General features: G+C 49.0%; 36 protein-coding genes and 2 pseudogenes. 16 read left to right on the top strand and 22 right to left on the bottom strand.

Annotation, left to right across the window (positions count from 1 at the left end):
- Positions 1-231 precede the first annotated feature (231 nt).
- Positions 232-1,220, top strand: a pseudogene (locus ACE1BR_RS02430) (integrase core domain-containing protein).
- Between the two features lie 250 nt (positions 1,221-1,470).
- Here ACE1BR_RS02430 and ACE1BR_RS02425 read toward each other — a convergent pair.
- Positions 1,471-1,848: a transcriptional regulator gene (locus ACE1BR_RS02425; RefSeq protein WP_374867302.1), complete on the bottom strand. Its 378-nt coding sequence runs from the start codon at positions 1,846-1,848 to the stop codon at positions 1,471-1,473.
- 957 nt (positions 1,849-2,805) lie between these two features.
- Between ACE1BR_RS02425 and ACE1BR_RS02420 the strand changes: the two genes are divergently transcribed.
- Positions 2,806-3,522: a transcriptional regulator gene (locus tag ACE1BR_RS02420; RefSeq protein ID WP_374867300.1), complete on the top strand. Its 717-nt coding sequence runs from the start codon at positions 2,806-2,808 to the stop codon at positions 3,520-3,522.
- Positions 3,523-3,607: 85 nt separating this feature from the next.
- Entirely contained in the window at positions 3,608-3,919 is a 312-nt protein-coding gene (locus ACE1BR_RS02415) for a hypothetical protein (RefSeq protein ID WP_374867298.1), read from the top strand.
- Positions 3,920-3,943: 24 nt separating this feature from the next.
- On the opposite strand, the gene ACE1BR_RS02410 is transcribed toward ACE1BR_RS02415, so the two are convergent.
- From ACE1BR_RS02410 to ACE1BR_RS02390, 5 genes are all read right to left on the bottom strand, one after another.
- The gene (locus tag ACE1BR_RS02410) at positions 3,944-6,160 is read right to left on the bottom strand and encodes an EAL domain-containing protein (protein WP_374867296.1); all 2,217 of its coding nucleotides are present in this window, start codon (positions 6,158-6,160) and stop codon (positions 3,944-3,946) included.
- A complete protein-coding gene (locus tag ACE1BR_RS02405) occupies positions 6,157-6,906 on the bottom strand; it encodes a hypothetical protein (RefSeq protein ID WP_374867294.1) in 750 nt (249 codons plus the stop codon). Before ACE1BR_RS02405 ends, ACE1BR_RS02410 begins: the two co-directional genes overlap by 4 nt.
- 496 nt (positions 6,907-7,402) lie before the next feature.
- A complete protein-coding gene (locus tag ACE1BR_RS02400; protein ID WP_374867292.1) occupies positions 7,403-9,070 on the bottom strand; it encodes an Ig-like domain-containing protein in 1,668 nt (555 codons plus the stop codon).
- A gap of 243 nt (positions 9,071-9,313) precedes the next feature.
- Positions 9,314-10,021, bottom strand: coding sequence for a ZirU family protein (locus ACE1BR_RS02395; protein WP_374867290.1), 708 nt, complete (start codon positions 10,019-10,021; stop codon positions 9,314-9,316).
- A 155-nt stretch (positions 10,022-10,176) separates the two neighbouring features.
- Positions 10,177-12,933, bottom strand: coding sequence for an inverse autotransporter beta domain-containing protein (locus tag ACE1BR_RS02390; RefSeq protein WP_374867288.1), 2,757 nt, complete (start codon positions 12,931-12,933; stop codon positions 10,177-10,179).
- A 499-nt stretch (positions 12,934-13,432) separates the two neighbouring features.
- Here ACE1BR_RS02390 and ACE1BR_RS02385 point away from each other — a divergent pair.
- Positions 13,433-14,351, top strand: a pseudogene (locus tag ACE1BR_RS02385) (IS5 family transposase).
- Positions 14,352-14,593: 242 nt separating this feature from the next.
- On the opposite strand, the gene ACE1BR_RS02380 reads toward ACE1BR_RS02385, so the two are convergent.
- Together ACE1BR_RS02380 and ACE1BR_RS02375 are read right to left on the bottom strand one after the other, a co-directional pair.
- Positions 14,594-16,276 (bottom strand): ArnT family glycosyltransferase, encoded by a 1,683-nt coding sequence (locus ACE1BR_RS02380; RefSeq protein WP_374867286.1) that lies wholly within the window; start codon positions 16,274-16,276, stop codon positions 14,594-14,596.
- Complete coding sequence (locus ACE1BR_RS02375) at positions 16,263-17,630, bottom strand: UDP-glucose dehydrogenase family protein (protein WP_374867285.1); 1,368 nt, start codon at positions 17,628-17,630, stop codon at positions 16,263-16,265. Before ACE1BR_RS02375 ends, ACE1BR_RS02380 begins: the two co-directional genes overlap by 14 nt.
- Before the next feature lie 402 nt (positions 17,631-18,032).
- Between ACE1BR_RS02375 and arnB the strand changes: the two genes are divergently transcribed.
- From arnB to arnF, 7 genes are all read left to right on the top strand, one after another.
- Entirely contained in the window at positions 18,033-19,169 is a 1,137-nt protein-coding gene (gene arnB, locus ACE1BR_RS02370; protein ID WP_374867283.1) for a UDP-4-amino-4-deoxy-L-arabinose aminotransferase, read from the top strand.
- A gap of 6 nt (positions 19,170-19,175) precedes the next feature.
- Positions 19,176-20,156 carry an undecaprenyl-phosphate 4-deoxy-4-formamido-L-arabinose transferase gene (gene arnC / locus ACE1BR_RS02365; protein WP_374867281.1) on the top strand — a complete coding sequence of 327 codons (981 nt, stop codon included), beginning with the start codon at positions 19,176-19,178 and terminating at the stop codon, positions 20,154-20,156.
- Positions 20,153-22,144 (top strand): bifunctional UDP-4-amino-4-deoxy-L-arabinose formyltransferase/UDP-glucuronic acid oxidase ArnA, encoded by a 1,992-nt coding sequence (gene arnA / locus ACE1BR_RS02360; protein ID WP_374867279.1) that lies wholly within the window; start codon positions 20,153-20,155, stop codon positions 22,142-22,144. Before arnC ends, arnA begins: the two co-directional genes overlap by 4 nt.
- A complete protein-coding gene (gene arnD, locus ACE1BR_RS02355; RefSeq protein ID WP_374867277.1) occupies positions 22,137-23,036 on the top strand; it encodes a 4-deoxy-4-formamido-L-arabinose-phosphoundecaprenol deformylase in 900 nt (299 codons plus the stop codon). The genes arnA and arnD overlap by 8 nt, the downstream gene beginning before the upstream one ends.
- A gap of 72 nt (positions 23,037-23,108) precedes the next feature.
- Positions 23,109-24,752, top strand: coding sequence for a lipid IV(A) 4-amino-4-deoxy-L-arabinosyltransferase (arnT, locus tag ACE1BR_RS02350; RefSeq protein ID WP_374867275.1), 1,644 nt, complete (start codon positions 23,109-23,111; stop codon positions 24,750-24,752).
- Complete coding sequence (gene arnE / locus ACE1BR_RS02345) at positions 24,752-25,096, top strand: 4-amino-4-deoxy-L-arabinose-phosphoundecaprenol flippase subunit ArnE (RefSeq protein ID WP_374867274.1); 345 nt, start codon at positions 24,752-24,754, stop codon at positions 25,094-25,096. Before arnT ends, arnE begins: the two co-directional genes overlap by 1 nt.
- Positions 25,093-25,512 carry a 4-amino-4-deoxy-L-arabinose-phosphoundecaprenol flippase subunit ArnF gene (gene arnF / locus ACE1BR_RS02340; RefSeq protein WP_374867272.1) on the top strand — a complete coding sequence of 140 codons (420 nt, stop codon included), beginning with the start codon at positions 25,093-25,095 and terminating at the stop codon, positions 25,510-25,512. The genes arnE and arnF overlap by 4 nt, the downstream gene beginning before the upstream one ends.
- Before the next feature lie 443 nt (positions 25,513-25,955).
- Here arnF and ACE1BR_RS02335 read toward each other — a convergent pair whose 3' ends face one another.
- The 4 genes from ACE1BR_RS02335 to mprF form a co-directional block, all read right to left on the bottom strand.
- Complete coding sequence (locus tag ACE1BR_RS02335) at positions 25,956-26,492, bottom strand: phosphatase PAP2 family protein (protein WP_374867270.1); 537 nt, start codon at positions 26,490-26,492, stop codon at positions 25,956-25,958.
- A 294-nt stretch (positions 26,493-26,786) separates the two neighbouring features.
- Positions 26,787-26,975 (bottom strand): hypothetical protein, encoded by a 189-nt coding sequence (locus ACE1BR_RS02330; protein WP_374867268.1) that lies wholly within the window; start codon positions 26,973-26,975, stop codon positions 26,787-26,789.
- Between the two features lie 126 nt (positions 26,976-27,101).
- Entirely contained in the window at positions 27,102-27,791 is a 690-nt protein-coding gene (locus ACE1BR_RS02325) for an AcvB/VirJ family lysyl-phosphatidylglycerol hydrolase (RefSeq protein WP_374867266.1), read from the bottom strand.
- A 12-nt stretch (positions 27,792-27,803) separates the two neighbouring features.
- The gene (gene mprF, locus ACE1BR_RS02320) at positions 27,804-30,359 is read right to left on the bottom strand and encodes a bifunctional lysylphosphatidylglycerol flippase/synthetase MprF (protein ID WP_374867264.1); all 2,556 of its coding nucleotides are present in this window, start codon (positions 30,357-30,359) and stop codon (positions 27,804-27,806) included.
- 404 nt (positions 30,360-30,763) lie between these two features.
- Here mprF and ACE1BR_RS02315 point away from each other — a divergent pair, with 404 nt between their 5' ends.
- The gene (locus ACE1BR_RS02315; protein WP_374867262.1) at positions 30,764-31,021 is read left to right on the top strand and encodes a hypothetical protein; all 258 of its coding nucleotides are present in this window, start codon (positions 30,764-30,766) and stop codon (positions 31,019-31,021) included.
- 145 nt (positions 31,022-31,166) lie between these two features.
- Here ACE1BR_RS02315 and ACE1BR_RS02310 read toward each other — a convergent pair whose 3' ends face one another.
- From ACE1BR_RS02310 to ACE1BR_RS02295, 4 genes are all read right to left on the bottom strand, one after another.
- Positions 31,167-31,730 (bottom strand): hypothetical protein, encoded by a 564-nt coding sequence (locus ACE1BR_RS02310; RefSeq protein ID WP_374867260.1) that lies wholly within the window; start codon positions 31,728-31,730, stop codon positions 31,167-31,169.
- Positions 31,731-31,863: 133 nt separating this feature from the next.
- Entirely contained in the window at positions 31,864-32,052 is a 189-nt protein-coding gene (locus tag ACE1BR_RS02305; protein WP_374867258.1) for a hypothetical protein, read from the bottom strand.
- A 282-nt stretch (positions 32,053-32,334) separates the two neighbouring features.
- A complete protein-coding gene (locus ACE1BR_RS02300; protein WP_042872170.1) occupies positions 32,335-32,520 on the bottom strand; it encodes a hypothetical protein in 186 nt (61 codons plus the stop codon).
- A gap of 125 nt (positions 32,521-32,645) precedes the next feature.
- The gene (locus ACE1BR_RS02295; protein WP_374867256.1) at positions 32,646-33,407 is read right to left on the bottom strand and encodes a hypothetical protein; all 762 of its coding nucleotides are present in this window, start codon (positions 33,405-33,407) and stop codon (positions 32,646-32,648) included.
- 110 nt (positions 33,408-33,517) lie between these two features.
- On the opposite strand from ACE1BR_RS02295, the gene ACE1BR_RS02290 reads away from it, so the two are divergent.
- Positions 33,518-33,952 carry an EamA family transporter gene (locus tag ACE1BR_RS02290; RefSeq protein WP_374867306.1) on the top strand — a complete coding sequence of 145 codons (435 nt, stop codon included), beginning with the start codon at positions 33,518-33,520 and terminating at the stop codon, positions 33,950-33,952.
- A gap of 194 nt (positions 33,953-34,146) precedes the next feature.
- On the top strand, positions 34,147-34,788 hold the full coding sequence (locus tag ACE1BR_RS02285; protein ID WP_374867255.1) for a phosphoethanolamine transferase domain-containing protein: 642 nt from the start codon (positions 34,147-34,149) through the stop codon (positions 34,786-34,788).
- 451 nt (positions 34,789-35,239) lie between these two features.
- Here the strand turns inward: ACE1BR_RS02285 and ACE1BR_RS02280 are convergent, their stop codons facing one another.
- The 6 genes from ACE1BR_RS02280 to ACE1BR_RS02255 all read right to left on the bottom strand — a co-directional run bounded on the left by ACE1BR_RS02280 (position 35,240) and on the right by ACE1BR_RS02255 (position 39,483).
- Entirely contained in the window at positions 35,240-35,554 is a 315-nt protein-coding gene (locus ACE1BR_RS02280) for a phosphatase PAP2 family protein (protein ID WP_374867304.1), read from the bottom strand.
- Entirely contained in the window at positions 35,555-35,872 is a 318-nt protein-coding gene (locus ACE1BR_RS02275) for a hypothetical protein (protein WP_374867254.1), read from the bottom strand. It abuts the gene before it with no gap.
- 249 nt (positions 35,873-36,121) lie between these two features.
- On the bottom strand, positions 36,122-36,523 hold the full coding sequence (locus ACE1BR_RS02270) for an H-NS family nucleoid-associated regulatory protein (RefSeq protein WP_374867253.1): 402 nt from the start codon (positions 36,521-36,523) through the stop codon (positions 36,122-36,124).
- Positions 36,524-36,594: 71 nt separating this feature from the next.
- On the bottom strand, positions 36,595-37,266 hold the full coding sequence (locus ACE1BR_RS02265) for an inovirus Gp2 family protein (RefSeq protein ID WP_374867251.1): 672 nt from the start codon (positions 37,264-37,266) through the stop codon (positions 36,595-36,597).
- A gap of 352 nt (positions 37,267-37,618) precedes the next feature.
- Positions 37,619-39,187 (bottom strand): YfjI family protein, encoded by a 1,569-nt coding sequence (locus ACE1BR_RS02260; RefSeq protein WP_374867249.1) that lies wholly within the window; start codon positions 39,185-39,187, stop codon positions 37,619-37,621.
- Between the two features lie 74 nt (positions 39,188-39,261).
- On the bottom strand, positions 39,262-39,483 hold the full coding sequence (locus tag ACE1BR_RS02255) for an AlpA family transcriptional regulator (protein WP_005359937.1): 222 nt from the start codon (positions 39,481-39,483) through the stop codon (positions 39,262-39,264).
- A gap of 172 nt (positions 39,484-39,655) precedes the next feature.
- Here ACE1BR_RS02255 and ACE1BR_RS02250 point away from each other — a divergent pair, with 172 nt between their 5' ends.
- Positions 39,656-42,292, top strand: coding sequence for a hypothetical protein (locus ACE1BR_RS02250; protein WP_374867247.1), 2,637 nt, complete (start codon positions 39,656-39,658; stop codon positions 42,290-42,292).
- A gap of 58 nt (positions 42,293-42,350) precedes the next feature.
- The coding region (locus tag ACE1BR_RS02245) for an IS5 family transposase (protein WP_374867245.1) at positions 42,351-43,105 on the top strand (755 nt) is incomplete at its 3' end.

Below are 43,105 nucleotides of genomic sequence, written 5' to 3'. Positions count from 1 at the left end.
GGAGAAGTCATGGCGTATGTTAGCGCCATAAACAAGCTGAATACCCTTGGTCTACCTGTCAGAAAGCCCCGAGTGTAGCGGTAACCAGGAGCTGGGGAAGTCATGACTTGCTCGTTGGTTTGGGCAACAACGCCGGTATTCACCTGACAGTTGCCCACAAAAGGGAGTGGTCATACGGCTTCAAACCGGATAACAAAACGGTACCCCTACCATGTTATCTGGAGTCACCGTATGACCACCAACGAGAAAGTCGCTCGTCGCAAACTCAGCCTGCTAGAGCTCGCCAAAGAGCTCAATAACGTCAGCAAAGCCTGCAAGCTCATCGGCTACAGCCGTCAGCAGTTCTACGAAATTCACCGTAATTGCCAGACCTATGGCGCCAAGGGCTTGCTCGACAAATTGCCCGGCTGTAAAGGGGCTCATCCCAACCGGATTGCCCCCGAGATTGAACAGGCCATCCTCGATTACTCCCTCACCAGACCAACTCATGACCCGCTGCGGCACGCACAAGAACTGGCCCTGCAAGGTATCAACGTCAGTGCCGGTGGAGTGCGTGGCGTGTGGCAACGCCACGATTTGCTCTCTAAACACGACCGCTTGTTGCGCCTTGAGAAAACCCACCGGGAGCAGACCATTGAGCTCAATGACGAGCAAATTCGCCTGTTAGAACGCTTCAGCCCCGAGTTTCGCGAACGCCAGATTGAGGTCCACTACACCGGAGAACTGGTGGCGGTCGACACCGTCTTCGTCGGCGCGCTCAAGAGAGTTAGCAAGGTGTATCTGCAAACCGTGCTGGACTGCTACAGTCGCCACGCCTGGGGCGGCTCTACACCAGCTTCGAAGCTCATGAGGCCCGGGTCTATACCATCCTGTCGGATAACGGGCGTGAGTTCTGCGGACGCCCTGACCATCATCCCTACGAGCTGTTCCTGCAACTGGAGGGCATTGAGCACCGGACCACCAAGGTGCGCAGGCCGCAGAGCAACGGCTTTATCGAGCGACTGCATCGCACACTGCTGGATGAACACTTCCGTATCAAGGGGAGGACAACCTAGTATGAGTCGGTAAAGCAGATGCAGACAGACCTAGATAGCTACCTGGAGCACTACAACACCCAGCGGCCACATCAGGGCAGGATGATGGAGGATCAGACCCCCTACAGCATGTTCAAGAAGGGTCTGAAATTGATACCGAAGGAAGTGCGCACTAAAGTAGAGTAAACAAGACACCGGTTTGAGGCCGGTGTCAGGTGATAACTAGATCTGTACATATTGTCATTGATTTCAGCATTTACTACCTCACTTAGCTCCTATATTAACATTTCACTTTTTATCATGGTATATCGGCGTCCCTCTTCATCGTACAATAAAATAAAAACATCATCGTAATTCCCCTCAAAGCTTTGTTATCATAGTAAAATTGTACAATATGGCTTTCACTAGGCTCTTAGAAAACATCACCAATTACACCTTACACAACAAGATCCTTAACTTTATGTCCCTTCTCTAATTTAAAACCCGATTTAGCTGGGTTAAAAATATAACCAGAACCAGATACATTCGTTAAACACGAACAATCCTCATCTGCTTTTTTTAAAAACTTACGGATATTTGATAATGCAACTGAAACGGTATTCTCACATACAATTCGATTAGCCCAGACATGATGTAGAATCTCATCTTTAGAGATCAGTCGCCCAACATTATTTATCAAGTACATCAATACATCCCTGTCTTTTTTGCCTAGTCTAGACTGCACAATCACCCCCCCTAAAGCTTTATACTCGACAATGCCATGTTGAAGATCAAAGACAACCCCCTTGTCTCTATTAAGCATTTTTAAATACATACCACGTCACCTCAATACATAAAGATTTATTTTTACGATAACTAACGCAGCAATAATCTTATTTTTTAATCAAAATGTAGTGATACTAAAATAATAAATTTATAAAATAAAAAAACCATTTAACATCAATGGGTTGCAAGAGCGCGCATCTCTGTTGAGATGGCAATTTCATTGTTTCTTCATTGTTCTCACAACTAAAAAACGATCGGAAATGACGGGTATAAAACTTATCGTGCCACCTAACGTAATAACCATATTTGATAAGTTTCATCTAGCCCAGGCCAATCTCTTTCAGAGAAAGATTTACTATTACAGAGCGTAAATTTTTCTTAAAAAAATACTTTAATTTATAATGGACGGCATAATCCTGTTTCGCATTCAACCTTAAATTTATAACTCGCCTATTGATAGTATCAGGAGATGGCTACACTATGGCTAAATCGAAACACCATAAATTAACCACATGTATAAATCATTCCTTTGGTCATCCTATAAAATCCACTCTGAATGGCAATTCGCTACACTAATAAATTATCATTCCGAATATCAAATTGCACCTGAAATATATTTCACAAACTATATTTAGTTGTATTTAGCGAGATCATGTGCATCTATTTTAATAGCACATACCAAATGAGCATGACCTAATACTCTATACACTCATACAAACACGAAAATTAGAAACTTAGTGATTGATTTCATAAATGGTTTTAATAAAGAGTGATTTAATCCTTTGAAGACAAGATATTGTAAGCACGCATACTGTCGACAATAGCCTATAATAGATATATCTGCGAGCACTAAGTAATGTAGTAATAATGAATAGAATACTAAGGTCATGCTATTGCAACTATACCAAAGACACATATAGAATATCTAATAAGGTAGGGCTATCGCAGAAGACGAGTAGCTCTCAATGAGAAACAAATATTTAACTTAATCGTTGGTGGTTTTAGAATGCTAAACTACAACGCCGTCTCAGGTGACGTCACATGGAACTCAGAAGTGATTGCTCGATTAAGCAAAAGCGAGACGCTCATCTTTGCAGCTTTACTAAAAAAATTAAATCAGTTTTCCAGTAAAGAGGAGTTGATTGAAGAAGGGTGGCCTAACAAGTTCGTCTCTCCCAACTCACTGGCTGTTGCTATAAAAAACATCAGAAAAGTACTACAAGAGACTGATAGTGTATTTAATATAGAAACCGTTCACCGGAGAGGTTATATATTGCATGGAGAAGCAGACAAGATCCAATTTAACATGATTGCTCAGCAACCTCCTTATGACTCGTCAAAAAATAAAAATGAGATAAATACAGAGAGTAAAACAACCGAATCATGTTCAGATGAAGTAAATGAGGCCATTGTTAACATGGCAAAGGTTAATGCAAAGAGCATTGTGCAAGAAAGACATGGCAACTATTTTAAAAAAATATTCATAAAAATATTGTTCTCGCTGTATTGCGTAGCGCTCCTGTCATTAAGTATCATTTATTATTTTTCTTCAGGTGAGCTTTATTGCTATCAGTTAAACGGAAAAATAAAAATTTGTGGTGTTTTCGAGCTAAATAAAAGCAAGCAACAATCAATAGCTGAAAATATACAAAAAAAATATGGACTTTATCTTTACGGGTATGACAATAATGATCAGAACATTAAAGTTTATAGTGTTAATTAGTTTTATAATCCTCCATGTTTATATTATCACACCAATTATCAATGGTATGGGATGCAATTATAACTCTGAGACAAATGATGTAAAAATGAAATATATAAGTACATGCCGATTCGGCATTGTAGAAACCATCGCATGGAACAAGATCAGTGGAGAAAAAAAACTTTTTAAAGGGATCTTGGCAAAAAAGAACGATGACTTGTTTTTTTTTGTAGTTTATTCAAAAGAACTATCCAAACCTTTATTCGATTTTGACGATGGTTTAAATGTAAGATTTACCGATGCTCATATATACTCAGCGAAGCAAATTCATGCTGGGCAATACGATTGGGTTCTTCTAAGGAACCCATCGTATCGTATTTACAGGGTGAATATGGCTGGTAGGTTGGGCTTTTGGTAATGCTATTCCTGCTATCCACTAATCTTAAGTAGCGTAGCTATTAAGTTTATATATATTGATGCTATCCTCATTGGTGTCGTGCCAACTTTTGATATAGCTTAACATGACATCTTCTTTATTTGGTTTTGAGAAATAGTACCCTTGTACATATTTCACCCCCAAATTTTTTAATACCAAAAGCTCGTCTTCTTCCTCAACCCCCTCAGCTATTACGTACATACCTGCTTCGTTCGCATAAGTTAATATGGAATTTAAAAGGCGCTGCATTGATAGTGATTTATTAATGCCAGAAACTAGATTTCTATCAATCTTGATTGCATCAAATGCCCTCATACTTAATGTAGAGAAAAAGGCATAACCAGTACCAAAGTCATCAAGGTAAACCTCTACTCCTAGCTTTTTTATTTCGCTAATTGCATCAATGAAAACCGACTGTTCAACGATTGGCACCGACTCAGTAACTTCTAAATTTAATGTATTACGTGGCAATTTATATTCTGTGATTACTTTTTCCATAAAGTCTCTAATCATCATACCATTGAAGATGATCTGAGATGGAGATATGTTAACTGTAACGGGATAACCTGACTTTAGAAAAAAATTTGCTGCACATTGCACCATAAATTCAAATAATGCATTCATATGGCAATAATCTTCTGCCCACTGAATTATATCAACCGTGCTTAAATTAGGATGTCGCAGTAATGCTTCAAATGACTTAACGCCCCCCTTCTGAATATCATGTAGCGGCTGGAATACTGCATAGCATTCACCCAACATCGAGTCTATATTAAATGTTCTTTGCAAATGAAATGTCTCATGACTTTTTCGGGAGTCCATTTTGTCTTCAAAATACACAGGTACACGTTCATGGGAGTATTTGGCTACATACATAGCCATATCAGCTTTATCAAGCAACTCTTCTACTGCAGTTGCTTGATGGGGATAAGAACTAACGCCAATAGAAATACCGATTGAAAATGTGCGTTCCCCCAGTACGATTGGCTGCGTTATTTTTTCGATCAGTTCCTGACAGTGCAATAGGGCTACACTTTTCTCACCATGGATAACAAAGGCAAACTCATCACCTCCAAGGCGTGCGACAGGACTATTCATACCTAAAATTGATGACATCCTTGCTGAAGATATTTTTAATACAAGATCACCAGCAGCGTGTCCCATAAAATCATTAATCTCTTTAAATTTATCAAGATCTGCATATGCAACCAAAAATTCTTTATTGGAATTACACTTTTCACTTAATACATTCTTGAATCCCTCTCTATTAAGTAAACCGGTCAAAGGATCTATTAGTTTACTTTTTCTAAGCTCATCTACCGTTTTCTGCAACGTATGTATAATATGTGTTTCTTTCTTCCGCATTATCAAGATAATGCTAGTGCTGATGCATATACTGTAAAATAGAATAAAATCATAAAAAGATAAATCCAAAGCTACATTTACAGCAGCGAATAAAGCTGAAACTAAGGCAGCGATAACAATTCTTACATATGGGCTGGTTTTAATAAAAAGACAAATAAATGATGCCATCAAAATTAGCGCAAATGTTTCTTTTGATAAAGTATGGAAAAAATCATTCACTATATAAAAAACGATTGAGGACAGTGATACCAATAGACTAAAATTCATCATCTTAATGTTTTTGTTGTCAGGAATGAATTGCTCTGACAAAAAAAGATATGATGTAAAAAAGGTAAATGCCATAAGATTTGCTGCAAGTAGCTGATATACCAGCTTTTCTGATGAACTAGGAAAAACAAGAACAGATACACTTGCAATAAGAGTACATAAGGCACCACCAAAATGGAGCCATAAAAATGATAGCACTTCATTACCTTTTGACAAAAAAGACGTTGAGGATTGCCAAAAATTTAACACAAATAAAAACCCAATGATAAATACAGTGTTATTAACAGCATACATTGTCAGAGATGACCAATAAGACCCCATTCCTATTGGATAATTTTGGCTACTAAAATATAGTAAGTTGAACCCTATTATTGTCATAAAAACTGATATCAATAAGATTGACTTACGTATATAGCGACCAAATGCCCATAGAAAGAAAACTAGGTAGGCATTAGGAGCCCAAATAATACTGTACTCAGAATGGTGATGCCCATCATTTGTCAATGCATGGAATACGTATTGATAAATAATATTACAGAGTGTTAATGCACACAATGCAATGACAAGTGTAGTATTCTTAATTGCACTCATAACATGACCTTATAGGAGATATCCTCCATGCTTTTTGCTAAATAAGCAGTTGAGATATAATCTCCCATCAATGCAAAAAATGGTGTCCGGCATACTATATCAAGATCTGTCTGGCTTTGAATTCTATCTAATATAAGTTGAGCTGACATTTTTTCTTTAATATAAAAGCAGGTGTCAATAAAGTGATTAACTTCAGCTAGGTTGGATGGAGGGGGCCCTAATCTGACATATTTAAATAGTTCATTAACCATGTGAAAGCTATTGGATTCATTATCTTTCCAGTTATAACCACCTAGACAAACCATATGGCCACCATCTGCAATTTTAAAAAGTGAGCGTTGCCATTCTTTATCATTGCTTATATGCCGTGGCAAATTCAAATCAAGAGTCAATTCAATATTCTGAGAGTGCATATTATCCATTAATGCTATCAGCTGACCGGACATATGGGATAATAGTCTTGCCTCTACTTTAAAAAATAATTGACATGGCCGACGACCAGCTTGATTATATGTTTTGCAAAATTCGTCAAGAAGTGACATTTGTACCTTGGTGTTCATCAACAACAAGTTAAAATCACAAGACTTATAGAATGAAGTAGCCTCCATGCTGATTGGTCTGAAATATAATCCAGCCATTCTCTTTTTGGGATTTTTGCTATAAATCCCCTGAACAAACAATCTAGTGTAGCTGTTCCACCACTCAACATCATTCTCATCCATGTTCCAGCTGTCATCTTGTTTCATTACGCCCTCGACCTTACCGCACCATGATGCTTTAAATCAGATTGGTTGATATTTTAAGTTAAACCATCACAATGCCGACGATTAATAAAGTAATAAAACCCCTAAGGTGATTTTTACATAACCCATCAATCTCTCACGGTTACTCCATGTATTGTAATATTCAGAAGTATGGAGAGCTGATGACAATCAGATATCGTATCTCCTTCCCTCTTTCCATCTGCAATGATACATTGTTGAGTTTGCCTTTTAGATAAAGGGAACAAAACTCTACTCCTAAAATAACATTAACATTTATATTCCTATATGAGACTGGGGATAGATCACTACTCCGAGCTCTACAGTTTGTGGCACATGGCGAAAATTCTTGTTGTGCAGTAGTTATGGCATTAAGTCTCTTGCCCATAGTGCCAGAATTGAAGGTGATAGTGGTGATCACATCACCACTATCACCATTAGTTCCATTCAACCTGCATCGACTTAAGGAGAAAAGGCTCCCTTAACGACGTATACATACCACTTGGCTGGGAGCACTATCCGGAAACTCCCCAGTGATGCCAATGTGCATGTAAACTGCCCGGTGTTTATTAGACATAGATAACTCGCTCGTCCAGTAGTCATCGTAGGTACCACCACACTTGCCAGCCATTGGCCATCCATGAACATTGCACAATTCATAATTCTCACCAAAGGAAGGAGATACCTCGACAAACAATGCCCTCAATTCAGCTACCGTCGGTAAACGGCGCCCGATGTTATTGCAGTAGTTGTCGGCATCCAGCCAATTCATAGTGGCCGGATCCGGCTTGAGGAATCTAGATATCATCAGTTCTGTAAAGCTGACCGATGCCATTTTTTGCACAGCACTGCTGTTGGTCGCATATAGCGTCACCTCAACATCCTCAACCACGCTGTTACGCAGTGACACGATCACCTCACCTGCGTCATTGGTAGTGGTCGTCCATGGCGACTCGTTATCGAACGTGACGGTGCTCTTGTCAGCATTGAACTCCACAGTGATCGGCACATTTGCCAGAACCGCCCCATCAAGGTCTTTGAATGTGGCCACTATTGTGTTCAAGGCCTTATCATTGGCGGGCTGATAATTGGCCCCCACGGCTAATGTATCGAGCACCGGATAGAGTGCGAAGTTGGCATCACTGGTCATGCCCAGGTCAGCGGAATTGGCTTCAGCCCTTGCCGTCACGGCGACTGTCTCAGCCCGGGTGTTGATGAGGTTCATCGTTGCCAGACCATTACTATCGGTCACGCTTGTCGCTGCACCCAAGGTTGCCGTGGTGCTGCCATGCGACCATACCACGCTAACGCCCAGCATGGGGTTCCCTTCAATATCATGCACAGTCGCTGTCAGCAGGTCAGCACTGACGTTATCCGCAGGCTGATTGTCAGTCGTGGTTACCAGTTGGGCCACTTTCGCGGTGGCTGGGTTGGCAGCCAGGGTCACCTGCAGTGATTGAGGGAGAGTGGTCAAGGGAGTGCCATCCAGCTGTGGCGTCAGGGTAACAACGCCAGACTTGGTCCCCGTCAGGATGTACTCATAGATGCCATTGCCCAGGTCGTTTTCAGTCAGGGAGATAACATCTGTATCCACACCGCTGTAGCCTAGCGCAACCCGATCACTGATGCCGGTTACCGGTGTTTGATTGTCGTCTTTGAGGGTCAGCGTCAGAACTGCGTTATCAACCCCATCTGCCACTATGGTGGACTTGTCGACACTGAAGGTGGATTTGGCGGGGTCTGGCCGCCCCTGCACCACAGCAGAGAGAGAACTGCTTACCTCTACCCCCTCATGCGGATCAGTCACCGCCGGATTGGTGGCCGGGGTAACAGCAAAGCGAAGCTGTTTGCCACGTTCGGCATCGGTCAATAGATAGCGCTCACCTCTGGCGAGTTCGATGTCACTATTATTTAGCCAGCGCAACACACTGCCCTGTTCCTCGTCAGTATCATGGTCATTAAAGGTATATGTTCCCAGCAGGGTATCCCCCACCAATGGCGCCGCCGGGCCAGTCAGTGTCACGCTAGATGCCACTGGCGCACGCCCCTGCACCGACAGGGTGTTGGCACTTTCGGCCATTGCTCCTGTCGTTTGCCACAGCACCATCCACAGTGCCAGATATGACAAATAACGAGATATCACCTTCATTCAAACACTCTCCGGTTTACGACAGCACCATCACCTGCTGTAACTAGCCAGCTTCGCCATCTTTACAGTCCAGGCTGGTTAAAATGGTGGGCGCCTTCGGGCGCCCTGTATTGCTGATTGATATGCCCACCTCGCCTTCCCTGGCAAGGCAGGACAACCCGTTATCTATCCGATAACCATCAACCTCTTGCTGCTGGCGATGGTCCGGATATCATGCCCAGCCAGTCGGGGCTGGTGATGACTTTACTTCTTGGTGACATCCACCTGCAGCTTGCGCTTCTGATCATCCTTGCCCGGGGTATAAGTTTCGCTGGTGGCGCCAGCAATCGGACTGTAAGTACCTGCTCCGACAGAGTCTTCAATCATCCACTGATAGGTATACTCAGTCGCCGTACCTATATTCCCGGCGCTGGTAGTGACCTTGGCCCTGAGTTCGGTCGAGACAATCGGATTGCCAGCAAGCGCAGCGTCAGTGGCCGCAATGACGATCTCGACGGCATCCACCTCATTGGGATCAACCACATCAACAGAGTCATCGCCATCAGGAGCCCCCCCCACTGCCACCAGAGTTCCCTGATACGGGTCGGTTGTTGTCGAGTCTGTTTGCGGAATGACACTTGCAGTAATTTTTGTACCAAGGTCTGCCGCAACCAGGGTGTAGCTGTTGCCCGTCGCACCAACAATCGGTGTCCCATCGCGATACCACTTGTATTCACTAGTTACTGGTGCATCCCCATCCAAGTCACCAAAACCGGTTTCGACAATTTGCAAGGTATCATTCACATCCACCCGACCATTGCCATTAGCATCGGTATAGGTAAAAGATGCACTATCCAACGTTGGGGCTCTCCCCTTAACAGTATCGGTTGGAGCCGACGTCAGCGCACTGGCGCCACTGGCTACCCCCCACATTACCATTGCTATCGATAGTGCGATTTTTTGCTTTCTCATCACTTGCTCTCTTCTTTTTGGCTACAAAAAAGACTTACCTTGAGTCGATAAACGCCATACCGGATGCTCCCAGCACCATGGCGACTCTTGTATACCTGTGAACCAAGACACTCTGCGTCCCAGACGCCACTTGATCCCACGCTTTTGGGCGGCACTCACAGCTCCGCAACAATGACGCGCACCCGTTTCTTCTGATCCTCTCTCACAGGTAAATAGGCCACGCTGGTCACCCCAGCGATATCCACAAAACGTCCAGTACCGGCCTCCTCTTCGATCTGCCACTGCCAGGTCAGCCCTGTGCGGCAGGCGCTCAAGCCGCAGTCAGGCACGGCTGTCAGTACAGAGCCCACCTGAGGGAAGCCGTTAACCAGCCCGGTAATCGTCAGCCCCATCAAGCTCGCGAGGTAATTCACACTGCTAGCTGGCCCCGTGTTGCCGCTCTTGTCGGTAGCCGTGGCGGTAATGGTGCCACTCCCCTGCACCGTTGGGGCTTCCAGGGTGTAGTTGCCATCCACGTCCGCAGTCGTTGTACTGGTCGAGCCATCCGGCCAGGTAATGGTCACCGTGCTGTCCGGTTCAGCCTTGCCACTGACCTCCGGCTTGTTGTCGCTATTGCGATCCGTCGCAACCAACGTCGGAGCTCTAGGCGCCGTTGAGTCGGTGTAGTTCACACTGGTAGCCGGCCCCGTGTTACCGCGCTTGTCTGTAGCCGTGGCGGTGATGGTGCCACTCCCCTGCGCCGTCGGGGCTTCCAAGCTGTAGTTGCCATCCTCATCTGCAGTCGTGGTGCTGGTCGTGCCATCCGGCCAGGTAATGGTCACCGTACATTCAGGTTCCGCTTTACCAGTGGCCTCTGGCTTGTCGTCACCATTGCTGTCGGTCGCTGTCAACGTCGGGGCCCCCGGCAACGTTGCATCATCAATAAACTCAAACTCCATGCTGTCACGCGCCACATGCCCACTCGGGAAGGTGACCTCGACATCCAGGCGATACCGAGTGCCGGGGTTGGCTTGCCCAGGAGCAACCAGCTCACGCCCCGTCAGTACCTGTGCAGGCCCCTGAAATGTCAGGAGATAGCGGTACTGGTAACCATCGCGGTCCGCTTCTACATCCCCTTCAATACTCTCAATCGGGATCCCATTGCGCGCTTTGGCGGGCTTCTGACGGGGGTCAACCACCCCCCAGTCAACGTGGTAGTGAGCACCAGGGCGAAGTTGAACAAAGTGTTCTGCCAACTGAATAGCGGGTTGCAGCCCAGAGTCTTCCGAGACGACAACAACCCCTTCCGCGATGGCTTCATGGCCATCGATGTCAGTGACGATGGCAACGATCGGATATTGATTGGATTGATCAATGCGATAGATGGGCAAGGCCGGGAGTGTGAGAGAGCGTTTGTCCTGCCCAGCCGTATCGGCCGGGCTAATAAGCCCACTGAGCCCCAGGATCTCGCCAAACCACTGGATGGTGGCTATCTGACGGGAATGCTGGATGTTGAGCGTCAAGGTCAAAGCTTGCCCCTCTGCCGCGGAATATAGGTCGTTGAAAGACGCCTTGAGGAGCACCTTGTCGCGATACTCAAGCACCATGTCATTGTTACGCTCAACCAGATCGTGGCGCATACCCGCCACCGACTTGTCGACACGGGACGGATTCAGCATGTCCGAGAGCGTTGCCCCCAGCTTCCACTCCAGCCCCAGCGTAAAACGGGTGTCATGTTGCCTGCCGCTCGCTTCAACTTGCTCGACATTCATCTTGAGTAGCGGGAAGGGGTTATAGTGCAAGCCAGCGGTGATGGCATGCGGGTCTCGCTCAAGCTGATCAGCGCCCAGCAAGTCAACCCGCTCTCCCAAATACTGCTCGGCAGTAAGCGATGCACTCCATTGCGGATAGGCCGGCAGATAGGCCTCAAGACGCACATCCATGCCGCGTGCAGCGCGCTCTTCCATGCCCTCAAAACGCGGGGAGTCACGCCAACTGCTCAGTGGGGTATAAAAGTTGGCGCCCAACTTGAGATGCTCACGCCACGCTTCGGCCCCGACACCCGCACGCCAGTGCCGATTGGTCAGGTCATAATCAGCAAACAGGTTGTAACCCAGCATCCAGTGGTCGAGGAAATGACGCTGGCCCACCCCTAGGTTGGCAATGGTACGCGCCTGCCCATTTCGGCGTAGACCAAACTGGGTAAACAGCAAGGTCTGCTGCTCTTCCGCAAGCGGTAACAAGAGATTCGCCTCGGCAGTGACCATATTGAAATCGTCATCTAGTGTCACCTGGGTTCTGGCTGTGCTCATCGCCCCCAGCAAGGATGCTGCATAGGCATTGGCTTCCACTTCAAAATGGGTGACCAGTCGTTGACGCCAATACAGCTTCTCTTGTTCTACCCCATGATGCGATGCAGTCGCATCCTGTGTAACGCTCTGCGCGGAAGGCGGCAGATGCGGAAAGCCTCGTTTAAATCCCTTAACCAATTCACTGTGGTTTTCCTGATGTGCCGTCATCTCTGACTCGGCAGGCGAAAACCGCTGTCCTAAGCGAGCAGCCTGCTCGGCAACCTTCTGCTCGACATCCACAGGGGTTGGCGTATCCATCGTCAAATGCAGTGGATTGATGCCCGACAGCGCAGGTAAAACGGACGGGCGCGGTAAATTGATTGTGTCACCTACCGGCAAATGAGGGCCGTTTAGCGTCAGGTTGCCATTTAATGCCAACAGTTGGTGAGGGGTTGTGCCAAACTGGCGTGAGACAGAACCAAGCGTATCTCCCTTTGCGATCTGATAGCGGATAAGTTCAGGTTGCTCGGCTGCTGGCATTGAGAGTTGCCCAGCCGCATAAGCCACAGGAAATAATGCCTGCTGTCCTAAAAAGAGATAAGTCCAGACGTACTGATGGACTTTACTTGGTGTGAAACTCATAAATAGACCCTTGAGTATATCTTTAGCGGCAGGACTATATATGAGCAGCTGCATTTGAGATCTATATATTAAGTTTTAAAATCACAATAAATAAATAATAAATATAAATAATTTAAACCACCCACTTTAGTATCAGCTTGATATATATAGCGACTCTCTTCATTCCAACCATAAATACAATCAAAGGAGACCACATTGGCCCCCTGCCACATCAGCCTGGCTTATTTAATTCAATTTAATAAATGCGACAAGCCTCACAATCAAAGCTATTTATAATACAGCTTTGGTTCAGGTTTACCGCAATGCCAGCCCATGAGCGCCCGATACCATCAATACATTTTTTAGTTCAAAAACATCCATTAACAAAAAACTCAAATCTGTACCAGTATGCCACTTCATCTTGGGATATTTCTGGCGTTGTTTCCCAAATCGATGCAGCTTGAGGAACTAACTGAGGACTCAGTGATCTGATCACCACCATCCCCTCCAAGTCAGCATCATGGGCTCCTCACTTCCCCCCATCACTAAGTGGCCTCAATACAACAAGTCTCGGATTAACCGTGGCTCATTCACCTTCTGGGTTGATGCCGAGGTCATGAATAATTGGTTCCACAACGACCATCACGGACGATGGGGCCGCAGCCTGCTTTACGCTGACCATACCATCTGTACCTTATTGATGTACAAGGGAATTTTTTAGCCTCACGCTTTGCACAACTCAGGGGCTACTCGACTCCCTGTTCGAGTTGATGAATATGCCGTTGTGAGCACCGAACTACAGTTGTGTCAGCAAACGAGCCCGTACGGTGCAAGTGACCTATCGGCAGCCCAGTAAGGGGCTTATCACCGACCTGGTTACCTACTCGACTGGCTTCAAGGTGTTTGGTGACGGCGAGTGGAAGGTCAGAAAACACGGCGCTGAGAAGCGCCGTGTCTGGCGCAAGTTGCATCTGGCGGTAGACCCGGCAACTCACGATATCGTGGCGGCGGAAGTGTCGTTGGAAAACGTCCATGATGCCGAGGTGCTGCCGACCTTGCTCAACCCACTGCGGCGAAAGCTGGGACGTGTTTATGCGGATGGCGCCTATGACAGCAAAGCCAGCCATCAGCTTATCTCGCGCAAAGGGGCGACAGCCTGTATCCCGCCTCGTAAGAACGCTGGACTCTGGAAAAAGGGGCACCCAAGAAATGAGGCAGTGCTGGTAATGCGCAAGAAAGGGCTGGCGCACTGGAAGAAGATATCGGGGTATCACCGTCGCTCGCTGGCAGAGACGGCAATGTATCGGTTCAAGCAGTTGTTGGCGGGGAAAATCAGTTTGCGTAACTACAATGGCCAAGTGGGAGAAGTTATGGCGTATGTAAGCGCCATAAACAAGCTGAATACCTTGGGCTTGCCTGTCAGAAAGCCCCGAGTGTAGCGGTCACCAGGGGCTGGGGTAGTTGCTGCTTGATGATTGATTTGGGAAACAACGCCCCATACCGTACAAAACAAGGTAGAAGCTGCGTACCACCGTACAGACTTACTAGACCAGCGTCGACCTACGATGGATGCATGGGCTGAGTTTGTCGCAGGAGATTTGCTAACTATATAAAAAAGGAAGCGGCCTTGGTGGGCCGCTTCCTGCACTCTTCTTTTTTTAGCTTTGATACTCACCGTATATCAATTGCAATCTGCCCTAGCGATAAGTATCAATCGCTGTGTTTTATCAGAACGAAGATTGGTTTGCGCCAGTTTCATATAGGAGAGCCCCTTCAATAGATTAGCCATCTCCTCGGCTGTACCATTTACTAGTATTCTATCAAACCTAGCATCGCGGCAGGCAAGTACATCCCTCACCTCTTCCTTGTCCAAATTAGTTACCTGCATCCCTTCATAAGCGGAAAAAAGACCAAGCTCGGTTTCCCCAAGTTGCCAGCCAGCAATCCGATCCCGCGTCTCAAGCGGTATCCCCTCAAGTAGATGACTCATCTTGCCCGAAACCCCCTTGGCGGCATCGATCAGCGGGTAGACCAGCGCAAAGGTGAGCAGAAACATGATGGCCACCGAGCTGGTGACATGAATGGCGCCATGTACCTCCTTGCGCCGCAACAATAGCTCCAGCGCCATCACGAACAGGATGATGGCGGGAATGTAACGCCACCCCAGCTTGCTGGCGGCTTGCTGCACTTCTGCCGGAATGTGGCTGGCAAACGGCAGCGGCAAACCCAGCAGGGGGAGTGCAATGATGGCAACGCAGAACAGCAGCATGAAGTAGAGCCACCCCCGACCATAACGGGCAGTCCACAGCGGCCAGCTCAGGCTGACCTGACCCAGCATGATGGCAAATACCGGCAATAGCGGGAAAAGATAGAGGGTTCGCTTGGTCGAAGAGATAGTTAACAATAAAAGAGTCCCAAGCGCCCAGCACAGCAAAAGTAGCCGCTCACGGCTCCACTCCCGCTGTTTCACCGTTTGCCAGCCCCAATAAACAATGAATGGCAACCATGGGATGGTATATTCCACCAGGCCCCACAAGTAATAGAGATAGGCACCTTTCTTGATATGACCCAGTTCGGTCGAAGTGCCGGTAAGACGGCCAACCTGATTCTGCCAGAACCACTCATGCCACAAGGCATCCCCATCGACATGATTAATTAGCTCACGAACCCAGGCTGCGACTGGCAATATAAAAAACAACAACACCAACAAGTGTTGGAATATAAAAACGGGAACACTTTTCTCGTTTACTGCTTTGCGTGCAGCAAAGAGAAAGAGGGGCAACCAGCCGAAAAACACCGTCAACGGCCCAATCGGTCCTTTTGCCATAAAACAGCCAGCCAGACCCAGTCCGGCAATAATCGCCATCAAGTTGCGATGCGCCAGATAATATTCGGCGAATGCCCAGAGGGTAAATACGACAAAGAAGGCGAGCGCACTGTCCGTCCTGATCCAGTGCGTATTGATAATAAATCCCTCCATGGCGCCCAGCGCGATGACCGACCAGAGTGCCGCTGACCTGTTGCCAAGCAGGCGATAGGCCAGCAGGCCGGTGAAGAGCAGCATGCCTGCCGCCCAGACCACGCCCGCCAAACGCAGGGTGTTGGTTATCCCCAGCCAGGATGCAAACCCATCAAGAAACGGCAGAGCGGCCATGTAGAAGAGCGGCGGCTTCTCGATAAAGCTGCGCCCGCCCAGGGTCGGCACCACCCAGTCACCACTGCGGTACATCTCGAGCGCAATGGCCGCTTCGCGGGGCTCATCAGGCGTCCAGAGCTGATGATCAAACTGGCCAAACAGCAGCACCAGAGTCACCAGCAGCAACATCCAGCCGAGCTTTCGCCCCGAGATTTCAGGGCGTGGCATGGCTCATTCCTTCTGCAATGGTCTCCCCGCGTCCGATGGCGTAGTAGGAGAAGCCCTGGCTTTTCATCTTGTGCGGGTCATAGAGATTGCGGCCATCGATGATGAGCGGCATGGCCAGCATCTTCTTGAGCTGGGCAAAGTCAGGCGCCTTGAACTCGTTCCACTCGGTGCAGATGACCAGTGCATCGGCCCCCGCCAGCGCAGCCTCCTTGGTGCCCATCAGCGACAACTCGGGCTGGCAGCCATAGATGCGCTGCGCCTCCTTCATCGCCACCGGGTCAAAGGCCTGCACCCGCGCCCCCTCCTGCCACAGCGCCTCCATCAGCACCCGACTCGGCGCTTCGCGCATGTCATCGGTATTGGGTTTGAAGGCGAGCCCCCAGATGGCGATGATCTTGCCCGCCAGCGACTCGCCCCGCTCTTGAAAGTGAGTGGACAGCGTATCGAAGAGCTTGAACTTCTGCCGCTCGTTGACCCGCTCCACCGCGCGGATGAGCGGCGTGTCGTAGTCGAGGGCCGCGGCTGTCGCCAGAAACGCCCTCACATCCTTGGGAAAACAGGAGCCGCCATAGCCGCAACCGGGATAGATAAACTGGTAGCCGATGCGCTGATCGGCACCGATCCCCTGCCGCACCAGCTCGATATCAGCACCAACCCGCTCGGCCAGCCCGGCAATCTCGTTGATAAAGCTGATCTTGGTAGCCAGCATGCAGTTGGCGGCGTACTTGGTCAGCTCGGCACTGCGCACGTCCATGAATAGAATGCGGTCGTGATTGCGGTTGAAGGGCTCGTACAGCTCGCGCATCACGGCTCTGGAGCGCTCCTTGCCGGTGCCGATAACGATACGATCCGGGCGCTGGCAATCACGCACAGCCGCCCCCTCTTTGAGAAACTCGGGATTGGAGACCACATCGAACTCGAACTGCTTGCCAAGCTCAACCTGCTGCTCCCTGACCCAGTGGAACACCTTGTCTGCCGTACCAACCGGCACGGTGGATTTGTTGACGATGATCACCTCGTCTACACGATGTTGGGCAATCGATCTCGCCACCGCCCTGACGGCGCTCAGATCGGCCGAACCATCCTCATCAGGGGGCGTACCGACGGCGATGAATTGCACCTCACCGTGGGTAACCGCCATGGATATATCCGTGGTGAATTTCAGCGAGCCATTTTGTAGCGTCTGATGCAGCAATGAATCCAGCCCGGGTTCATAAATAGGTAATTCGCCACGGGACAACCGACTTATTTTTTCTGCATCGAGATCAATACAAACAACCTGATGGCCAACATCGGCCAATACAATTGCCTGTACCAGCCCGACATAGCCACTGCCAAAAACGGTGATATTCATAACGACTATTCCATAATGCGTGATGCTGGAAACTTTACATCCTTTCCCCAATTGCACTACGGGCAATTTGTAACAAGCAATTTCAATACTGAATGACATGACGATTATTCAGCAATGGCAAATAGCTCGAGTAGCGTCACTAAAGAGAAGTGGCTAAACACCAATTCAAAATAAAACCAAGCAATATTTTGTTACGAGATATTTCCAAATTGAACTTTCCATAAAAACACAAGCAATTGTTACCAAGTGTTGCTGTGCGCTTGAATGAAAACTCGCTATTCAGCTACTTTCGAAAATATATAAAGCGATATAGATATCTGCGCCATGCATATTTCCAGTGAAAATCGGCAATACCGGTTTTCATCGCCATTTGATCTCTTGCGACATTAAGACTGGAGTCATATGAAACACCTTTTGCCATTCTCAAAACCCGCCATGGGTGAGGCCGAGATCAACGCCGTCAGCGAGGTTCTGCAATCGGGATGGATCACCACTGGCCCGAAAAATCATGAGCTGGAGCAGCGCTTCTGCGAGACCTTTGGCTGCCAGCATGCGGTAGCGCTCTGCTCCGCAACGGCCGGTATGCATGTCACCCTGATGGCGCTGGGGATTGGCCCAGGTGACGAGGTGATCACCCCCTCCCAGACCTGGGTCTCCACCATCAACATCATCACCCTGCTGGGGGCGACTCCCGTCTTCGTCGATGTGGACAGGGATACCCTGATGGTCAGCGCCGGGCAAATAGCCCCACTCATCACCCCCAACACCCGGGCCATCATCCCGGTTCACTACGCAGGGGCGCCGGTCGACCTCGACCCCATCCTCGCCCTGGGTCGCCAGCACGATATTCCGGTCATCGAAGATGCCGCCCATGCGGTCGGCACCCGCTATCGCGCCCGCTGGATCGGCGAGACCGGCACCGCCATCTTCTCCTTCCACGCCATCAAGAACCTCACCTGTGCCGAAGGGGGCATGCTGGTGACCGATGACAAGGCACTGGCCGACAAGGTGCGGATGCTGAAATTCCACGGGCTGGGGGTGGATGCCTTCGACCGGATGACGCTGGGTCGCAAGCCACAGGCAGAGGTGATCATGCCGGGCTTCAAGTACAACCTGGCCGACATCAACGCCGCCATCGCGCTAGTGCAGCTGGCCCGCCTGCCCGAGCTCAACGCCCGGCGTGCCATCCTGGTTGCCCGCTATCGGGAGTTGCTGGAGGGATTGCCGTTCGAACCGCTCGCCATTCCTGATTATGCCCATCTGCACGCCTGGCACCTCTTTATGGTGCGGGTCGATCCGGCCCGTTGCGGCCTCGATCGCGATCAGCTGATGCAGGCACTGCAGGAGCGTGGCATCGGCACCGGCCTGCACTTCAAGGCGGCCCATACCCAGAAGTACTACCGGGAGCGCTACCCGGCGCTCTCGCTGCCCAATACCGAGTGGAACTCGTCACGGCTCTGCACCCTGCCCCTCTTCCCCGACATGACACTCTCCGACGTGGATCGGGTCGTGGCAGCCCTGGCCGACATACTGGAGTAACGACACGTGAACCATAACGATATCAAGCGGGTCTCCATCATCATCCCCGTCTACAACGAGGAGGAGAGCCTGCCCGAGCTGCTGCGGCGCGTCACCGATTCCTGCGATCAGCTGAGTCAGGATTACGAGGTGATCCTGATCGACGATGGCAGCCGTGACCGCTCCGCCGCCATCATCAGCGAGGCAGCTGCACGCGAAGGGAGCAAGCTGGTCGCTGTGCTGCTCAACCGCAACTATGGACAACATGCCGCCATCATGGCCGGCTTCGAGACGGCCAAAGGGGATCTGGTGATCACCCTGGATGCCGACCTGCAGAACCCACCGGAAGAGATCCCGCGGCTGGTCGCCACCGCCATGGAAGGATACGACGTGGTCGGCACCATCCGCCGCAACCGGCAGGATTCATGGTTTCGCAAGACGGCCTCGCGCTTTATCAACAAGTCGGTACAACGGGCCACCGGCGTCCAGATGAGCGACTACGGCTGCATGCTGCGCGCCTATCGCCGCCACATCATCGACGCCATGCTCTGCTGTCAGGAACGCAGCACCTTCATCCCCATTCTGGCCAACAGCTTTGCCCGCCGTACCACCGAGCTGGAGGTGGGCCACGCCGAGCGCGCCCACGGCGAATCCAAATATGGCCTGATGCACCTCATCAACCTGATGTACGACCTGGTCACCTGCATGACCACGGCCCCGCTGCGTCTGCTCAGCATCGTCGGCAGTATGGTGGCGGGGATCGGCTTCACCTTCTCGATCCTGCTGATCCTACTGCGTCTGCTGATGGGCGCCGACTGGGCAGCAGACGGCGTCTTCACCCTGTTTGCCATTCTCTTCACCTTTATCGGCGTGCAGCTGATCGGGATGGGGCTGCTGGGTGAGTACATCGGCCGCATGTATACCGATGTCCGCGCCCGCCCCCGCTACTTCATTCACCAAATCGTTCGCTCCGCCCCGGATGCTTCGCAACAGGAAACTCAATCATGAACGTTGTCGTCTTTGCCTATCACGATATCGGCTGTACCGGTATCGAGTCCCTGCTTCAGGCCGGCTATCAGATCCAGGCAGTCTTCACCCACGCCGATGATCCGGCCGAGAACCGCTTCTTCGACTCGGTCGCCCAGCTCTGTGCCGAGCACGATCTGCCGGTCTTCTCCCCCGAAGACGTGAACCATCCGCTCTGGATTGAGCGCATTCGCGAGCTGGCACCCGAGGCCATCTTCTCCTTCTACTACCGCAACATGCTCAAGCAGGAGATCCTCGATATCCCGACCGTCGGGGCCTTCAACCTGCACGGCTCCCTGCTGCCCACCTATCGTGGCCGCGCGCCCATCAACTGGTGTCTGGTCAACGGCGAGACCGAGACCGGCATCACCCTGCACCGGATGACGGCCAAACCCGATGCCGGCGATATCGTCGCCCAGCAGGCGGTGGCCATTGCCGACGACGACACGGCGCTGACCCTGCATGGCAAGATGCGTCAGGCTGCCCATGCCCTGCTGGAAGGTGAACTGGTCAAACTAAAGCGTGGGGAGAGCCGCTTCACCCCGCAGGACGAGAGCAAGGCGAGCTACTATGGCCGCCGCACCCCGGCCGATGGCGAACTGCACTGGCACCGCACGGCCCGCGAGCTCAACAATCTGGTGCGCGCCGTCACCCAGCCCTATCCGGGGGCCTTCAGCTTTGCCGGCGATCGCAAGCTGACGGTCTGGAAGGCGCGGCCGCTGGCGCTCCAGAGCAACCAGCAACCAGGCACCATTCTTTCCCACGACCCGCTGCGCGTGGCCTGTGGTGAAGGAGTGCTGGAGATCCTGGCCGGTCAGGCCGAAGGGGGGCTCTATGTACGCGGCGCCCAGCTGGCCCGCGAGCTGGGGCTGGTCGAAGGAATGAAGATCGGTGCCAAGGCGAGCAATGCCCTGCGCAAGGCGCGCCTGACCCGGGTGCTGATCCTCGGCGTCAACGGCTTTATCGGCAACCACCTCACCGAGCGCCTGCTCAAGGATGGCGGCTACGAAGTGTATGGCCTCGATATCGGCTCCAGCGCCGTGGATCGCTTCATTGGCCACCCCAACTTCCACTTCGTGGAGGGGGACATCAGCATCCATACCGAGTGGATCGAGTACCACATCAAGAAGTGCGACGTGATCCTGCCGCTGGTGGCCATCGCCACCCCCATCGAGTACACCCGCAACCCGCTGCGGGTATTCGAGCTCGATTTCGAGGAGAACCTCAAGATCGTCCGCTACTGCGTCAAGTACAACAAGCGCATCATCTTCCCCTCCACCTCCGAGGTGTACGGGATGTGTGACGATCACAGCTTCGACGAGGATGAGTCCCGCCTCATCGTCGGCCCCATCAACAAGCAGCGCTGGATCTACTCCGTCTCCAAGCAGCTGCTGGATCGGGTCATCTGGGCCTACGGCAAGAAAGAGGGGCTCAACTTCACCCTGTTCCGTCCTTTCAACTGGATGGGGCCGCGTCTCGACAGTCTGGACTCTGCCCGCATCGGCAGCTCCCGCGCCATCACCCAGCTCATTCTCAATCTGGTGGACGGTACCCCGATCCAGCTGGTGGATGGCGGCGCCCAGAAGCGCTGCTTCACCGATATCGAGGATGGCATCGAAGCCCTGTTCCGCATCGTCGAGAACAGGGACGATCGCTGCAACGGCCAGATCATCAACATCGGCAATCCGGACAACGAGGCGAGCATTCGCGAGATGGCGGAGGTGCTGCTCGCCAAGTTCGATGCCCACCCGCTGCGCGACCACTTCCCGCCGTTCGCCGGCTTCAAGCTGGTGGAGAGCAAGTCCTTCTACGGCGACGGCTATCAGGATGTCTCCCACCGTCGTCCGAGCATCCGCAATGCCCGCAAGCTGATCGACTGGGAACCGACCATCGAGATGGAAGAGACCATCGGCAAGACCCTGGATTTCTTCCTGCAAGGGGCCGTCACCACAGGAGTCGAGCATGACTGAGGTGGGTCTGCGGATCGACGTCGATACCTTCAGGGGGACCCGTGATGGGGTTCCCCGCCTGCTGCAGTTGCTCGACCGGCATCAGGTGAAGGGGAGTTTCTTCTTCTCGGTCGGTCCCGACAACATGGGGCGCCACCTGTGGCGCCTGCTCAAGCCCCGCTTCCTGCTCAAGATGCTGCGTTCCAACGCAGCATCTCTGTATGGGCTCGATATCCTGCTGGCCGGCACCGCCTGGCCCGGCAAGCCTATCGGCAGAGAGCTGGGATCCCTGATGCGCGACACCGACAGCGCCCGTCATGAGGTGGGGCTGCACGCCTGGGATCACCACGGCTGGCAGGCCAACACCGGCCGCTGGGACGAGGCCGAGCTGATCCGCCAGACCCGGCTCGGAGTCGATGCCCTGAGCGACATTCTGGGGCGCGAAGTGGATTGCTCCGCCGCCGCCGGCTGGCGGGCCGATCCGCTCACCACCCAAGCCAAGGAGCAGTTCGGCTTTCGTTACAACAGTGACTGTCGCGGCAGCGGCCTGTTCCGCCCCATTCTGGAGGATGGGCGGCCCGGCACACCGCAGATCCCGGTCAACCTGCCCACCTTCGACGAGGTGGTGGGGCATCAGGTGACGGTCGACGGTTTCAACCACTTCCTGCTGGAGCAGCTGACCGCGACACCGCAACCGGGCCCCCATGTCTACACCATCCACGCCGAGGTGGAGGGGATCGTCATGGCGGATCAGTTCGATGCCCTGCTCGGCGAGGCCAAAGCACGCGGTATCCGTTTCGTCCCCCTTGGCGAGCTGCTCCCGTCCGACCCGACTCAACTACCGACCGGTCACCTGCTGCGCGGCACCCTGCCGGGACGCGAAGGGTGGCTCGGCTGCAAGACCGATGCCTGAGATGACCCCCTATGCCACCGGGGGTGGCAGGGCGAACCATTACGCTACTCACACCATGCAACAGAGGATGTCATGACGTTGACCAAGTGGGCCCTGCCCCTATTCTTTCTCTTTTTTTACCTGCTACCGCTCGATCAGAGGCCGCTTTGGAGTCCGGACGAAAACCGCTATGCCGAAATCAGCCGGGAGATGGTCACGACAGGTGACTGGGTAGTGCCCCATTTCCTCGGCCTGCGCTATTTTGAGAAACCCATCGCCGGCTACTGGTTCAACAGCATCAGCCAGCAACTTTTCGGGGACACCAACTTCGCCGTACGCTTCGCCTCGGCCGCAGCCACCGGCCTCAGCGCACTACTGATCTGCTGGTTTGCGCTACAGCTATGGCAATGCCGACGCAAGGCTTTCCTGACCGGGCTCATCTATCTTTCGCTGTTGATTGTTTACGGTATCGGCACCTACAGCGTGCTGGACGCCATGGTGACCCTCTGGCTCAACGCCGCCATGGTGAGTTTCTATATCATCCGAAGAGATGGCCCCATTGGCAGTCGGATTGGCGGCTATCTGCTGTTCGGCCTCGCCTGCGGCATGGGTTTTCTAACCAAGGGCTTTATCGCCCTGGCGGTGCCCGTGGTGGTCATCGTGCCCTACGTCATCTATCAGCGCCGCCTGCTTGAGCTGGTACGCTTCGGACCGCTTGCCATCCTAAGCGCAGCCCTGCTGGCAGCCCCTTGGGCTATCGCTGTGCACCTGCGCGAACCGGACTACTGGCACTACTTCTTCTGGATTGAACACATCCAACGCTTCGCCGCTGACAACGCTCAACACAAGGCACCGTTCTGGTACTACCTGCCGATGGGGCTGCTAGGCACCCTGCCCTGGCTGGGGCTGCTGCCGGGGGCACTGAAGCAAGGCTGGCAGGCGCGCAAGATAAGCCCCGAAACCCTTTATCTGCTAGCCTGGGTGGTACTGCCCTTTATCTTCTTCAGTATTGCCAAGGGCAAGCTGCTCACCTATATCCTGCCCTGCTTCGCCCCGCTGGCCATGCTGATGGCAGCCAATGCCGTCGACAAGCTCAAAGAGGGCAAGGAGCAAGCCCTCAAGGTCAACGCATGGTTGAACGGCGTGTTCGGTCTTATCTGCTTGGTGGTGCTGGCGGTGCTGGCCTTCTCCCCCAAGCACGCAGTCTATGGCGAAGAGGAACACAGCGCGATAGCGGTAGCCATGGCCATCTTCGCTAGCTGGAGTTTGCTCGGCTTCGTTCAGCTCAAGGCCATCAGCCAGCGCTGGGTATTGAGCGCGCTCTGCCCCATGGTGTTGGCTATCGGCCTACCCTGGGCGCTGCCGCAATCGCTGATCGATTCCAAACTGCCAGAGCGCTTCATTGAGGCCAACCAAGCCGTACTGGCCGCCTCTGACACCCTGCTAGCTAACGACGTCGGGCTGGCCTCCTCCCTCGCTTGGGGCACCAAGCGCAGCGAGATCAACCTGTTCGATAGTCAAGGTGAGGTCTCTTACGGCCTTGGTTACCCGGATGCCAAGGGACGCTACGTCGCCCGAGCAGACTTCCCGGCCTGGCTGACGCAAGCGCGCGAGAAGGGCCAAGTGGCCCTGCTGATGAAAACAGATCGCGACGGCAATACCGGCCCAGTCCCCCCTGCCGACGAGACCATCGTTAGCCACCGGCTGACCTTGCTCATTTACCACGGAGCCCAGTAATGGACATCATGCTGTTATTGCTGGTGTGCCTGCTAACCTGCAGCGGTCAGATGCTGCAAAAACAGGCTGTCATCAGCTGGCAGCGCCGGCCCTGCAACCACTGGCAGAAGCTACTGTCACCCTGGCTCATCGCCAGCATGGCAGCGCTTGGTTGTGGCATGCTGCTCTGGATTTATCTACTGCAACGGCTGCCGCTGAGCATGGCTTACCCCATGCTTAGCATCAATCTGGTGCTGGTGCTGCTCGGTTCGAGGTTGTTCTTTCATGAGCAGATCAGCTATCACAACTGGCTGGGGGTGGGATCCATCATAGTGGGTGCCCTGCTATTGGGGGGGCTGTTATGAGCCATGAACAGCCGACACTGAAGGGTTATCTCTACGTGCTCGCCAGCATAGTGCTGGTGACGGTGGCGCAACTTGGTATGAAATGGGGAGCTATGCAGCTGCCGACCTGGCAGGTGGAGCTGGCTGTGATGCTGGCCCACCCGCTCCCCCTGCTGGTGATCCTGGCCGGCATCAGCTGTTACGTGCTGTCACTGCTATGCTGGTTAGCGGCGCTGCACTCGACCCCACTCAACATCGCCTACCCCCTGCTCAGCATCAGCTATGCGATGGTCTACCTGCTGGCGGTCAACATCCCGCTTTTTGCCGAGCGACTGGAACCGGGCAAGGCTTTCGGGGTGTTGTTCATCCTATTTGGGGCAATCTTGGTTGGAATTAAACCAAGAAATAATGCAGCATCCCGTATCAATAAATCATAAATGGTGGGGGCACCGAAGGTGCTCCCCAACCTCACATCTGCATTACTTACATTTGGCTACTTTTAGTAACAAACAATAATGAGACATGAATCCATAACGAGTATGATCCAGCTAATAATATCAGCATCCAACTCTTGTTTCCAAGAATTCCTATAGCAACAAGCCGTAATACCATAATAGATAGGTAGCTATTACAGGCGACAACGTGGTTAAGATTGTTAAATAACTTCGATAATACTTAACAATAAAAGCGGATGGGATTTTATATTTTTTATCACGTACGCTGCCCATCTTCTCAAATCAAAATTCACAGATTGAAAATCAGAGCTTTAAAGGCTCACAATATAAAAACAACCAACAACAGACTAAAAATAACTTTCAGAAATCAATGGATAGACATATTTACCCTTAAAAAAGGCCCCGCTCGGGGCCCGCCAATAATGTCAATATATATAGCTAAAGCCAATTCCTTTGGCATCCCCTTCCATTATTGTTGGGTAGAAAGCGAGCCGCTGTTCCTTATGGGGTGAAGTAAACACATAGCTAAAACCGGTGGCAATTACTGCACTGGCAATGACGTCACGCCAGTAGTGATTATCTGATTCGACCCGAGACCAACCTACTGCCCCAGCAGCCAAATAGGCCGGTAAGCCATAATTCCAGCCATAGCGCATTTGCAGGTAACTAGCACCACTGAATGCCCAGGCGGTATGCCCGGATGGAAAACTCTTGCTGCCCCCATTTGGCCGAGTGGAATCCACCGTGTTCTTGAGCAGCTCAACCGTTGCAGTTGTTGAGAGAAGGGAGTAGCCGAACTCTTTCAATCCTTCCGTATCATCCTTGTACCAAGAGATACCTGCAGCAATAGCGGGAATAGCAAATTGTCCTATATCTCCGTACGTTTCAAACCCACTTGAGGCATAGGCAGAGCAGCTTGCTCCATAGATGATCGCTGCAGCATATAAAGCTTTCTTTTTCATTGGCGTCCCATTTGTTATGTCGTCCTTCGACGGGAACATTAACAACGTTGACACCAATATCAACAGCTATTTTTTACAATCATGACACAACGCCACATTACAACTAATACTCAGCACAACCAAACTTACAACTGAGTATTTTTAATACAGCCCATGCCACCTTGGCCATTCAGCAGATACAAATATAAAAGGGAGGCATTAGCCTCCCTTTGGTTACTCTCCGCTTACTTCACTACCACCAAACTCTTTATTCGCGCTTGCTTGCCGTCTTGGTGACCCTGAAGGGGCTAAATCTTATTTGGTTGCCGGTGCTACTTTTGCAGCCGGAGCCTTGGCATGGTGCTTGGTTTTATGATGCTGCTTTTTCACTACTTTGGTTTGGGTGGCTTGCGGTGCAGCCGCCTTGGCCGGAGTAGCCGCCATGGTGAAACCAGAGGTCAGGGCGAAAACTGCAGCGACTGCCAGCGGGATGATCTTTTTCATGGTCAATTTCCTTATTTGAGCGCATGGAGCCGTTCTCCATGACTTCATCCTACGACGGTAGCGGTCACACTTCCGTTAGTGGTTGGTGACGGTTTGTATCCAAATGTACAAACCTCACTCTGTCTTTTAAAACAGGTGATCCGCAATCACCTGATAAAGCACCGGGTAGTTATCTTCAAAGTGATGCCCACCCGGTAACGTCACCGTGGTCACATTGGATTGTGTCAGCTCTGGGCACAGCCTAACTGGGGAATCATCTTCAGCCCCCTGAATACAGAGCATGGGGATGTCGAGGATTGCTTTTGCCTCTGGCGTCGAGGGATAAGCGCCTTTTGTGTCACTTGCCACGATGTTGCTCACATGGATTTCAAAGTCTGATGACGTTGAAGGGGATAACATCACCGCACTCACCAGACTTTTTCGATATTCTTCTGGCAAGCGATTGATCACGAATGGCACGATGTCGCCCCCAAACGAAAAACCGATCAGCATCCAGCTTTTACGACCCCAGCGCTCCTGGTAATCCGCCAGGATCTTGATCAGATCGGTTGTGGTCTGCTCCGGCGTCTTTTTCTTCCAGTAATAGCGAAGCGAACTCCATCCAACCACAGGCAAACCGTGCTTCACCAGTTGTGCGCTGAGCCCGCTATCCAGTGCAGCCCACCCACCATCACCACTCAAAAACACCACCATGGGTGCCGACGACTGTTGACTAACCGGCATCTCCACCAGGCTGAATTCACTTTTGACGCTCTTTGCCGAGGCGGCAAACAGGGGAAACGAACAACTCACCAACAGCAACAACAAGGCCCTCATCGCCTAATACTCCTATTTTTTTATAAGTCCCAACGGGCCCCGATTGATCAACGTGAGCAGGTCCTTCAGCGTCTTTGGCAACACTAGCTTGCTCGTGCAGAGCAGATAGCGCGCCTCCCACCGAGGTGAGAACTTTTCCTTGTAACGCCGCAACCCCTGGAAGTTGTAGAAACGACTTCCCCGCCTAAAGATGGTGTTGCCAAGCTGGGCCCAGTAACCACTTAACGGGTGATCGTTAAGACCAGACATGGGCGCCATTCCCAAGTTGAACGTGGCATACCCCTGCTCTTTCCCCCATAACAACAACTCGACAAAGAGGAAATCCATGATCGGGGCACTTCCTGTATCCAGGCTATAGCGCATCAAGTCAATAGAAAGCGCCTGCTTATTGTCACTCACCCAGAGATTGGCAAACCCTGCGATCTGATCTTCATGCCACACCAGGGCTACCGGGCTCACCATCAGATAATCCGGATCAAATCGCCCGACCGAGAACCCCTTCTCCTTGCCTTGCTTGTTTTGCAGCCAGATATCAGACACCTCTTTCAACCTGGGCAATAACAACGCAACCCGGGCACCCTCCACGACTTCGAACGTCAATCCCTCACGCTTCCCTTTGGAGTGACTTTGACGCAAGTTGCGCAGGCGGCTACCGGCCAGCTCCATCTCGGGGAGATCGACAATAGCTTCCTCACCCAATTTAAAAGGAATGAGCCCCAGTTCCAGATAGAGTGGGAAATAACGGGTAGAGACCTGATAGAACACGGGGTTGGCATCGTGCTCATCACAGAGCTCACGAAACTCCCAAAGGAGTTCTTCGATAAGTTCCGGTTGACCAACAGGATCCCCCATAACAATCCAGCTGTTTCCCTCAACCCCATACATCAGGAACGCATTACCTGAAGGGTGGAACAGCAGTGATTTGTCAGCTAACTGTGCCAGGTAGCCATTGATGCCCCCTGCTTTTTGGACCAGCGCCAATGCCCTGTCCAGCTCTTCCCGACCCGGTTTTGCCCCGCTCGAGCGCAAAGGGGCAAGCAACTGGGCCATACCAACCATTGCCAACACCGCAACCACACTGCCCATGGCGCGCAGACCACGTGATGCCGAGCCGGTGCCATACGCAGAGAAATCAAACCACAGAGCATGATCGTATTCGACGTGTCGATAAGAGAAAAACAGTAACCACAGGGCGCCTAGCAGGACAGCCCCTACTGACAGTGACCATGCTGGGGTAAAGCGGTCGTGCAGGAGAGAACCTTTACGGTAGAACAGGCTCCGGCACGGGGTAATGATCAACAAAAAGAGACTGAGGATCAGCGCAGATTCCCAATCCATCCCCTTAAACAGGGAGAAGGCAATCCCAAGACCGAGCAGTACCTGCGTAATACGAAAAGCCGCATCATGCCGACGATAAAGGCTACGAGCCAGGAGGATCAGTAACACCCCGCTGACGCTGCCAAGCACATGTGACAATTCCAGCAGATGCAGAGGTAACACCTCAAGCAGCGCATCAATCCTGCTGTGCATGGTCGGGATCATACCGGTACAAAGCAGCAGGCTACCGGCAGCGAATGTACCAATACTGATCAAGGCCGGCAGGAACTCGCGCATCGCCAGCATCACCCCTTGCAGTCGATACCAGCGCGTACGTTGTTGGAGCACCTCCTGAGCAGCAAAGATAAGCAAGGCGCACAGGAAAGGCAGCACATAGTAGATGCAGCGATAAAGCAGCAGCGAGGCCAACAGCTTGTCTATGGGCATATAGCCGGCCAGCAGCACGCTCATACTTGCCTCGAATACCCCGATCCCGCCAGGGACATGTGCAAGCACCCCGAGGAAGCTGGCAAGCACAAATGCTGACAGCAGTACCGGATATGACACACTGTCTGCCGGCAACAGCACATAGAGCACGGCTGCCGCGGCCATCCAGTCAAGCAATGCTACCAATAGCTGGGACAAGCGAGCTTGCCGTGGAGGTAAACCCAGTGAGCGGCCACGCCAGGAGAGTGATGCAACGGGCCAGAACAGGTACGCCATTACAGTGAGCAGCGCCATGCCCCCACCGACGCCGAGCAACTGATGAGCCCAGAACGGTAATTGGGGTAGCAATAACGCCCCCTGCCCTGCCAGTAATACCGTCCCTCCCCAGGTCATCAGGCCAAGGAAAAAGGTGATCGAGCAGAAGATAATGACTTTGGCAATCTCTGCAGTACTCAACCCCAGCGAAGAGTAAATCCGATAGCGCACCGACGTACCGGTCAGCAAGGCAAATCCCAGCGTGTTGGAGAAGGTATACGCAATAAAGGATGTCATGCTCACCTGTTGCCAGGGCAGCCGCTTGCCACATGCCCCAAGCGCCAGCATGTCATAGCCACACAGCAAGAGATAACTGAACGCGGTAAGTAGCAGGGCCTCCCCCAGCACCGAGGAGGGTAACGCCCAGATCGCATGTCGAATATCGTGCCAGTGCCAGAGATGGGTTAAATGATAAAGAACGGTCAGTGCGGCCCCGAGCAGCAGCAAGCTACAAATCGGCCCTAACCAATTAAGTAAATGGCGCAACATTCCATGTCCTCATGGCTCGAAAATAAAAATGGCGTCTCAAAGGTCGTTTTATCCTCGAGTAACACCAAACGCTTAACCTGACGAGCTGAATTCAACAAATGTGGGTATCAAAAATACCATATTCATGAACAACAAGCCCCCATGATAACCCTTTTCTTTCACAGGGAACTTGCGTAATTCAGAATAAAAGCGATGAATTTACCCAGTTAGGAACTTTAATATCAATAGGCAACACCGTGATGTGCATCACGAAACCGCACTAAATGTTGAAAAAAGCACGCCTTTGAAAATTTTTTGTTACTGATGTAAAAATCAGTTGATCGCACAATCAAGCCATGATTAATTAGCTGGGACTTTTTGGAGTCTTATCACTTTCATCACCATGTTTTAAAAGGAATTTTGATATGAAAAAAGTTCTTCTGGCAACTGCTCTGTTTGTTGGCATGTCTTCCTTCGCGATGGCGAACACCACCGCGACCACCGCAGCAACTCAGCATGAAGCTGCCGCGAAAGCGCACGAAACTGCGGCCAAGCATCATAAGCACGCAGCCAAACTGCATCATGAAGGTAAAACAGCTGAAGCTAAAGAAGCTGCTGCTAAAGCCGAGAAAGCGGCTACTGAAGCTCAAAAAGCAACTACTGAAGCTGTTAAAACCAAATAACGATTTTTCTTGGTTAGAACTGGCCATGCCAGTCACCTTTTGAAAGTCTGTAATATGGTGATGAATACACTCACGTATTCATCACCATTATTTTTACCCCCGTTAACGTTTCACCGAGCAAAACTCAAGAGGCACAACTTTAAATTTAAGCAGTTGTGTTAACCATATAGCCATTGCTAGGTGGCTCTTGGGTTAACTGATTCTCAAATGCACCGAGAAAATCTTGTAGGGACGTTTTATTATTTCCTTGCCCCGTGGTCCCCATCAATCCATTAAACTGCTCTTGAAGTTTTGCAAGAGCCGGGTCCGAACTACTGCCGCTATTCAGTGATGCAATCAAGGTGTCCAACCCCTGCTTAAGAGGATTGCTGCCAGCACTGCCTGTACTTGATGACAGCTGAGCCGGTTGTGCAACCCCTTGCTCATCGCCATCATTGTCGTTGTCACCTTTACCACCACCATTTCCTCGCAAAGCGCCCATCAGGGAATGCATGAATGAGGAAAGCGTTGATTTGGTACTGCTATTGGAAGGGTCGAGATTCACGCCCAACGAGGATAATGCAGCGGTGACGTCTCCCATCATTTTCTCACCACCACCATGGTGGTGATGCTGATGAGGGGCTGCCGCTTGGGTGCTACTGGCGGAGGAGGTCGAACTGTTATAGGAAACAGCCAGTGATGAACTGCTTACGGAACTTATATCTGACATATCATGCTCCTTGGAGATCCACAATCAACAGCGGTCTCACGTACCGATGAATCGTTGTTGGCAGAAAACACTATCGCCTATCGCAATAAAAACATTTCCGTTAGATACGAATCGTTTCATAGGACATGCAGCGTTATGTTGCCTTTTGAACCGTCTTCTTTTCTGGCTCTTTTGGATGCTGAGATTTGTGGTGCTTATGCACAACCCGGATCTGGACTGTTTTTTGCGCTGTGGCCTTGGGTGTTACCGCCATCGCGACCATGGTCACACCGCTCATCAGCGTAAAAATGACCGCCAGTACCAAAGGGATAATATGTCTCATAATCAATATCCTTAAGCCATTAACCGCTCTCCATAACTTAATCTTAGGCCTCAAACACTGGCCATTCCGTGTGTACTTGGTGCGTATTTGTATCCGAATGTACACGCCAACCAGTACCGCGCTATCGTCACACTGACATGTCTCTGACAACCGGGTTAGCTGTACCTGGCCGACATGGCAGATATGCTCTCCATGGGTCTTCAGAGCAAAAGAAAGGGAGGCCAAGCCTCCCCATCATTCTTGATTGTATGCTCCTCTTTGCCAGAGGGAGCGTACTGTACATCACGCTTTCGGGGCAGCCTTCACGACCGGGGCCTTGGCATGGTGCTTGGTTTTATGATGCTGCTTTTTCACTACTTTGGTTTGAGTGGCTTGCGGAGCCGCTGCCTTGGCCGGGGTAGCCGCCATGGTGAAACCAGAGGTCAGGGCGAAAACTGCAGCGACTGCCAGGGGGATGATCTTTTTCATGGTCAATTTCCTTATTTGAGTTAATGGAGCCGTTCTCCATGACTTCATCCTACGACTGGTTCGGGCTAACTTCCGTGTGTCATTGGTGACGGTTTGTATCCAAATGTACAGCGTCATATTGACCATTAGACTTCATCACGTGCTCGCTGTGGCCATGATTGATAGATGACCAAGAGGATGATGCAAGCAAAAAAGACCAGGCTGGTGTTGGTTACGCCCAGGCCCAGCCCACCATGTTTCTCTGACTGGGATAACCAGTCACCGATGGAGGCGCCAAGCGGCCGGGTTAACACGTAGGTGATCCAGAAGGCCAACACGGCATTTATCCTGAACCAATAAAAAGCGACGGCCGTCGCTGCAATCAACCCACCAAACAGCAAGGTGGCATGCATGTACCCGATATCCATCCCTTCTGATACCCAATCCCCTGCAGCGGTGCCCAGTGCAAAGGTGACCAAAATGGCTGACCAGTAGAAGAGCTCCCGCTTTCGTGTATCAATGGCACGGATAGACAACGTTTTTTCCTGCACATACCAGACTCGGAATGTAGCCATCAGGAGTACAGTGAACACGCCAGTCGAAACGGCCAGAGGGACACCAACCTGATCTGTCAGGTTATCCGTGATCAGGGTGCCAAAGATGCTGACGAGTACGACTGCCAACCAGTATTTCCAGGGTACATAACGCGTCGAAAAAAGCTGGATCAAAAGGGTGACGATTAACACGCCGCCCATCAGCAGCGATGTCATACTCAGCCCCAGATGCAGATTGAAAATCAAAAAATCTGCCGCGGTCTCCCCTACCGTCGTAGACATCATTTTTATCAACCAGAAGACCAAGGTGACCTCTGGAACTTTGTTGATGAAGCGCTCTGATTTGGTTTGCATGGCCAATCCTTCAGTTTTGGGCTTGTAACTCTTTACACGACAACATGCAGGGCATTCCTTAAGATAGTCTTAATGCTCCAATTGAGCACCCAACAGGAAGAGGATTGGATATGTTCACGTCAGCAGAATGGTTTTCCTGGGCATTGCTGTCAGCATTCTTTGCATCACTGACGGCCATACTGGCCAAGCTTGGGATACAAGATGTTGATCCCGATCTCGCTACCTTAATCCGGACGGCGATCATCATCGTGGTATTGTCCGCTATCGTCGTCAGTACCGGAAAATGGGTTAATCCACTAACGTTGTCACTCAAGACCTGGATGTTCCTTGGCTTATCTGGCTTGGCTACCGGGGCCTCATGGTTGTGCTACTTCCGGGCGCTGAAACTTGGAGATGCCTCAAAAGTAGCGCCAGTAGATAAACTGAGCCTTGTCCTGGTCGCCATTTTTGCTGTCACCTTCCTTGGGGAAAGACCCTCGATACGAGAATGGTTAGGTATCGGAATGGTTGCTGGCGGCGTGCTGCTGCTGGCATACAAGCGCTAGTCATCTCAGAAGGGCCACGATGTTTACTTAGCTGACCTACCATCAATTGATTTAGGTTAACAATCATCAAACCACCCGCAATCAATAACAAAATGCCAATCGAGCCGCGATAAAAAGTTTGCTACCATTGTCCATAGCGTAAGCCAAACATCACACTGTCGCTGGCGGAGTACTGGAGTACTAATGGAGCAGTTATGCCGTTTTGGATAAAAATGCCTATTGTGCCATTGATTTCTTTGCTCTCATTATATTTTTCTTTCATGCTGAACTGGCGAGTCACACTCCATTTTTATGAAATTACATTTGGATTTCAGCCGATTGATGTCGATTTTGCCATTTCCTTTCCTGTGATATTGGTTGCTGCGCTGAACTGTTTATTTATACTATTCTCCTTTCGCTACCTTATAAAACCTATTTCTGTCACTCTCATATTATTAAGCTCAGCAGTTAGCTACGCGATGATTAAATATAACATCCCGTTTGATGGGACATTTGCGCAAAGATTTTTTGAAACTAATATGGCTGACCTAATCACCTACATCGATCTTCCAATGCTAGGTTGGATAATAATATCAGGAGCAATACCTTCATTGTTTTTTATTTCTGTCGAAATAGAGTATAGTGATAGTTGGCTGACAGGATTCATGCAACGAATCACGTCGATATCAGTATCTTTAATTCTCATTTCATCGATTATTGGCCTGTACTATGAAGATTACGAGTATGTATACAAGCATTACCCAACGCTTCAACAAGAAATAGTTCCATTAAACATTATCGATAGCGCCATAAAATACATATACGCTCGACATCTGCCCGCCTATAAAAAAAATTAAAACAAAATTATAATCGGCGACACTTCTTATACACTATAGCCGCAACTTTTAAAAAAAGCCAAACCTAATTAAAAACAATTCCACCCAGAGTGATTATCGCTAATTTTTATTGATTGTAAATGTGTAGTGATTTACTTCCCTCGAATAAAAATTGTACAGTTAATACAAGGCCACCATTGAAAACATATCGCCTATACTGTAATGTTTTATTTACCACTACAGATCAGCATCTGATATTAATGGCTACCGAGGATAATGTGTTATATTCACTTGTTTATTTTTTGTATAAACTCATAGCATTCTACATAGAGATCACTTATTGATAGATCTACATCCATCTTTGAGAAAAAAGTATCTCAATGACACTATTACATTGTAGCCAACGACTGATGTTATTTACCTAGTTGACAATGGGTTTAGTACTTTTTCAAGCCAAAATATCTGAGGATTGTTACGGTGTAAATATAGTTGTTAACCAATGGAACAATCTAGAACTAATACTTTCGCAGAACGCCATAAATTTATATTCTATGCGAAAAAAGAAAAGCTTAACCAACAGATAAGCTAACAAGGCCATCACTGCGGCCCCCGCGATATCTAGGGGAAAGTGTAGACCAAGAAAGACTCGTGACCAGACGACAAAGATAGATAGGAATAATATCAAAGCACCACTAATTCTGGCTTCTACCGCGAAGAGCGAAAGTCCCGCGCTGAAGAACAAAGTAGCATGATCACTAGGAAATGATGTTTCCGAAGCATGGTAAATTCAAGTATGTCCTAGCGGAACCATAAAAGGGCGAGGATGAAACCAGAACGTTGCACATACAAAAGCCAGGAGCAATGCGACAACGATAGTTACCAAGGCTGATAATGCTCGTTTATGCCCCTCTTTTCCTCCTAGAAACCAGTGTCCCAAAAGTATCAATGGGATAATAAAGAGAAAATACTGTGCACACAGGATGGCAAAGTTAATCAGCTCCTGTGAAGTTCCCGAGGATGCATGAAGGGACAAAAACCAGTTAAGATTCAGGAGCTCAGGTGTATTAATCATTGGCATCATGACCCGTACAGAAGTTTCGAACATGATTTTATTCATGCAGACTGGAAATAAGAAATCCTTAATAAGTTATGAATTGAGAGACGCTACGACACGCTTGAAATAGTAGTGCTATGCATGTTAATGGATGTTGATGAAATATGTCTTATAACTGGCTTGAGCTATCAGGCAGAACACTCCAAGCATTCATAGTTCATAACGACGAGAACTGTCATTAATTGGGCCAAGTTTCGTGTAAACAGAAATGCCATGCCGTGAGGGCATGGCATTGTCGATTTAGATGAGGAATTCATCCAGCTGATGGTCTTGTTCGAGCTGCTCAGCCAGGAACTTGGGTGTACGGCCCTGACCGGTCCAGGTTTTCTCTACGCCATTTTCAACGTAACGGTATTTCGGGGGACGAGGTGCCCGTTTAGCTTTAGCCGCAGTCACTGCTGCCGGGGCACTGCCTACCAACTCAGTGGGATCGATCCCCGCCTGCGCCAACATTGCTTGGAACTCAGCCAGCTTTTGCTGGTGCTCAGCTTGGGCGGCTTGTTCTTTCTCCGCCAGCTCCAAACGTTCCAGATAAATCAGCTCGATTTTCTCGTGGGCTTCTTTGAGCTGATCCAGAGACAACTCGCGCAGTGCTGCCCGCAGGCTGCGGATATTCAACAGCACTTTCAGAAATTCACTCATAGATATCCTTTAATTAAATACGCAGGGATTGTTCTATAGCATACTAATGAGCACTAACGTGCTCAAGCGTCTTATCGTATTTGACTGCAACCGAAGTTGCGTTGCCCATCCATAACCTTCGTACTCTGTTTACTCAGGTAAGCCAGACGAAACAGCAAGTCGTGATAGATTTTATCTCGATTAATTGCCGCATTGCGAGATAGCCCATAAGTCCCTTTAGTAGGAAAATGAACCAAGTGAGCATGCTCTGGATACGGTAAGCTTAGTGCACTACACCACGCTTTCTGTATCCTCACCCCCATGTTATCACCATCACTTTCTAAATAGTTACCCAGATAGGCGTAATCGTCTCTGTGGAAGAATAGCATGACGTGGTAATGATGGTGTGCTGATGAGTCCTTTTCCCTGCACCAGATGTAAGCAGGTAGACGAGGCTCCCCTCGTCGGTTGTTACGTTTATGGTTTGCTTTGATCTGACTTTTAAGGGATTCCATAAAACGTGTGATCACCGCTGGGTCAGTGCGCTGCATGAAGATAAGTTGATCCAGGTCGTATTCAGTGGTATCCACTGCGAACCTTAAATCGCATCGAATAGCAAAGACTCGAGGAGTCTCTGCTAATACTTGAGCTGTAAACTCTACACTGCGCGCCAGATAATCCTGGTTCATTGGCCCATATCCAGATATGCATTCCTGCAACAGTGCTTCAAACTCCATCTTGGTTAATAATATTTTGTCATACATAATGTTCACTCCCAAATGCTAAGTGTTTGATAAAGTGTTGTGCCTAACACAATAACGTGCGTTAGTGTTTTAAATAAAATTTTTAATCCTCCCCCTCTCAAAAGAGAGGGGATATATAGACGATGATATAGACACCGTTATAACGCGTATGATTACACACGGTTTATTGATATACCTCATTTACATATATTACATATACCGGACACATTCTCCATATCAATTAGATAATATAATAAGCTCAAGCCTTGCCATATAAGGCTCGCAATGAATTACACACTAAATAACGTGATAAAAATCAACTCTGAAGTTATTAACAACCAATTGCTTGAGGAGTTAGGGTAAATCTATCAATTTAAATAGCGACTACGCCTCCCATGGTGGCAAAGACACCGTACTTGTCCTTTAGTTGCTCCTCGTATGATATAAACTGATGCTCGTGCGCTGCTCGCACCCCATGTGAATAAAATTTCACCAGACTCTGCTTTGACTCCCAATGGCACTTGGCCTGAATATACTCTATCCATTCGGTACGTCCTTCTTTATAAACTCTAACTCGATTATCCAATACAAGTTGATTTAGCGCCGGATCAAGCAATGCTTTTGACCTCAAAACTGAAGTGACATACTGTCGTAGCCGCCGCTTTTCAATCCTATATTTATCTTTCAGAAAGAGGTTTATTCTCAACCATTCATCCAATATCCTTGCATGACTTCTCTGATTAGTCATATCGTAAGCCCCCATTAATTGTATGAAGTTGTCAAAATACCAATTTGCAATGTCATAAGCTGAACGCATAGAACTAATTGAGATCGTTGATTCATATCCATTCAAAAACACCTCGATTACTGCTGCCAATCGCGTCATATGCTCGACAAACTTCGAGGCGTAGTCTCTATACGCTTCTAACTGTCCCCCCGGAGCAAGGTGAGGCTCCAGGCTTGAATCGACAAGCTCCCAAAAGGCTAGTGCCTCCCTTGAAAGTTTGATGACATAGCGCTCCTTACCAAGAGTACGACGTTCAATCCCCTGATGTAGCAAACTGGTAATACGCTCATCAAACCATTTTAATGCCTTATTGTTTACTTGCTTGCAGTGATCTTTAAAGCGTGTTCCTTGTGTAGATTCACATACAGCAATCAAACACCTGGCAAAGAAACCACTATCACGGGCCATCTCACCATTATTTGCCAAGAATCGATGAAATGTCCTAGGCTGAACCATCAGCGTTAGTCCAACGCTGGCATCATCAATTTGTATTCCATTCCCAGTTCCTCTCTCCATCGAGAGAGCCCCCCTAGACCATAGGTCGTTGAGGTCGGAGGTTTCCTTCATAAAGTCCATACTCAATAATCGACCAGCCTCATCTGACATAATTGAAAATGAACGATTGCCACTGCCTAGCTGCTTTTTGACACCAGCAATGGTGATATCATTAAATATTAACTTCCTGTGAATTGGTTTAACAGGCTCAGCATCTTTAATAAGGCGATAGTTTGCTTTGGATGAGATTGGATCAAGTCCACGTTTAATCGCGTCCTTAAGGCTATTTTTTGCCATACTTTCCTCAACCTTCCATATTTCCACATCTCGATTGAATACTCGCTGTTTTTCGATGTATTCAGATGTTAACTCATACTGAACAGTTCTTATCGCCGATGTTATTAAATTGAAGCTGAATGTTTTCCTTTCACCAGAGGGTGCAACTATAATTACATAGAGTGTGGGCTTATATTCTAAACCTTCACGCACATGCACCACTGCAGAGTCTTGTATAGAACTACTTGCAGAGGAAAGGATTAGTGAGACCAAGAGCTCTACTGGAGCCTGTGTTTCTCCACTATAGCCCTTAACAGCATCCTGAAATTCTTCTGGAAGCTTATCCACCGGGAATTGTCCAGGATTTTTAATTATAGATTTCATTTTTCACTTATAAAGTAGATAATTAGCGATTTCAATAATAAACTTGAAGTTAAGCTAGCTCCAAACTAGATACCTTAGGATAAAGATCTTAACCATTCATCCACAGAGGATGATAACCACCCAATCGATCTAGCCCCGATACGTACAGGTTGGGGAAAGCGTTCGTCATATCTATCCGAGCGGGGATTTAACCTCTCATAAATGCCTGACTTACTTATTCCAGTTTTAATGACCATTTCATTAATTCTGATGATCCTGAGCATTTGCTCCTCATGCTTGTTGGCTTCTTGCAACATATGCTTTCCTCCTGACACTGCTGTTCTTGAAGTGAGGCCAGCTTCTCAGAAGACGTGACGCAGTGCATCCAGTGTGTTTACCGGGGCAACTTTAGTCCCACTTGATTGGTTAGAAACCACACTTATGGTCTAATCACAGCCATCCCATATCCATGTAGAAGGAACCCGGACCGTGGCTCACGACCAGCACAATACGTCGACAGCAGCGTCAGATGATCATGAGAACCTCGATGCTCCTAATGAAACTCAACAACCTGGGAGTGTGAGAAGCGGGGAAGATGGCAAGACGACTAGGATCAAGCACACAAGCAAGAATCAACAGAAGAGAAGTGCTCTCAATGCTGTTCAACAGTGGTTGATCACTGAGTTACGCCGAGTGCTTTATCTCTCTCTGGATGATTTACTGGGCCTTGCCAAAGCGCACATTGCACCCACTCTCTCTCGTTCGGCACTTGATCGCCTTCTTAATCAGTATGGCCTTTCCGATGTCAAAAGCTTGACGCCACAATTCAATGGTAAAATTCAAAAGGGTGTAGTCCAACTAACAATTATTCGTTTACCTAGACTCTCAATAGATACATCAGACTACTATCTTTATAGTGCATTAGAGCTTTCCTCCCGCTGGGCATTTATAAAAATTCTAAATGGCAATAAGCCCCAAAGCACTATAAACTTCATTGAAAATATTTTTAATAACGCACCATTTAGAATATCAACTATTTATACAGGAAAGAATAAAGTTTGTTCACATGCTGTTTCTTTTAACGACTTTAAAATTTCGAAGAAAAAAGTAGATGGACTCTCATTAAAAAATGACTTCATGTTTGAACCAATAACTATTCCTGATCTGATAGAGAGGGAAAAGTTAGAGGAGCTGTATGCTGAATTTTCAGATGCCATTATACATGCGCAAGATGATATCAGTTGGGATGAGATCTCATCCCAACTGAGTAAAATTCAAGAAGACTACAATATCACCCCACAAAAGAAACTCCGCGGTTCATCTCCATTAGACATCGCGGAACGCAACTTAAAATTACTTAAGAAAGTTTCTATAGAAACAGAAAATGACATAAACACTACAAAATCAAATAGATATTTGAGTTTTATACATACTCTCTATGATGCTCTAGGATTGTATAACGGCATAAGACGAAAAGATAATATTGAAAGGAATTCATATAACGCACATCAATCCTTTTTCAAGGAAAATCATGCATACATTATATCTGCACTATTACTTAATGACAGCAACCAGTTGCGAGGCCCACGAGAAGATTTATTTTGGACTTATGAAAACATATATTACCTACTAACTAAACGTACAATACCGCTCAATATATCAGAATCGGAACTAGATTATGCACTCATAATGGGAGTGATAATACCAATTGCAGCGATTGATATTTTCGAGATGTTAGACAACGATAATAGCAAAACAATAAACTATCATTTTGATAAGTTCCTACGGTTCTTAAAATCGGATATTGAAGATGAAGATGAAGATGAAGATGAAGATGAAGATGAAGATGAAGAGTTTTACTCAATTATAACTCTGGAGAAAAAATATCTTACTAAGTGTATAAAAGAGTTGGGGTTATTAAGACTAGCTGATACCAACGATACACAACAGGGACTATATTCTACTCAGCATTATATAAACACAATTTCTATTGGTAACAACAAGCGTCTTTCCTCTATACGTTCTACAATAAATACGGTAAAGTACTTCGTCACACTTTTTAACAAGAAAAAAAGCGAATACCAGAAAATAAATTTCGATAACATTGATACACTTCATGCAGCTATGTATGCACTCCGCATATTTCACTACTTTGAAAATAAAGTTAGGGAAGTGTTTTCAGGTTGTAATAAACAAGAAGCATCGGTTTCCATTATTTATCACTTATCAGACTATTACAGCCAAGTCGTTTCTCCCGACCTTTTGAATTATGGAGTTAATCATGCTCTCTCTACCCAAAGCATGACTACCGATTTAATATCACTTTGCAGTAGAAGCGATCTCATTCGCAATCCAAATTTCGATAAAATCGCCAAGAAAGCTGTGAATGCTCTCTATTTAAATGTATTAAAACAAATAAATACTAACTCCCCGGTATCCTCCCCATCTTTGATTGAATATTTTGACTATCTCTTCAGCCCATACCACCCCAACAAGATAGTTAAAGATATCAATGTCAGTGACCTCTTTTCTTCGGACCTTAGAATTAAAGAACATGATATGCTAGGTCAACAATACCTAGCTATAATTGATATATTGAGAGAGATACAGTCTAATCACCTCATATCCGCCAAAGCATTATTGAAAAAAATTAAAGATGTACGGCTGCCTTCATTTGGTATTCTGAAATATGCTGTGGCTGTACTTAAAGTTGGTTTGAAAATAAAGATAGACTACAAATCCATAAAGAACCTAAGTCTATCTGAGGAAGTCAATACAATATTAACGTACCAAGGAACCACACTACCTTATATCAAAGCTGTACAACTTGATAATAATGAGCAAGAAAGATTATTCACTCCCTATAACACAGCTATTCTTTGCTCAATCCTACAATACAACCTCGTCTGTAAAAGGCTAATGCCAACCTTAGATAGGCCAACTCAAGCAATTACAGAGATGTTTGATAAGTACATCAATGTGATACAGAGCAAAGATATAGATGAACATAAAGCTAGTTTATTATTCCCATTGATAGATGTTGACTTAAAATGCTGTCTGGCTAACACAGAAGCCCTTAATTTTTATCTCAAATACGGCGTTGTTTCCCAAATCGATGCAGCTTGAATGGAACTAACTGAGGGCGCGGTGATCTGATCACCACCATCCTCTTCAAGTCTGCATTATGGGCACGTCGCTTCACCCCATCACCAACTGGCCTAAATACAACAAGTCTTTGATTAATCGTGGTTCACTCACCTTCTGGGTTGATGCCGACGTCATGAACAACTGGTTTCACCACGACCATCATGGGCGCCGGGGTCGCAGCCAGCTTTACACTGACCAGACCATCTGTACCTTCCTGATGCTCAAGGGGATTTTTAACCTCACTCTGCGGGCCACCCAGGGACTACTCGACTCCCTGTTCGAGTTGATGAACGTACCGCTTTGTGCCCCCGATTACAGTTGTGTCAGCAAGCGCGCCCGTACGGTGACAGTGGCCTATCGGCAACCTAGTAAGGGGCGTAACACCGACCTGGTTATCGACTCGACTGGCCTCAAGGTATTTGGGGAAGGCGAGTGGAAAGTCAGAAAGCACGGCACCGAAAAACGGCGAGTCTGGCGCAAGTTGCATCTGGCTGTGGACCCGGCCACTCACGATATCGTGTCGGCGGAAGTCTCGCTGGAAAATGTCCATGATGCCGAGGTGCTACCGACTCTGCTCAATCCACTACGGCGCAAGCTGGGGCGTGTTTATGCAGACGGTGCCTACGACAGCAAAGCCAGCCATCAGCTAATCTCTCGCAAAGGGGCGACAGCCTGTATCCCGCCTCGCAAAAGCGCAGGGTTATGGAAAAAGGGGCACCCAAGAAATGACGCCGTGCAGGTAATGCGCAAGGAAGGGCGGGCGCACTGGAAGAAGATATCGGGGTATCACCG

Source organism: Aeromonas sp. MdU4, from assembly GCF_041929505.1.
Taxonomy (GTDB): Bacteria; Pseudomonadota; Gammaproteobacteria; order Enterobacterales; family Aeromonadaceae; genus Aeromonas.
The sequence above is the reverse complement of the archived record's forward strand: the minus strand, read 5'-3'. Positions and strand labels throughout refer to the sequence as shown.

Bases quoted from the DNA above. Each gene is read 5' to 3' on its own strand.
- ACE1BR_RS02425 (WP_374867302.1), bottom strand. From the start codon at position 1,848: ATGTATTTAAAAATGCTTAATAGAGACAAGGGGGTTGTCTTTGATCTT.
- ACE1BR_RS02420 (WP_374867300.1), top strand. From the start codon at position 2,806: ATGCTAAACTACAACGCCGTCTCAGGTGACGTCACATGGAACTCAGAA.
- ACE1BR_RS02415 (WP_374867298.1), top strand. From the start codon at position 3,608: ATGAAATATATAAGTACATGCCGATTCGGCATTGTAGAAACCATCGCA.
- ACE1BR_RS02410 (WP_374867296.1), bottom strand. From the start codon at position 6,160: ATGAGTGCAATTAAGAATACTACACTTGTCATTGCATTGTGTGCATTA.
- ACE1BR_RS02405 (WP_374867294.1), bottom strand. From the start codon at position 6,906: ATGAAACAAGATGACAGCTGGAACATGGATGAGAATGATGTTGAGTGG.
- ACE1BR_RS02400 (WP_374867292.1), bottom strand. From the start codon at position 9,070: ATGAAGGTGATATCTCGTTATTTGTCATATCTGGCACTGTGGATGGTG.
- ACE1BR_RS02395 (WP_374867290.1), bottom strand. From the start codon at position 10,021: ATGAGAAAGCAAAAAATCGCACTATCGATAGCAATGGTAATGTGGGGG.
- ACE1BR_RS02390 (WP_374867288.1), bottom strand. From the start codon at position 12,933: ATGAGTTTCACACCAAGTAAAGTCCATCAGTACGTCTGGACTTATCTC.
- ACE1BR_RS02380 (WP_374867286.1), bottom strand. From the start codon at position 16,276: ATGCCACGCCCTGAAATCTCGGGGCGAAAGCTCGGCTGGATGTTGCTG.
- ACE1BR_RS02375 (WP_374867285.1), bottom strand. From the start codon at position 17,630: ATGAATATCACCGTTTTTGGCAGTGGCTATGTCGGGCTGGTACAGGCA.
- arnB (WP_374867283.1), top strand. From the start codon at position 18,033: ATGAAACACCTTTTGCCATTCTCAAAACCCGCCATGGGTGAGGCCGAG.
- arnA (WP_374867279.1), top strand. From the start codon at position 20,153: ATGAACGTTGTCGTCTTTGCCTATCACGATATCGGCTGTACCGGTATC.
- arnD (WP_374867277.1), top strand. From the start codon at position 22,137: ATGACTGAGGTGGGTCTGCGGATCGACGTCGATACCTTCAGGGGGACC.
- arnT (WP_374867275.1), top strand. From the start codon at position 23,109: ATGACGTTGACCAAGTGGGCCCTGCCCCTATTCTTTCTCTTTTTTTAC.
- arnE (WP_374867274.1), top strand. From the start codon at position 24,752: ATGGACATCATGCTGTTATTGCTGGTGTGCCTGCTAACCTGCAGCGGT.
- arnF (WP_374867272.1), top strand. From the start codon at position 25,093: ATGAGCCATGAACAGCCGACACTGAAGGGTTATCTCTACGTGCTCGCC.
- ACE1BR_RS02335 (WP_374867270.1), bottom strand. From the start codon at position 26,492: ATGAAAAAGAAAGCTTTATATGCTGCAGCGATCATCTATGGAGCAAGC.
- ACE1BR_RS02330 (WP_374867268.1), bottom strand. From the start codon at position 26,975: ATGAAAAAGATCATCCCGCTGGCAGTCGCTGCAGTTTTCGCCCTGACC.
- ACE1BR_RS02325 (WP_374867266.1), bottom strand. From the start codon at position 27,791: ATGAGGGCCTTGTTGTTGCTGTTGGTGAGTTGTTCGTTTCCCCTGTTT.
- mprF (WP_374867264.1), bottom strand. From the start codon at position 30,359: ATGTTGCGCCATTTACTTAATTGGTTAGGGCCGATTTGTAGCTTGCTG.
- ACE1BR_RS02315 (WP_374867262.1), top strand. From the start codon at position 30,764: ATGAAAAAAGTTCTTCTGGCAACTGCTCTGTTTGTTGGCATGTCTTCC.
- ACE1BR_RS02310 (WP_374867260.1), bottom strand. From the start codon at position 31,730: ATGTCAGATATAAGTTCCGTAAGCAGTTCATCACTGGCTGTTTCCTAT.
- ACE1BR_RS02305 (WP_374867258.1), bottom strand. From the start codon at position 32,052: ATGAGACATATTATCCCTTTGGTACTGGCGGTCATTTTTACGCTGATG.
- ACE1BR_RS02300 (WP_042872170.1), bottom strand. From the start codon at position 32,520: ATGAAAAAGATCATCCCCCTGGCAGTCGCTGCAGTTTTCGCCCTGACC.
- ACE1BR_RS02295 (WP_374867256.1), bottom strand. From the start codon at position 33,407: ATGCAAACCAAATCAGAGCGCTTCATCAACAAAGTTCCAGAGGTCACC.
- ACE1BR_RS02290 (WP_374867306.1), top strand. From the start codon at position 33,518: ATGTTCACGTCAGCAGAATGGTTTTCCTGGGCATTGCTGTCAGCATTC.
- ACE1BR_RS02285 (WP_374867255.1), top strand. From the start codon at position 34,147: ATGCCGTTTTGGATAAAAATGCCTATTGTGCCATTGATTTCTTTGCTC.
- ACE1BR_RS02275 (WP_374867254.1), bottom strand. From the start codon at position 35,872: ATGTTCGAAACTTCTGTACGGGTCATGATGCCAATGATTAATACACCT.
- ACE1BR_RS02270 (WP_374867253.1), bottom strand. From the start codon at position 36,523: ATGAGTGAATTTCTGAAAGTGCTGTTGAATATCCGCAGCCTGCGGGCA.
- ACE1BR_RS02265 (WP_374867251.1), bottom strand. From the start codon at position 37,266: ATGTATGACAAAATATTATTAACCAAGATGGAGTTTGAAGCACTGTTG.
- ACE1BR_RS02260 (WP_374867249.1), bottom strand. From the start codon at position 39,187: ATGAAATCTATAATTAAAAATCCTGGACAATTCCCGGTGGATAAGCTT.
- ACE1BR_RS02255 (WP_005359937.1), bottom strand. From the start codon at position 39,483: ATGTTGCAAGAAGCCAACAAGCATGAGGAGCAAATGCTCAGGATCATC.